General features: G+C 61.8%; 57 protein-coding genes, 2 tRNA genes and 1 other RNA gene (2 of these 60 cut by a window edge). 30 read left to right on the plus strand and 30 right to left on the minus strand.

Annotated elements, in window-relative coordinates; translation table 11 throughout:
• A protein-coding gene (locus LY254_RS08185; RefSeq protein ID WP_247476570.1) for a hypothetical protein crosses the window boundary here: on the plus strand, positions 1 to 304 show its end. Its footprint begins 1040 nt before the window's first position; the window shows 304 of its 1344 coding nt (coding positions 1041–1344); its start codon lies beyond the left edge, outside the window; the stop codon is at positions 302 to 304.
• Positions 305 to 684: 380 nt separating this feature from the next.
• Positions 685 to 885 (plus strand): hypothetical protein, encoded by a 201-nt coding sequence (locus tag LY254_RS08190; protein ID WP_247476571.1) that lies wholly within the window; start codon positions 685 to 687, stop codon positions 883 to 885.
• Positions 886 to 1404: 519 nt separating this feature from the next.
• Here the strand turns inward: LY254_RS08190 and LY254_RS08195 are convergent.
• Positions 1405 to 1836 (minus strand): hypothetical protein, encoded by a 432-nt coding sequence (locus LY254_RS08195; RefSeq protein WP_247476572.1) that lies wholly within the window; start codon positions 1834 to 1836, stop codon positions 1405 to 1407.
• 309 nt (positions 1837 to 2145) lie between these two features.
• Here LY254_RS08195 and LY254_RS13080 point away from each other — a divergent pair, with 309 nt between their 5' ends.
• Positions 2146 to 2334, plus strand: a complete 189-nt coding sequence (locus LY254_RS13080) for a helix-turn-helix domain-containing protein (RefSeq protein ID WP_371820445.1) — start codon at positions 2146 to 2148, stop codon at positions 2332 to 2334.
• 47 nt (positions 2335 to 2381) lie between these two features.
• On the opposite strand, the gene LY254_RS08205 is transcribed toward LY254_RS13080, so the two are convergent.
• Positions 2382 to 2648: a hypothetical protein gene (locus LY254_RS08205; RefSeq protein WP_247476574.1), complete on the minus strand. Its 267-nt coding sequence runs from the start codon at positions 2646 to 2648 to the stop codon at positions 2382 to 2384.
• A 232-nt stretch (positions 2649 to 2880) separates the two neighbouring features.
• Between LY254_RS08205 and LY254_RS13085 the strand changes: the two genes are divergently transcribed.
• Together LY254_RS13085 and LY254_RS13090 are read left to right on the plus strand one after the other, a co-directional pair.
• Complete coding sequence (locus LY254_RS13085) at positions 2881 to 3354, plus strand: hypothetical protein (protein WP_371820446.1); 474 nt, start codon at positions 2881 to 2883, stop codon at positions 3352 to 3354.
• A 17-nt stretch (positions 3355 to 3371) separates the two neighbouring features.
• On the plus strand, positions 3372 to 3875 hold the full coding sequence (locus LY254_RS13090; RefSeq protein ID WP_371820447.1) for a hypothetical protein: 504 nt from the start codon (positions 3372 to 3374) through the stop codon (positions 3873 to 3875).
• Positions 3876 to 4379: 504 nt separating this feature from the next.
• Here the strand turns inward: LY254_RS13090 and LY254_RS08215 are convergent.
• Together LY254_RS08215 and rnpB are read right to left on the minus strand one after the other, a co-directional pair.
• Complete coding sequence (locus LY254_RS08215; protein WP_247476575.1) at positions 4380 to 5144, minus strand: hypothetical protein; 765 nt, start codon at positions 5142 to 5144, stop codon at positions 4380 to 4382.
• 472 nt (positions 5145 to 5616) lie between these two features.
• An RNA gene (gene rnpB, locus LY254_RS08220) (RNase P RNA component class A) lies at positions 5617 to 6010 on the minus strand.
• 22 nt (positions 6011 to 6032) lie between these two features.
• Here rnpB and LY254_RS08225 point away from each other — a divergent pair.
• From LY254_RS08225 to LY254_RS08235, 3 genes are all read left to right on the plus strand, one after another.
• Positions 6033 to 6106 (plus strand) — tRNA-Arg (locus LY254_RS08225).
• 92 nt (positions 6107 to 6198) lie between these two features.
• Complete coding sequence (locus LY254_RS08230) at positions 6199 to 6513, plus strand: hypothetical protein (protein WP_010314013.1); 315 nt, start codon at positions 6199 to 6201, stop codon at positions 6511 to 6513.
• A 76-nt stretch (positions 6514 to 6589) separates the two neighbouring features.
• On the plus strand, positions 6590 to 7048 hold the full coding sequence (locus LY254_RS08235) for a hypothetical protein (protein ID WP_247476576.1): 459 nt from the start codon (positions 6590 to 6592) through the stop codon (positions 7046 to 7048).
• On the opposite strand, the gene LY254_RS08240 is transcribed toward LY254_RS08235, so the two are convergent.
• From LY254_RS08240 to LY254_RS08250, 3 genes are read right to left on the minus strand one after another with little or no spacing between them, the layout of a single operon-like run.
• Positions 7005 to 8036, minus strand: coding sequence for an acetate/propionate family kinase (locus LY254_RS08240; RefSeq protein WP_247476577.1), 1032 nt, complete (start codon positions 8034 to 8036; stop codon positions 7005 to 7007). The genes LY254_RS08235 and LY254_RS08240 overlap by 44 nt on opposite strands.
• Positions 8037 to 8051: 15 nt before the next feature.
• A complete protein-coding gene (locus LY254_RS08245; protein ID WP_247476578.1) occupies positions 8052 to 10577 on the minus strand; it encodes a glycogen/starch/alpha-glucan phosphorylase in 2526 nt (841 codons plus the stop codon).
• Positions 10577 to 12997: a phosphoketolase gene (locus LY254_RS08250; RefSeq protein WP_247476579.1), complete on the minus strand. Its 2421-nt coding sequence runs from the start codon at positions 12995 to 12997 to the stop codon at positions 10577 to 10579. The genes LY254_RS08245 and LY254_RS08250 overlap by 1 nt, the downstream gene beginning before the upstream one ends.
• Positions 12998 to 13092: 95 nt before the next feature.
• Here LY254_RS08250 and LY254_RS08255 point away from each other — a divergent pair, with 95 nt between their 5' ends.
• Together LY254_RS08255 and LY254_RS08260 are read left to right on the plus strand one after the other, a co-directional pair.
• Complete coding sequence (locus LY254_RS08255; protein ID WP_247476580.1) at positions 13093 to 14430, plus strand: cation:proton antiporter; 1338 nt, start codon at positions 13093 to 13095, stop codon at positions 14428 to 14430.
• A complete protein-coding gene (locus LY254_RS08260; RefSeq protein ID WP_247476581.1) occupies positions 14390 to 14941 on the plus strand; it encodes an isoprenylcysteine carboxylmethyltransferase family protein in 552 nt (183 codons plus the stop codon). Before LY254_RS08255 ends, LY254_RS08260 begins: the two co-directional genes overlap by 41 nt.
• A gap of 4 nt (positions 14942 to 14945) precedes the next feature.
• On the opposite strand, the gene dusA is transcribed toward LY254_RS08260, so the two are convergent.
• A complete protein-coding gene (dusA, locus tag LY254_RS08265) occupies positions 14946 to 15944 on the minus strand; it encodes a tRNA dihydrouridine(20/20a) synthase DusA (RefSeq protein ID WP_247476583.1) in 999 nt (332 codons plus the stop codon).
• Between the two features lie 25 nt (positions 15945 to 15969).
• Here dusA and LY254_RS08270 point away from each other — a divergent pair, with 25 nt between their 5' ends.
• The gene (locus LY254_RS08270; protein ID WP_247476584.1) at positions 15970 to 17220 is read left to right on the plus strand and encodes an NAD(P)/FAD-dependent oxidoreductase; all 1251 of its coding nucleotides are present in this window, start codon (positions 15970 to 15972) and stop codon (positions 17218 to 17220) included.
• On the opposite strand, the gene LY254_RS08275 is transcribed toward LY254_RS08270, so the two are convergent.
• From LY254_RS08275 to LY254_RS08285, 3 genes are all read right to left on the minus strand, one after another.
• On the minus strand, positions 17213 to 18454 hold the full coding sequence (locus tag LY254_RS08275) for a type II secretion system F family protein (RefSeq protein ID WP_247476586.1): 1242 nt from the start codon (positions 18452 to 18454) through the stop codon (positions 17213 to 17215). The two genes, LY254_RS08270 and LY254_RS08275, sit on opposite strands and share 8 nt — an antisense overlap.
• Positions 18454 to 19527 (minus strand): type IV pilus twitching motility protein PilT, encoded by a 1074-nt coding sequence (locus LY254_RS08280; RefSeq protein ID WP_010313994.1) that lies wholly within the window; start codon positions 19525 to 19527, stop codon positions 18454 to 18456. Before LY254_RS08280 ends, LY254_RS08275 begins: the two co-directional genes overlap by 1 nt.
• Before the next feature lie 66 nt (positions 19528 to 19593).
• Positions 19594 to 21417 (minus strand): GspE/PulE family protein, encoded by a 1824-nt coding sequence (locus tag LY254_RS08285; protein ID WP_247476588.1) that lies wholly within the window; start codon positions 21415 to 21417, stop codon positions 19594 to 19596.
• Between the two features lie 95 nt (positions 21418 to 21512).
• Here LY254_RS08285 and grpE point away from each other — a divergent pair, with 95 nt between their 5' ends.
• The 4 genes from grpE to rsgA are packed head-to-tail and all read left to right on the plus strand — an operon-like array spanning position 21513 to position 24543.
• On the plus strand, positions 21513 to 22187 hold the full coding sequence (grpE, locus tag LY254_RS08290) for a nucleotide exchange factor GrpE (RefSeq protein ID WP_010313990.1): 675 nt from the start codon (positions 21513 to 21515) through the stop codon (positions 22185 to 22187).
• A 2-nt stretch (positions 22188 to 22189) separates the two neighbouring features.
• The gene (dnaJ, locus tag LY254_RS08295; protein WP_247476589.1) at positions 22190 to 23317 is read left to right on the plus strand and encodes a molecular chaperone DnaJ; all 1128 of its coding nucleotides are present in this window, start codon (positions 22190 to 22192) and stop codon (positions 23315 to 23317) included.
• A 7-nt stretch (positions 23318 to 23324) separates the two neighbouring features.
• On the plus strand, positions 23325 to 23546 hold the full coding sequence (locus LY254_RS08300) for a sulfurtransferase TusA family protein (RefSeq protein ID WP_247476591.1): 222 nt from the start codon (positions 23325 to 23327) through the stop codon (positions 23544 to 23546).
• Positions 23539 to 24543 carry a ribosome small subunit-dependent GTPase A gene (gene rsgA / locus LY254_RS08305; protein ID WP_247476593.1) on the plus strand — a complete coding sequence of 335 codons (1005 nt, stop codon included), beginning with the start codon at positions 23539 to 23541 and terminating at the stop codon, positions 24541 to 24543. The genes LY254_RS08300 and rsgA overlap by 8 nt, the downstream gene beginning before the upstream one ends.
• A 2-nt stretch (positions 24544 to 24545) precedes the next feature.
• Here rsgA and LY254_RS08310 read toward each other — a convergent pair whose 3' ends face one another.
• Genes LY254_RS08310 through murC form a run of 3 tightly spaced genes read right to left on the minus strand, consistent with a single transcriptional unit; the run spans position 24546 to position 27213 of the window.
• The gene (locus LY254_RS08310) at positions 24546 to 24884 is read right to left on the minus strand and encodes a YbaB/EbfC family nucleoid-associated protein (RefSeq protein WP_010313981.1); all 339 of its coding nucleotides are present in this window, start codon (positions 24882 to 24884) and stop codon (positions 24546 to 24548) included.
• A 26-nt stretch (positions 24885 to 24910) separates the two neighbouring features.
• Complete coding sequence (gene murB / locus LY254_RS08315; RefSeq protein ID WP_247476594.1) at positions 24911 to 25828, minus strand: UDP-N-acetylmuramate dehydrogenase; 918 nt, start codon at positions 25826 to 25828, stop codon at positions 24911 to 24913.
• A gap of 2 nt (positions 25829 to 25830) precedes the next feature.
• Positions 25831 to 27213 carry a UDP-N-acetylmuramate--L-alanine ligase gene (gene murC / locus LY254_RS08320; RefSeq protein ID WP_371820449.1) on the minus strand — a complete coding sequence of 461 codons (1383 nt, stop codon included), beginning with the start codon at positions 27211 to 27213 and terminating at the stop codon, positions 25831 to 25833.
• Positions 27214 to 27452: 239 nt separating this feature from the next.
• Here murC and gap point away from each other — a divergent pair, with 239 nt between their 5' ends.
• Positions 27453 to 28475 carry a type I glyceraldehyde-3-phosphate dehydrogenase gene (gene gap, locus LY254_RS08325; protein WP_010313976.1) on the plus strand — a complete coding sequence of 341 codons (1023 nt, stop codon included), beginning with the start codon at positions 27453 to 27455 and terminating at the stop codon, positions 28473 to 28475.
• Positions 28476 to 28541: 66 nt separating this feature from the next.
• On the opposite strand, the gene thiL is transcribed toward gap, so the two are convergent.
• Together thiL and LY254_RS08335 are read right to left on the minus strand one after the other, a co-directional pair.
• Positions 28542 to 29507, minus strand: coding sequence for a thiamine-phosphate kinase (thiL, locus tag LY254_RS08330; RefSeq protein ID WP_247476596.1), 966 nt, complete (start codon positions 29505 to 29507; stop codon positions 28542 to 28544).
• Positions 29508 to 30593, minus strand: a complete 1086-nt coding sequence (locus LY254_RS08335) for a peptidylprolyl isomerase (RefSeq protein ID WP_247476598.1) — start codon at positions 30591 to 30593, stop codon at positions 29508 to 29510. It abuts the gene before it with no gap.
• 67 nt (positions 30594 to 30660) lie between these two features.
• Here LY254_RS08335 and efp point away from each other — a divergent pair, with 67 nt between their 5' ends.
• Together efp and accB are read left to right on the plus strand one after the other, a co-directional pair.
• The gene (gene efp, locus LY254_RS08340) at positions 30661 to 31221 is read left to right on the plus strand and encodes an elongation factor P (protein WP_010313969.1); all 561 of its coding nucleotides are present in this window, start codon (positions 30661 to 30663) and stop codon (positions 31219 to 31221) included.
• Positions 31222 to 31225: 4 nt separating this feature from the next.
• Positions 31226 to 31699: an acetyl-CoA carboxylase biotin carboxyl carrier protein gene (gene accB, locus LY254_RS08345; protein ID WP_010313967.1), complete on the plus strand. Its 474-nt coding sequence runs from the start codon at positions 31226 to 31228 to the stop codon at positions 31697 to 31699.
• On the opposite strand, the gene pdxA is transcribed toward accB, so the two are convergent.
• Positions 31696 to 32712, minus strand: coding sequence for a 4-hydroxythreonine-4-phosphate dehydrogenase PdxA (gene pdxA, locus LY254_RS08350; RefSeq protein ID WP_247476599.1), 1017 nt, complete (start codon positions 32710 to 32712; stop codon positions 31696 to 31698). The two genes, accB and pdxA, sit on opposite strands and share 4 nt — an antisense overlap.
• On the opposite strand from pdxA, the gene LY254_RS08355 reads away from it, so the two are divergent.
• A complete protein-coding gene (locus tag LY254_RS08355) occupies positions 32711 to 32875 on the plus strand; it encodes a hypothetical protein (protein ID WP_247476600.1) in 165 nt (54 codons plus the stop codon). The two genes, pdxA and LY254_RS08355, sit on opposite strands and share 2 nt — an antisense overlap.
• A gap of 11 nt (positions 32876 to 32886) precedes the next feature.
• Here LY254_RS08355 and LY254_RS08360 read toward each other — a convergent pair whose 3' ends face one another.
• Complete coding sequence (locus tag LY254_RS08360) at positions 32887 to 33765, minus strand: SDR family oxidoreductase (protein WP_247476601.1); 879 nt, start codon at positions 33763 to 33765, stop codon at positions 32887 to 32889.
• Between the two features lie 31 nt (positions 33766 to 33796).
• Between LY254_RS08360 and LY254_RS08365 the strand changes: the two genes are divergently transcribed.
• Positions 33797 to 34027, plus strand: coding sequence for a hypothetical protein (locus LY254_RS08365; RefSeq protein WP_247476603.1), 231 nt, complete (start codon positions 33797 to 33799; stop codon positions 34025 to 34027).
• A gap of 1 nt (position 34028) precedes the next feature.
• Here LY254_RS08365 and LY254_RS08370 read toward each other — a convergent pair whose 3' ends face one another.
• On the minus strand, positions 34029 to 34442 hold the full coding sequence (locus tag LY254_RS08370; RefSeq protein ID WP_071777926.1) for an HNH endonuclease: 414 nt from the start codon (positions 34440 to 34442) through the stop codon (positions 34029 to 34031).
• Positions 34443 to 34610: 168 nt separating this feature from the next.
• Between LY254_RS08370 and LY254_RS08375 the strand changes: the two genes are divergently transcribed.
• A complete protein-coding gene (locus LY254_RS08375; RefSeq protein ID WP_247476604.1) occupies positions 34611 to 36185 on the plus strand; it encodes a DEAD/DEAH box helicase in 1575 nt (524 codons plus the stop codon).
• Here the strand turns inward: LY254_RS08375 and LY254_RS08380 are convergent.
• The 3 genes from LY254_RS08380 to LY254_RS08390 form a co-directional block, all read right to left on the minus strand.
• Positions 36112 to 36552, minus strand: coding sequence for a hypothetical protein (locus LY254_RS08380; RefSeq protein WP_247476606.1), 441 nt, complete (start codon positions 36550 to 36552; stop codon positions 36112 to 36114). The genes LY254_RS08375 and LY254_RS08380 overlap by 74 nt on opposite strands.
• A gap of 5 nt (positions 36553 to 36557) precedes the next feature.
• On the minus strand, positions 36558 to 37013 hold the full coding sequence (locus tag LY254_RS08385) for a DUF6554 family protein (protein ID WP_247476607.1): 456 nt from the start codon (positions 37011 to 37013) through the stop codon (positions 36558 to 36560).
• Between the two features lie 72 nt (positions 37014 to 37085).
• Positions 37086 to 37610: an AbrB family transcriptional regulator gene (locus LY254_RS08390; RefSeq protein WP_247476608.1), complete on the minus strand. Its 525-nt coding sequence runs from the start codon at positions 37608 to 37610 to the stop codon at positions 37086 to 37088.
• A 96-nt stretch (positions 37611 to 37706) separates the two neighbouring features.
• On the opposite strand from LY254_RS08390, the gene LY254_RS08395 reads away from it, so the two are divergent.
• From LY254_RS08395 to LY254_RS08405, 3 genes are all read left to right on the plus strand, one after another.
• Positions 37707 to 37997, plus strand: coding sequence for a hypothetical protein (locus LY254_RS08395; RefSeq protein ID WP_247476609.1), 291 nt, complete (start codon positions 37707 to 37709; stop codon positions 37995 to 37997).
• A 38-nt stretch (positions 37998 to 38035) separates the two neighbouring features.
• Positions 38036 to 38254, plus strand: coding sequence for a hypothetical protein (locus tag LY254_RS08400; protein WP_010313945.1), 219 nt, complete (start codon positions 38036 to 38038; stop codon positions 38252 to 38254).
• Positions 38255 to 38353: 99 nt separating this feature from the next.
• The gene (locus LY254_RS08405) at positions 38354 to 38560 is read left to right on the plus strand and encodes a hypothetical protein (protein ID WP_247476610.1); all 207 of its coding nucleotides are present in this window, start codon (positions 38354 to 38356) and stop codon (positions 38558 to 38560) included.
• 6 nt (positions 38561 to 38566) lie between these two features.
• Here the strand turns inward: LY254_RS08405 and LY254_RS08410 are convergent.
• Together LY254_RS08410 and LY254_RS08415 are read right to left on the minus strand one after the other, a co-directional pair.
• Positions 38567 to 38638, minus strand: a tRNA-Gly gene (locus tag LY254_RS08410).
• Between the two features lie 96 nt (positions 38639 to 38734).
• On the minus strand, positions 38735 to 39886 hold the full coding sequence (locus LY254_RS08415) for an alanine--glyoxylate aminotransferase family protein (RefSeq protein WP_247479833.1): 1152 nt from the start codon (positions 39884 to 39886) through the stop codon (positions 38735 to 38737).
• Between the two features lie 86 nt (positions 39887 to 39972).
• Here LY254_RS08415 and cbiD point away from each other — a divergent pair, with 86 nt between their 5' ends.
• The 3 genes from cbiD to LY254_RS08430 all read left to right on the plus strand — a co-directional run bounded on the left by cbiD (position 39973) and on the right by LY254_RS08430 (position 44327).
• A complete protein-coding gene (gene cbiD / locus LY254_RS08420) occupies positions 39973 to 41088 on the plus strand; it encodes a cobalt-precorrin-5B (C(1))-methyltransferase CbiD (protein ID WP_247476611.1) in 1116 nt (371 codons plus the stop codon).
• Positions 41089 to 41134: 46 nt separating this feature from the next.
• A complete protein-coding gene (gene guaA, locus LY254_RS08425) occupies positions 41135 to 42730 on the plus strand; it encodes a glutamine-hydrolyzing GMP synthase (protein ID WP_247476612.1) in 1596 nt (531 codons plus the stop codon).
• Positions 42731 to 42962: 232 nt separating this feature from the next.
• Positions 42963 to 44327, plus strand: a complete 1365-nt coding sequence (locus LY254_RS08430; protein ID WP_247476613.1) for a site-specific integrase — start codon at positions 42963 to 42965, stop codon at positions 44325 to 44327.
• A 316-nt stretch (positions 44328 to 44643) separates the two neighbouring features.
• On the opposite strand, the gene LY254_RS08435 is transcribed toward LY254_RS08430, so the two are convergent.
• From LY254_RS08435 to LY254_RS08450, 4 genes are all read right to left on the minus strand, one after another.
• A complete protein-coding gene (locus LY254_RS08435; RefSeq protein WP_247476614.1) occupies positions 44644 to 44985 on the minus strand; it encodes a hypothetical protein in 342 nt (113 codons plus the stop codon).
• A gap of 1206 nt (positions 44986 to 46191) precedes the next feature.
• Entirely contained in the window at positions 46192 to 46788 is a 597-nt protein-coding gene (locus tag LY254_RS08440) for a hypothetical protein (protein ID WP_247476615.1), read from the minus strand.
• Positions 46789 to 47032: 244 nt separating this feature from the next.
• Positions 47033 to 48001 carry a hypothetical protein gene (locus tag LY254_RS08445; protein ID WP_247476617.1) on the minus strand — a complete coding sequence of 323 codons (969 nt, stop codon included), beginning with the start codon at positions 47999 to 48001 and terminating at the stop codon, positions 47033 to 47035.
• A 1283-nt stretch (positions 48002 to 49284) separates the two neighbouring features.
• Positions 49285 to 49950 (minus strand): recombinase family protein, encoded by a 666-nt coding sequence (locus LY254_RS08450; RefSeq protein ID WP_247476619.1) that lies wholly within the window; start codon positions 49948 to 49950, stop codon positions 49285 to 49287.
• Positions 49951 to 50475: 525 nt separating this feature from the next.
• Between LY254_RS08450 and LY254_RS08455 the strand changes: the two genes are divergently transcribed.
• The 3 genes from LY254_RS08455 to mrdA are packed head-to-tail and all read left to right on the plus strand — an operon-like array spanning position 50476 to position 53305.
• Entirely contained in the window at positions 50476 to 51087 is a 612-nt protein-coding gene (locus LY254_RS08455) for a hypothetical protein (RefSeq protein WP_010313935.1), read from the plus strand.
• Positions 51088 to 51141: 54 nt separating this feature from the next.
• Positions 51142 to 51507, plus strand: a complete 366-nt coding sequence (locus LY254_RS08460) for a hypothetical protein (RefSeq protein WP_247476621.1) — start codon at positions 51142 to 51144, stop codon at positions 51505 to 51507.
• A 4-nt stretch (positions 51508 to 51511) separates the two neighbouring features.
• Positions 51512 to 53305 (plus strand): penicillin-binding protein 2, encoded by a 1794-nt coding sequence (gene mrdA / locus LY254_RS08465; protein WP_247476622.1) that lies wholly within the window; start codon positions 51512 to 51514, stop codon positions 53303 to 53305.
• On the opposite strand, the gene LY254_RS08470 is transcribed toward mrdA, so the two are convergent.
• Positions 53302 to 54447, minus strand: coding sequence for a glycosyltransferase family 1 protein (locus LY254_RS08470; protein WP_247476624.1), 1146 nt, complete (start codon positions 54445 to 54447; stop codon positions 53302 to 53304). The genes mrdA and LY254_RS08470 overlap by 4 nt on opposite strands.
• 5 nt (positions 54448 to 54452) lie before the next feature.
• Positions 54453 to 54575 carry the 3' end of an NAD-dependent epimerase/dehydratase family protein gene (locus LY254_RS08475; RefSeq protein ID WP_010313928.1) on the minus strand. The gene runs 1071 nt beyond the window's last position, so 123 of the gene's 1194 nt are visible here — the last part of the coding sequence; its start codon lies beyond the right edge, outside the window; its stop codon occupies positions 54453 to 54455.

A 54575-nucleotide genomic window follows, 5' to 3' on the forward strand; every position in this document is an offset into this window, starting at 1 on the left:
TCAACCGGTTCTCTCGTTACGCAAAGCCCCCGTTGGCGACATTGAAATCAACAATTTTAAACAGCAGGAGAGTAATGGTGTGAATCAATCAGCTAGAAGATTCTACAATGAAGTAGAAAGCGAGATAGTTAAGTTGTCAAGCAAAAACTATCGTGTTATTAATCTGAGCGATATTCCTAATAACAAGAAGTATCTAGACATGCCTTTCTTTTATGATTTTGGACACACTGGGTATTATTCCGGTGAAATAATAGGAAGAGAACTTGGCTCCAGAATAATCAGAGACAAGCTTGTTTATCGTTGATCTACTCGTCTGCTGCTTGCGCCACGCAACACTATGGGCACGGAAATAATCTTAAAAACATACTTTCTGTCCTCATGGCGATAATTGTCATACTCGGAATCGAAAACAGCAAAGTCACGAAAACCATCCCTCCGTTTCAAGATGAAGAGGGTTTTTCTGAGAGTAGAACCAGTCTTCTCCTCCTTGGCGGTAAAAGACTTTAGACCAGACCAACATTCATCCCCGACTGCAGAGGGGGACCCCATCTCGTTCGACTGGATGACTCGGAGTTTCTTGACAACTACAGGCAATGTGAACTTATTCAACAGAGATTAGCGATCTTTCCTTGGTCCCAGCAACTCAGGCGAGACCCAAAACAAATAAATTCTTCTGTAATCACCATGCCTTCACGTATTTCGCCGACTATCGGCATCAATGTTTCGCTTTCTGTTGGCGAGGGCGAGTTTCAAACCCCGCTTCACGTTCAGCGCCATGAGCTCTCTTTTGAGGACATGCACAAGCTGCGGTCACTCATCGGTAATGACGCCTTCGTGAAACTCGTTGATGAGTATTTCGCTGCTTATGCCATGGGGGTGAAATGAACTACCCCTTCAACACTGACAAAATCACCGATTACCGCTTTCACGGTGTTTTGAATGGCCGGCTGATGCGGGAGGAAAAACGCTTCTTCTTACAGACGTCATTCGGGAAAATCCGCCTGTACTACGACGGCAGCCGCGTCGGTAAGGCCCTAGGCCGTCAGGTTATGGAAAACCCCGATAAGCCGGTATTTGTCTACGGCTGGCCCCGTACTAACCACGAAGGCATCGTTTATGCCCATACGGCCTGCAGTTTCTGGACAGTCGATGCAGATGTGCCTGAAAACTACGAAGGCATCAGCCGGAATTTCGACCTGAATCGCCCCTGGCTGTGCGGTCGAGTTAAGGGCTATCGGAACGGTCACGTCTGCGTGAATGTCAAAAGTGAGCGCGACGGTAAGCACCTCAAATGGCGCGTTTATGGCCGCTGCGATTACTCCGGCCGCCGTAACGACAAGGTGCTGTTTTCGGGCGTCATCAACGCTGTCAGCGGGAAGATGGACCTCAGTGAGGTTCAGGTCGTTAAGCGTTGGATTCCATCTCCGCGACCTTCTTCTTCAGGTCGTCGGGCAGTAGCTGGGTCAGCGCAGCAATCTCCTTCTGAAGCAGCTCGACCTGGCCGTCATGGACCTCCTTCAGATGGTCAACTTCCTGCCTCATCTGCGCAGCCTGCTTCTTCAGCAGCTCCTTCATCCCGTGCATCGACGCGGTCTGAACTACCGACATCTCCCCGCCGGCAGCAGCCACCATGTCCTGAAGATCAGCAACGCCATCTTCAGTCAGGGTACCGTCAATCCCCTGTTTTTCAGCGGCCTCAACGGACTCGGTAAACCGTTCCATCAGGACGGTCAGGATGTCGCTGCGGTCAACGTCCATGCCCAACGCCTTCAGGGTCAGCAGTGCACGGTCGAATCGGATGTTCACCCCTTTCGGCACGTAGAAGCTGCTGCCCACGAAGTCGGGGTTATCGCGCTTCCGCAGCTTTGTCCCTACTGCCGGAGACAACGTCTCTTTCCGCGGCCTCGGCATGGGGTCACTAGGGCTGACAGCACATTAACGCTGGAGATACGGCTACCCAACCGTTTGACAAGCGGGATATCCGGTGTAAGAATTGGCATGTCGGAAGCGATGGGCTGAGCCCACCCCGGCAAAGACTTCACTTCTGGCCATCGGCCGCGAGATGCAGGCGCGGTCAGCTTGTTACCGCCTCACTCAGGTGCTGCGAACACGAGAGGGGCACACCATTCACCACAACTGAAACCAATGACCTGCACCGTTCTTGTGTGGGCAGCCGTCCTTATCGCCCTGCCCCTGATTGTTCTCTTCTGGCTGACCGAAAGCCAACAGCAGCGCTGCCGCCGTCTTCGTCGCAACGGATGGTCGCAGCAGCGAATCGCTGACCATCTCCGCATCAGCCGAAGCACCGTTAAACGCCGCCTAACCGCGGCCTGACCTGACTTAACCGCTATTCCGTCCCGACTAGCGGAGACATCGACGAGTCAAAGGAACTCCGCGTTGCCGCCCACGATCTCAGCAGCTGGTTCAGCTGACCAATCGGGCTTCTTTCGGCAGTAGTCGTTGGGCAGCCATGAGTTGCAGCGGCGGTTGTAGTGAGCCTGCGGCGACAGCACCATTTTTCTGGCTTTGCAGACGGCCAAGGTGCCTTCCCATAGGTCGAACTTGTCGCAGTACAGGCAGCGCTTCCATGGCTGCGTTGCTGGCAGTTCAGGCATCAGAAAGCCTTTGTCCCAGTCGTCACCCGCCATCCATATAGTACGCCTGTACCAGTCCTAGCAGCGCCCATCGGGCCTGTCAGCAAGCTGCGGTGAAACACTCAGCACCAAGCGCGGAACACTGAAGGTGCAGTTGAGTTCTGGCGGGTCTTCGGGCCCGCTTTTTATTGGCTGCCAGCGCGTTGAACCGCAGTGGTGAAGCTGAACTACGGCTGCTGGTCTTCCCGCCTGCGTTCGGCATCATGCGCGCAATTTCAGCTGACCCATGCGCCCGCTGCTGTCACTTGCCGCTGCTGCATCACTGTTAATTGCCCAGGCACCTGTCTTGGCGGAAGGCACCGCTGATGACATCGGGGTGATGAACGTCAGCCTCAAAGACAGCATCAAGCCCCGTTTTGGCTTCCAAGGGCAGACACAAGGCGCAGGTACTCCCAATGAAGTTGGTGTTGGTGGCTTCCTGCCCATCGCAGTAGGCGATAACAGCGTTTTCTATGCCGACGTTGAAGCCAACGCCAACTTGGCTGACATGGGTTACAGCAGCATCGTCAACACCCAAGTCGATGGCGTCACGGTCAGCACCTCATCGCGTCTCGGTTACCGCTGGCTGAACGATGACCGCAGCTGGATGTTCGGCATCAATGGCGGTTACGACAGCCGCCCGATGAACACAGGTGATGCCAAGCCTTGGCACCCGATCAAGCGGCGTTATCAGCACCTATATCTGCCATCGGTCAAATAGCCAAGAACCCCAGAAGCGTGTTCTTCCAGCAGGTTGCTGCTGAGGTGGAAGCGGTCAGCCCGACGTGGAACTTTGGGGCTTATGCCTTGGTGCCTGTTGGCGATACCGAGCAGCGTCTGAACAGCCATTACAAGGGTGGCGCCTTGGATACCTACGGGCTGGATGTTGGGTACTTCATCACCCCAGAAATCAATGCTTCCGTTGGTTATTACTACCAGCAGGGTGATGACGGCGCAGGCAACAGTTCAGGCGTCAAAGGGCGCTTGGCATTTGCTGTTGCTGATGATGTTGAGTTCGGCGGGACCTATACCTATGACGATGCTTTTAATGCACGTGCCTCAGCTGATCTAACGATTCGCTTTGGTGGTGGCAGCCATAAAGAGAAATCAAAAGAACAAGCTAAAGCTGAGACAAAACCTCAAATCAAAGAGCTTTCATCAACGCCAAGCAACAGGGATGTGCGGGTGCACGATTGCATGTGCGGGGGAATTGAGAATTGGGGAGAAATAGGTGGTCTTTGATACATTACGGGCATTTGCCGAATTACTAAAGGCCACCTAAAGCCCCTGCAAGCGCAGGGGTTGTTATTTCTTTTGCCACACTGATAAGCCCCAGTGAAACACCTTCTCTCCATCGCAATCACACTGCTCCCGTCAGCAGTCATAGCTGAGCAATTTACGCCTCAGCAGATGCTTGATGTGATGACTAAGTCACCAAGCAATCGTGATGTGCGAGTGCAGGATGAAACATTGAGCGACACAAAAAGCTTCGTCATTTCACATGGAAAAGGAGGAAGGCATGGCTCACCTGGCTCACCTGGAAAGAAATGAAACATCTTCTTGCTATCGCAATCACACTGCTTCCCACGGCGGCTTTGGCTGAGCAATTCACACCTGAGCAGATGCTTGATGTGATGACGAAATCACCAAGCAATAGAGATCTGCGGATTCAAGATGGCTTGCAGGATCTGCATGCTCTTCCGCTTAGTTCTAACGCCACGGGGATCACAAGAGGAGCGCCTGGCGCTAAGAGCGGCTTGAACTAACAAGTGAGCACTTTTCGCTGGGACGGATTAACCGCTGAACTTCCACTTGGCGTCTGCAGGAATGGCAGGGGTTTTGATGACTAGCTAACAGAAGGCTTGTTCCGTCAGCCCATGACGGGTCTTCGTCAGCGTCGCCTTCGACGTCCTTTTCAAGCTGGCCCCACCACTGGAAATGAAGCTCGCTGCCGTTGGCCTCGAATAGTTCAGCGGTCTGGCGGTACTTCGGAACGATGTGCGGGTTGATGACGCTGACGGCATCTGGCAGCAGGACGTACTGGGCATCCGGGTAACGCCTAATCAGCTCCTGCAGCTGTTGCGGCGACCCCTGCCAATTACCGCCTGAAGCCCCAACGACCATGGCGCCTGTCTTGGCGTTCACGTGTGCTGGCTTGAAGCTGGTGCCCTCGACGAGATAGATGGTCTCGGTGCTGCCGCTGAAGAAGACCAACGGCGGCTCACCGTTCGGCAGTCGGTAGTTGCCTTCGACAGAAGCCCATCGATAACCGTTGGCGCTGCGGGTCTGAAACCCGACGATTTCGCCATCGATAGTGCGGACGAAAGACAGCAGACCGCTTTGGCAGACGTAGCGGCCGCTGGCGTTGAACCCTGGAAGCGCGGCCGTGGCCCCCTCCAACTGGGTGAAGGTCTGGATGCTGCGGAAGCTGGCAGTTGCGATTTCGTCGTCAGTGAATCCGCGACGGTGAAGCTCGGCCCGGTCGGCGTCGCTCAGTGTCAGCAGGTCCATCAGACGGCTGAAGGCTGCGTGCCGCTCAGCAATAGAAAGCCGCTCTGGCTGGGTTACGACCTGTTTCGACTTGGCAGGCGCTGCAACGGGTCTGGGTGCCCCGTGACGGTCGAAAGAGGGGTCGTGCTCGACGAATATCCGCCAATCGCTCCTACCGCCAAGGCAGACGTAATCCTTCCCGTCGAAACCGCGAAGCACCTGCTTTTTCGATATTCCTTCCGTCCGCTGACTGCACCAATGCGAGTCGCTGTTCCGTTCGCGCTTACAGAAGCCATCTGTACGGCCGCAGATTGTGCACGGGTGGCGCTTATTGACCTCCTCCCAATCTTTTGGGCCGCTGAAATTACGGCTTACATAAGACGGAGCAGCAGACCTTGTTTGCGAACAATTGGGCCTTCCTTGGCCTGGCGCAAACCCCCGAGACGCTAGATGTGGCGTACGTTCTCGGCTGCCGACCCCATATTTTGTATTAGGTGGAAAGCAGGACGTAAGCCGGGTTCTGTTCTCCGCTTTCGCGGGGGCGATCATCTGTCTGGGACCACCGTTACCGATGGCCTCAAGCGGCGCAAGAAAAGCGGAACGGGTGTCATGGCCAACCGTTGTTCCTAGGCCTTGCTCCCAGCCGGGGTTTACCGAGCCAGCACCTCTCGATGCTGCTGGTGCGCTCTTACCGCACCTTTGCACCCTTGCCTGATCCCCGAAGGGCCATCGGCGGTGTGTTTCTGTGGCACTCTCCTCACGGTCACCCGCACTGGGCGTTACCCAGCAAGCCTGGCCATTGGGGAGCCCGGACTTTCCTCAACCGGTCCGTTCCACCAGCCCGAGGGCCTGGGCGTGTCCCGGTCGCGATCACCTCGCCTGCTTTCAAACCCCATAATAGCGACCTGGGGGGCTGTAGCTCAGCCGGATAGAGCGACGGTTTCCTAAACCGTAGGTCGTGGGTTCGAGTCCCGCCAGCCCCGTCTTCGATTCGCGCAGGGGTATTGACCGCTACCGGTAGTGGCGTGCTGAACGTTGCCACTGCCGCTAGCGTGGTGCCAATCGCCACACGGCCATGGCACAGCTGCATGATCTCAGGCTGCGGCTACTGGTGCAACAGGAGAGTGAGCGCATCGTCGACAGCCTCCCGGACGGCCTCGACCTCTCTGTGATCCAGGCCCGCTGCCTCTGCTGGTTAGCCCTCCTGGCCGAGGCCCATGAGGACAGCGCCAATGAGGCGGTCAGCGATGGGGACACCGATCAGGCCATGGCCTGGTTTGCCGACTCCATGCGCCTGCGTGACGTTATTCAGGTGGTGAGCTCGATCGAGATCCCCATCCCAGGAGCCACTGAGGACGCCAGTGATTCCGGGGACTCCCTGGCCGCTTAAGGCGCCAAATTCAGATTCCCTTTATTTCTGAGTCGTCCTGGTGTCATGATTGGACTTGACCAATGAAGGGACTGCGGTGCCGGAAGAGCCCTGCCAATGCCCTGACTGTCAGCGCTTTTATCGGGAGCACGACCGACTGATTCGGGAGAACCCGACGCTGCGTCAGCAACAGGAGTTGAGCTGGGCTGCCCTGCAGTCATTCCGGACCCTGGCTGGTCGGGTCCTCGAGGATCTTCAGAAGTCCACTCCTGATCCGGGTGTTGATTCCGCTCCTGCCGCCGCCGCTGCCGGAGGCCCCCAGGAAGCCTCGGCGCAGGACGCACTCCAGCAGGCCGTCAGCGACCTCGAGAACATCAACGCCCACCTGTTCTCGATCGAGGCCCTGATGGAGCGCATCTTTGATGTGCGCGTTCCCGAGCCCGTTGAGCAGAAGTTCCGCGAGATCGCCGGTGAGTTAGCGCCCGATCCGCTGAACGCCGATCGCCTCCGCCTCAACCGTTTGCTGCATCAGACCCCCGATCTTCCGGATCGCTGATCAGCCGGGCAATCATCCCCTCCTCATCGGCGGGGATCTGCAGCCATTGGGGCTTCCCGAGCCAGGCCAGCTCCGTCTGGAGCTGCTGAGCCAGAGCGGTGTCATTGGCACCGATCCCTCCGGATAGGGCGATCTGATCGACGCCCCCCAGGCTGGCGGCCATGGCGGCAATTCCCGCTTTCAGCCGGTGCAGGAAGACCGCAAGTGCTAGTTGGGCGCCGCTGTGCCCCCGCTCAGCCGCCCCGCGCAGCTCCTGCCAGTCGCCGCTCAGGCCGGAGAGACCGGCGAGTCCGCTGTGGTGGTTGAGTTGCTCCTCCAGTTCGGCGGCAGCCATCCCGTCCTTCAGCAGCGCCAGCAGCAGGCCAGGGTCGATGGAGCCGCTGCGGGTGGCCATTACCAGCCCTTCCATCGGGGTGAACCCCATGGTCGTGTCCAGGCAGCGGCCTTCGGCGATGGCGGCCAAGGAACAGCCGGCCCCCAGGTGAACGCTGATCAGCCGAGGCCCCGCGGCCTGCCGGGCCACGTGTTGGTGGTTGAGTCCATGGAAGCCAAAGCGGCGGTAGCCCCGGCTCCGCAGCGCCAGGGGGATGGCATAGCTGTAGGCCGCCTCCGGCAGGGTCGCGTGAAAGGCCGTATCGAAGCAGGCCCACTGGGGCAGCAGGGGTCGCTGCTGCTGGAGCCAGCGCATCGCCTCCAGAGCTGGTGGATTGTGCAGCGGTGCCAGCGGGCTTAAGGCCTCGAGCTGCGCCAGGGTCGTGGCGTTGATGGGCGTGGGTTCGCGAAAGACCTCGCCGCCATGGACGACCCGGTGGCCCGCGCGCTCAAGTTGGCCCCACCAGGGGGCCAACGCTGGCTTGAGCCAGGTGTCCAGGGCCGCCGGGAGCTCCAGACCCGAACGGGAGTCGCTCCAGAGCCGCTGCTCTGCTGCCGCGTCAAAGACAGCTGCCTTGAGACTGGAGCTGCCCAGATTCAGCACCAGAAGCGCCACGGCGCAGCTTGCTCCTTACTCGTCGAGATTGCAGGTGATCGTGACGGGGAAGGCCTCGGCCTTCCAGATCCGATCGGCGTACTCCTTGATCGAGCGATCGGAGGAGAAGAAGCCGGTGCGGGCCGTGTTCAGCAGGGACATCCGGTTCCAGGCATGGCGATCCGCCCAGGCCTGACTGACCTGTTGTTGCACCCGCAGGTAGTCGGTGAAGTCAGCCAAGACACAGAAGGGATCGCGGCCGGTCAAGTTCTCCAGCAGGGGCCGGAAGAGGTCACCGTCGCCGCCACTGAAGTGGCCCTGCTCCACCAGCTTCAGCACCTGCTGCAGCTCAGGCAGTTTGGCGATGTGCTCCCAGGGGCGATAGCCCTCGCTCTGGAGTTGGGTCACCTCGGTTTCGGTCATGCCGAAGAGGAAGAAGTTCTCGGCTCCTACCTGTTCGCGGATCTCGACGTTGGCGCCATCGAGGGTGCCGATGGTGAGGGCCCCATTCATGGCGAACTTCATGTTGCCGGTGCCGGAGGCCTCCAGACCGGCGGTGGAGATTTGCTCCGAGAGGTCCGAGGCTGGGTAGACCCGCTCGCCCAGCTTCACGTTGTAGTCGGGGAGGAAGACCACCCGCAGCCGCCCGTCCATGTCGGGGTCTGAGTTGATCGTCTCGGCGATCCCGTTGAGGAAGCGGATGATCAGCTTGGCCATGTAGTAGCCGGGGGCCGCCTTGCCGCCAAAAATCACGGTGCGGGGGGCCATGTCCTGGGCCTGGCCGTTCTTGATCCGCAGGTACTGGGCAATCACCTGCAGGGCATTGAGGTGCTGGCGCTTGTACTCGTGTATTCGTTTGACCTGAACGTCAAACATCGAGGAGGGATCCACCAGCAGTCCGCTTTGGCGGTGGATGTAGTTGGCCAGCTGCCGCTTGCTGGCGAGCTTGGTCTGCTCCCAGCGCTCCAGGAAGCCGCTGTCGTGTTGGTACTGCTCGAGCTGTTTGAGCTGATCGAGGTCCGAGACCCAGCCTTCACCGATGCTCTCGGCCAGCAGCTTGCGCAGGGGGGGATTGGAGAGGGCGACCCAGCGCCGGGGGGTCACTCCGTTGGTGACATTGGTGAACTTCTCCGGCCAGAGCTCCGCGAACTCGGGGAACAACTTGGTGCGGACCAGTTCGCTGTGGAGGGCGGCCACACCGTTGATGTGGTGGGAGGCCACGGTGGCGAGGTTCGCCATGCGCACCGCTTTTTGACCGTCCTCATCAATGATCGAGAGCTTGCGCAGCAGCACTTCGTTGCCGGGGTAGCGCAGGCGGACGCTCTGCAGGAAGCGGCGATTGATCTCGTAGATCAGCTCTAGATGGCGCGGCAGCAGGGAGCCGAACAGGGGTAGGCCCCATTTCTCCAGCGCTTCCGGCAGCAGGGTGTGGTTCGTGTAAGCGACGGAGCGGCAGGTGATGTCCCAGGCCTGCTCCCAGGTCAGGTGCTTGTCGTCGATCAGCAGACGCATCAACTCGGCCACGGCGATGGCCGGATGGGTGTCGTTCAGCTGAACGGACCAATGGTCGGGGAATTCCTCGACCGGGATGCCCCGCTGCTCCAGGCTGCGCAGCATGTCCTGCAGCGAGCAGCTCACGAAGAAGTGCTGTTGCTTCAGGCGGAGGCGACGACCTTCGTCAGTGCCGTCGTTGGGATAGAGGACCTTGGAGAGGGTTTCGCTCCCCACTTTTTCCTCAACGGCGCCGTAGTAGTCGCCGATGTTGAAGGCGTAGAAGTCGAAGCTTTCGCTGGCGTCGGCGCGCCAGAGGCGCAGGCGATCACAGGTGTTCACCCGGTAGCCGAGCACGGGCACGTCATGGGGCACACCGATGGCGTGCTCATCGGGGATCCAGCGCACGCGGTAGTTGCCGCGCTCGTCCCGGTAGCTCTCGGTGCGTCCGCCGAAGCCGACGAAGCAGGCCTGATCGGGGTGGGGGATTTCCCAGGGCCAGCCGCCCTTGAGCCACTTGTCGGTGATCTCGACCTGCCAGCCGTCACGGATCAGCTGGTCAAAAATCCCGAACTCGTAGCGAATCCCGTAGCCCGTGGCGGGGATCTCCAGGCTCGCCAGGGACTCCATGTAGCAAGCCGCCAGGCGACCCAGACCGCCGTTCCCCAGGCCCGGCTCTTCCTCCACCTCAAGGATCTCTTCGAGGCTGTCGATGCCAAAGCGGCGCAGGGCTTCTGTCGCCGCCTCCTGGATGCCGAGCATCAGCAGGTTGTTGCCCAGCTGGGGGCCGATCAGGAATTCCGCGGACAGATAGGCCACCACCCGCGTCGGGGTGGCTCGGATCGCCTCAATGCCCGCCAGATAGCGGGTCATCAAGCGGTCGCGAACCGCGTGGCTGAGGGCCAGGTAGAGGTCGTGGCGGCTGGCGGTTGGAGCCAGCTTTCCCAATGTGTAGAAGAGGTGTTCGGCCATGCCGTCGAACACGTCATCGGCAGCCAAGCCGCTGCGGTCGGGATCGGCGTAGCAACCGGGCGTGGGCAGTTGCAGTTGACGCGGCGATTGCTCTTTCATCAGGCCAGCTCGGTTGGGACTGCAGTGCTCCACTGCCAGTGACTGATCTCCGGGGCATCCATCCCGTGCTCGTGCGCGTAAGCGCGATTCGCCAGGATCGATTCCTTCATCTGCTCTTTGATGTGAGCAGCGCGGGACATTAACCCCGGAACTCTGTCGATCACATCAATCACCAGGCTGAACCGGTCGATCTGGTTGTTCATCGCCAGTTCAAGCGGGGTGTTGATGTTGCCTTTTTCCTTGTATCCGCGGACGTGGAAATTGGCATGGTTGCGGCGCCGGTAGGTCAACCGGTGGATCAACCAGGGGTAGCCATGGAAGTTGAACAGCACGGGGCGATTTGTGGTGAAGAGTGTGTCGAAATCCCGATCGCTTAAGCCGTGGGGATGCTCGCTCGGTTGGGTCAGGGCAAAGAGTTTCACCACGTTCAGTACCCGGACCCGCAGCTCAGGCAGCTCCCGGCGCAGGATCTCAACGGCCGCCAGGGTCTCCTGGGTGGGGATGTCCCCGGCGCAGGCCATCACCACGTCTGGCTCATCCGGTTCACCGCGGACGTGGTCGTTGCTGGCCCAGCTCCAAAGGCCGATGCCCTTGGCCACATGGGCGCGGGCCTGCTCGAGGGAGAGGTACTGCAGGTGCTCTTGCTTGTCGCTGACGATCAGGTTGCAGACGTCGGGCTCGACGAGGGCCTCCTCGGCCACGGCCAGCAGGCAGTTGGCATCGGCCGGCAGGTAGACCCGCACCACATCGCCGCTCTTGTTGCCGGTCAGGTCAATGAAGCCCGGGTCTTGGTGGGTGAACCCGTTGTGGTCCTGCCGCCAGACCGTGGAGGAGATCAGGCAGGTCCAGGGGGCGATGGAGGCGCGCCAGGGCGCGTGGTGGCGGCAGCTCTCCAACCATTTGGCGTGCTGGTTGAACATCGAGGCGATCACGTGGGCGAAGGCCTCGTAGGTGTGGAACAGGCCGTAGCGGCCGGTCAGGAGATAGCCCTCGAGCATCCCCACCAGGGTGTGTTCGCTGAGCATCTCCACCACCCGTCCCTGCCGGGCCAGCTCGCCGCCATCGCTGTCCTCGGGGCGTAGTTCCTCCATCCAGACCTTTTTGCTGCGCGCGTAGATGGCCTGCAGCCGGTTGGAGGCGGTTTCGTCGGGGCCGAACACCCGCAGGTTGTTCGGGTTGTCGGCGATGGCATCCCGCAGCAGCTCCCCGAGGGCGGCGGTGTTGCCATGGCGGCTGACTCCGGGTTCGGCGACCGGCACCGCATACCGTTCGCGATCCGGCAGGGTCAGTTGCTGGCGCAGTCGCCCGCCATTGGCATGGGGGTTGGAGCCCATGCGCTGGGCGCCGCTCGGTGAGAGCGCCTGCAGTTCGGGTCGCAGTCGTCCCTCGTCATCAAAGAGTTCTTCGGGGCGATAGCTCTTGAGCCAGGCCTCCAGTTGCTGAAGTTGGGCGGGGTCTTGTTTGGGGTTCGGCAGGGGCACCTGATGGGCGCGCCAGGACCCTTCAATCCGATGGCCCTTGAGCGCCTCAGGCCCGGTCCAACCCTTGGGGGAGCGCAACACGATCATCGGCCAGATCGGCCGGCTGGCTTGCGCCGCGCCGCCTTCTGCCTCGGCCTGCTGGCGGATCGCTTGGAGCCTGGAGACCACCTGATCCATCGCCGCGGCCATCGCTTGGTGCATGGCCCGGGGCTCGCTGCCCTCCACAAACAGCGGCTCCCAGCCGTAGCCCCGCAGCAGGCTGCTGAGCTCCTCCTTGGGAATCCGGGCCAGCAGCGTTGGGTTGGCGATCTTGTAGCCGTTCAGGTGCAGCACCGGCAGCACCACCCCATCGCTGATGGGGTTAAGGAACTTATTGATATGCCAGCTGGTGGCCAGGGGGCCGGTTTCCGCCTCGCCATCGCCGATACAGGCGATGGCGATCAGGTCCGGGTTGTCGAAGACCGCACCGCAGGCGTGGGAGAGCACATAGCCCAGTTCGCCGCCTTCATGGATCGAACCCGGGGTCTCCGGGGTGCAGTGGCTACCGATGTGCCCAGGAAAAGAGAACTGCTTGAAAAAGCGTTTGAGGCCTTCTGTGTCCTGGGACTTGTCGGGATAGATCTCCGAATAGGAGCCATCCAGGTAGGTGGGGCCCAGTACCCCCGGGGCCCCATGGCCCGGACCGGAGAGATAGATCGCATTGAGCCCGTGGCGTTGGATCACCCGATTGGCGTGGGCCCAGATGAAGGCTTGACCTGGGCTCGATCCCCAGTGACCGAGCAGGCGGTTCTTGATGTGCTCCGGCTTCAGCGGTTCCCGCAGCAGCGGGTTGTCCTGGAGGTAGATCATTCCCACCGCCAGGTAGTTGGCGGCCCGCCACCAGGCGTCCAGTTCCTCAAACTCCTCTGCTGGCCTGAGATGGGCGGAATCCGTGGCCATGGCTCCAGCTGCTGATGCCTGGCCGGAAAGTAGCCGTTGTCACAGGAGATGGCGCCGTCGGGCGAGACTCTCGTTCGGAATCACTCACGACTGCTATGCCGGAGATCGGCGCCCATCAGCTCGAGGTGGTCGAAACCCTGATTGGGGTTGGCCGCTTCTTGGTGATTTTTGTGGCCGCTCGCCTACTGGCGGAACTGCTGGTGCGCTGGCAGTTGCCCACCATCCTTGGTGAGCTGATCGCCGGCGTGATCATCGGTGCCTCTGGCCTGCACCTGATCGTGCCGCCGGAGACCCAGGCGGCGGTGGCCAATTGGGCTCTCCAGCTGATGGGCTCGCTTGCGGATGTGCCGCCCCAGCTGGTCGGCGAGGTCTACAACGAAAGTTTCCCGAGCCTGCAGGCGGTGGCCACCTTGGGCCTCTTTGCCCTGCTGTTCCTGACGGGGCTCGAAAGCGACCTCGATGAACTCGTGGCCGTCGGTGCCCAGGCGATCACCGTGGCTGTCGCCGGCGTGGCAGTGCCCTTTGCCCTTGGCACCGCGGGCTTGATGGCGCTCTTCCACGTGGAGGTGATCCCCGCCGTGTTTGCCGGGGCGGCTATGACGGCCACCAGCATCGGCATCACAGCGAGTGTCTTTGGTGAGCTGAAGATGCTGCGCTCCCGGGAGGGGCAGATCGTGATCGGCGCCGCCGTCCTGGACGACATCTTGGGCATCGTCATCCTCGCGGTGGTGGTGAGCATCGCTGGCGGCGGCAGCCTGGAGCTCGGCCCGATCCTCAAGCTGCTGGCCGCGGCTGTGGTGTTCGTGGTTGCTGCCATTGGCCTGAGCCGCACCGCGGCGCCTGGTTTCGACTGGTTGATTGATCGCCTCAAGGCCCCAGGCGATGTGGTGGTGGCCTCGTTTGTGGTGCTCACCCTCTGCTGTTTCGCCGCTACGGCCATTGGCCTGGAGGCGGCCCTGGGCGCCTTTGCCGCGGGCTTGATCCTGAGCAAGTCGAACCACACCCATGCGATCGAGGCGGCGGTGAAGCCGGTGGTGGCCCTCTTCGCCACGATCTTCTTTGTTCTGATCGGCACCGGCATGGATCTCTCGGTGCTCAATCCGTTGGACCCCGAGAACCGCGCCGGTCTGGTGATCGCCGCTTTCCTGCTGGTGGTGGCGATCCTGGGCAAGGTCGTCTCCGGCTGGACCTTTGTTTCCAAGGAACCCACGAACCGTCTGGTGGTGGGTCTGGGGATGATGCCCCGCGGTGAGGTGGGCCTGATCTTCCTGGGGCTTGGCACCCAGGCCAAGCTGCTCAGCCCGGCCCTGGAGGCAGCGATCTTGCTGATGGTCATTGGCACCACCTTCCTGGCACCGATCCTGCTCAGACTGGTCCTGGCTGGAAAGAGTGATGGACCCGACCTCGACCCCCTCGCCGAAATCCCCACTTAAGGGCTGGCAGTTCAGCTGGGGCGGCTGGTTGGACAACCGCCACGGGGAGTGGTGGCTGCTCGCCCAGCTGCTGTTGATCGCAGCCACCCTGTTGCCGGCCTGGCCGGCCCCGGGCAGCTGGGGCTATGCCTGGCCCTTGCCGCTTGCCCTCGCTGGCGTTCTGCTGCTCTTGGTCGGCCTGGCGCTGGCCGCCCAGGCCTTCTGGCGCTTGGGACCCAGCCTGACGCCCTTGCCGGATCCCAAGCCTGGGGCCGCTTTGGTGACGACCGGGGCCTATGGGCGCTGCCGCCATCCGCTGTATCAAGCCGTGTTGCTCTGTGAGCTCGGGGTAGCCCTGGCCCTCGGCAGCCTGTTCCACCTGGGCCTGTTCTTTGCTCTGGCCGCGGTGCTGGGCGGCAAAGCGCGGCGGGAGGAGCGTTTCCTCGTGCCGCTCCATCCGGAGTACGTCAGTTACCGGCGCAGCACCCCGGCGATCTTGCCGGGGTTGCCTTGGCTGGATTGGCGGAGCTGAGCCGCTAGAGCCCGCGCTCCTCCAGCTGCCGCGCAGCCCGCTCGAAGACCTCAGGTCCTGCATCCCGTTGGCCAGCGGCCTGGCCCAGGTCCCGGCGCCAATGGCGGGCGCCGCTGACGCCTTCCACCACCTGCACCAGGTGCCGGGCGATGGACCAGAGCCGCCCGCCGCTGCCGCACCACCGCTCCGCATAGGGAATCAGGCCCCGCACCACCGTGGAGGCCTTGGCGACCGGTTGGCTGCTGTCGCCAAACAGGTCCCGGTCCACCGTGGCCCAGCGCAGCGGGTGGTCGTAGGCGGCCCGGCCCACCATCACCCCATCCACGGCCTCGAGCTGCTCCAGGCAGCTGCCTAGCTCCAGCAGGCCTCCGTTCAGTTCAATCGTCAGCTGGGGCCGGTCCGCCTTGAGCTGATGCACGAGCTTGTAGCGCAGGGGAGGAATGGTGCGGTTTTGCTTGGGATCCAACCCCTCGAGCCAGGCCTTACGGGCGTGCACGCTGAAGCGCTGCGCCCCGGCCGCGGCCACCGTGTCGACAAAGGCCAGCAGCTCCCCATAGGAATCCCGCTCATCGATGCCGATGCGGTGCTTCACCGTGACCGGCAGCGGCGAGGCCTGGGCCATGGCGCTGATGCAGCGGGCCACCTGTTCGGGTTCTGCCATCAGGCAGGCGCCAAAGCGCCCTTTCTGGACCTTTTCGCTTGGACAGCCGACGTTGAGGTTGATCTCGTCGTAGCCCCGGTCTGCGGCGATGCGCGCGGCCTCGGCCAGGAGCACCGGGTCATCCCCGCCCACCTGCAGGGCAATCGGATGCTCGATCGGATCGAAGTCAATCAGCCGGTCCCGCCGTTCGCTGTGGTGGAGCGCTTGGGCCACCACCATTTCGGTGTAGAGCAGGCTGCGGCGGCTGATCTGCCGCATCAGCACCCGGAAGTGCCGATCGGTGTAGTCCATCATCGGAGCCACACTGAAGCGGTAGGCCCCGTTCAGCAGCGAATCGGGCATCACCCCATGCTCGCCTTTCACGCTGATGCCCCCCCGTTCTGAGCACTGGTCCCTGGTGGTGGCGGGCGGTGGTCCGGCGGGATTCATGGCGGCTATCGCCGCGGCCGAGGCCGGTCAGCGGCGGGTCCTGGTGCTGGAGAGCACCCCTGAGCCTCTGGGCAAGGTTTTGATCAGCGGTGGTGGCCGCTGCAATGTCACCCATGCCTGCTGGGATCCGCGGGAATTGGTGGGCTTCTATCCCCGCGGCGGCAAGGCCCTGCGGGGACCCTTCAGCCGCTTTGCTGCCGGTGATGCCGTGTCTTGGTTTGACGACCACGGCCTGACCCTGGTGGAGGAGGCCGATGGCCGGATGTTCCCCCAGGCCAACCGCTCAACGGCCGTGATTCAGTGCCTCAGGCAGGCGGCGGAACGGGCCGGGGTGACCCTGCGCAGCAGCGAGGCACTCCAGCAGGCCGAGCAGCGGCCCGCGGGTGGTTTTGCCCTCAGCCTGCGCAGCGGCAGCCAGCTGAGTACTGACCGGCTGGTGCTCGCCACCGGGAGTCACCCCAGTGGCCGGCGTTTGGCATCAGGCCTGGGCCATGGCTTGGTGGCCCCGGTTCCGTCCCTCTTCACCCTCGCCTTTAAGCCCAATCCCCTGCTGCCTTTGGCCGGGGTCGTGATGGATCCGGTGGACCTGGAGCTGGAGGCCGGCGGGCAGCGCTTCCGCCAGAGCGGCCCGGTGCTGATCACCCACTGGGGTCTGAGCGGGCCGGCGACCCTGCGGCTGACGGCCTTCGCCGCCCGGGCCCTCCACGGCGAGGGCTACCGGGGCAGCTTGCAGGTGGATTGGAGCGGCGGCCGCAGTCAGCAGCAGCTGGAAGAACTCTTCGCGGCTTGCCGGCGTGATCAGGCCAAGCGTCAGCTCAGCAATGCCCGCCCCTGGCCAGGCCTCAGCCGACGGCTCTGGCAGCACCTGCTCGATCAGCAGGGGGTTGAGCCCGATCGCCGTTGGGCGGATTTGGCCAAGCGTCAGCAGTTGGGTCTGCTGGAGGCCCTGCGCCGCAGCCGTTTCCCCGTGGCAGGCCGCGGCCCCTTCGGCGAAGAATTCGTGACCGCCGGAGGCGTGCCTGTGGGGGAGGTCAACCTGGCCACGATGGAGAGCCGCAAGGTCGAGGGTCTCTACCTGGTGGGGGAGCTCCTGGATGTCGATGGCGTTACCGGTGGCTTCAACTTCCAGCACTGCTGGAGTTCCGGCTGGCTGGCGGGGCAGGCGATTGCGGCGGCCGGAGCTAGTTGATCTGATCGAAGATCGAGAACATCGGCAGGTACATCGCCAGCAGGATCGAGCCAACGATGCCGCCCACGATCACGATCATGGCCGGCTCCAGCATGGAGGTCAGGGCCTTGACGGCGGCTTCCACCTCGTCTTCGTAGAAGTCCGCCACCTTCGAGAGCATGGCGTCCATCTGGCCGGTTTCTTCGCCGATGGCGAGCATGCTCAAGGCCAGCTCTGGGAACACCTTTTTGCGCTCCAGGGCGACGCTCAGGGGGATGCCCTCCTGCACGTCCTGACGGGAGCCGACGATGGCGTCGGCAATCACGGCGTTGCCCGCGGTTTCCTGCACGATCTCCAGGGACAGCAGGATCGGCACCCCCGCGCGGGTCAGGGAGCTGAAGGTGCGGCAGAACTTGGCCGTGGCTGTTTTCTGGATCAGGTCGCCAAAGAGCGGCAGCTTCAGCAGTAGTCCGTCCACGCGCCGGCGCCCGCTGGCGGTCGCGTAGTAGCGGCCAAACATCCAGACCCCCACAGCGATCGCCAGGGCGAGGAACAGCGAAAAGGAGGACCGCAGCAAGGCGCTGAGGTCGACCATCATTTGAGTGAAGAGGGGGAGTTCAGCCCCGAGGTCTTCGAAGATCCCAGCGAAGGTGGGGATCAGGAAGATCGTCATCCCCAGGAACACCAGGATCGCGATCGCCAGCACGGCCACGGGATAGCCCATGGCGCCCTTGATTTGGTTCTGCAGCCGGGCATTGCCCTCGAGCAACTTGGCCAGGCGGCGCAGGCTTTCGTCCAGCACGCCCCCCGCCTCTCCGGCTTCCACCATGGCGATGGTGAGCTTGTCGAACACCCGCGGCCAGGAGCGCAGTGCTGCCCCCAGGCTGCCCCCTTGGTTCACGTCCGTGCTGACGGCGGTGAGTGCCCGCTTGAACAGCGGCATGCGTTGCTGACGGGCCATGAGGTCGAGGCTGCGCACGATCGGGACCCCCGCATCCACCAAGGCTGCGAGCTTGTTGGCAAATAGCGCCTTCTCGCGGATGCCGGGTTTGGCCTCCAGCAGGCTGGAGAGATCCATGCCAAAGACCGTGCTCCCGGCCGCGGCGTTGGGTGTGGTTGCGGCGAGCTCCAGGCTGGTGGCCACGATGCCCCGGCGCCTCAGGTCCCGCCGGGCGCGGCTGAGATCACTGGCCTGCAGTCGCAGCGTCCGGGTTTGACCGGAGCGATTGGTGTAGGTGGCGCTGAACTGGGGCACTAGCCCTCCAGGAGCCGCTGCAGCTCATCGGGTTTGCTCGCTTTGGCGAGGGCTTCGCTGCGCTCGACTGCTCCGGCCTGCACCAGGTTCGCCAGGGCGCGCTCGAGGGTTTGCATCCCCTGCTGGCCGCCCGTTTGGATCTGGGAATAGAGCTGGGCGGTTTTGCCCTCCCGGATCAAGTTGGCGATGGCCGGGGTGTTGATCAGGATTTCTTGGGCCATGACCCGCCCGAATTGCCCGGGTTTGGGGTTCTGGCGTTTGCAGAGGGTCTGCGAGAACACCCCCACCAGGGAGCCACTGAGCTGAACCCTGATCTGGGTTTGCTGCTCTGGCGGGAAGACATCCACCATGCGATCGACGGTTTGCGCCGCCGAGCTGGTGTGCAGGGTGCCAAAGACCAGGTGCCCCGTCTCTGAGGCCGTGATCGCCAACTGGATTGTTTCCAGATCTCTCATTTCGCCCACCAGGATCACGTCGGGGTCCTCCCGCAGGGCGGCGCGAAGGGCGGCGCCAAAGCTGCGGGTGTCATCCCCCAGCTGGCGCTGGTGGATCACGCTTTTGTCGTTGCGGTAGGTGAATTCGATCGGATCTTCGATCGTGAGGATGTGCTCGGCGCGGCTGCGGTTGATGTGATCCAGCAGGGCCGCCAGCGTCGTGGTTTTGCCTGAGCCGGTGGGACCGGTCACCAGCACCAGACCCCTGGGGCGGCGGCTGGTTTCCTCGACGATGGGCGGTAAGCCCAGGCTCTCCAGGCTGGGGATCGTGCTGCCGAGGGCCCGCAGACAGGCCGCATAGCTCCCCCGCTGGCGGTAGACATTGACCCGAAAGCGGGAGACGCCTTTGAGGCCATAGGCGCAGTCCAGCTCCCAGGTTTGCTCCAGCTGCTTGCGCTGGGCGTTGTTGATCATCGAGAAGATCAACCGGTTGCAGAGGTCCTCGCTGAGCCGCTCCTCCCGCATCGGTTTGAGCGCCCCACTGAAGCGGCCATAGGGCGGTTGGCCGGCCGCCAGGTGCAAGTCGCTGCCACCCGCCTCGACCAGCTCCTCCATCAACTGTTCGATCTGGAGCTCCATGCAGCTCGCGGCGCCGGTGGCTGTCCTCAGTGTGGGAAGCCCGCCAGGGCCTGGCAATGGCGCTGCTTAATGCAGTTGCCGGGGGGTCAGGCAATAGGGGCACTCCAGCCACTCATCCCGCATCCCCGCTCCGCAGCCCTGGCAGGTGATCGTGTGCAGGGCCTTGGCCCGGCGCTCGGTTTCCAGGCTGGAGTCCGTGAGGATCATCCGCTCGATTTCCTCGAGGGTGGTTTCCCCTTGGCGCACCAGGTCGAGGCCGTAACCCAACAGGGTTTTCATGCCGTTCTCGATGGCGAGCTTGCGCAGCCGATCGGTGCTGGCCTCTTGGGCAATGGCGCTGGCGAGGGTGTCGTTGACGCGCAGCACCTCGTAGACCCCCACCCGGCCCTTGTATCCCAGCCCCTGGCAGCTGGGGCAGGGGTTGCTCTCACTGACTTGCAAGCGCTTGGCTTTGAAGAAGGTGATCGCCTGCTCGTTGCTGGCAAACAGGCCAAAGCGGCCCAGGTCCTGCTCACTGGGGTGATAAGGCTGCCGGCAGTCCGGGCAGACCCGCCGCACCAGGCGCTGGGAGACGATTCCGATCAGGGAGGCGCTCACCATGAAGGGCTCCACGCCCATTTCCGAGAGGCGGGCGATGGCGCTGGGTGCGTCGTTGCAGTGGAGGGTGGTCAGCACCAGGTGGCCGGTGAGGGCCGCCTCGATGGCGGTTTTGGCCGTTTCCCGGTCCCGGGTTTCCCCCACTAGCAGGACATCGGGGTCTTGCCGCATGAAGGCCCGCAGGGCCATGGCGAAGTCGTAGCCCTTCTCCCGGTTGACCTGGGTTTGGGCAATCCCCTTGAGGGTGTATTCGATCGGGTCCTCGACCGTGGAGATGTTGATCCCAGGCTCATTGCGTTCCGCGAGCAGCGAATAGAGCGTGGTGCTCTTGCCTGATCCCGTCGGCCCCGTCACCAGCAGCATTCCGAAGGGCTTGCTGCCCATCTCCCGGACACTGGCCAGGGCCGCGGGCTCGCTGATTAGACGGTCGAGGCCGAGGTGCGTCGCGCCGCTATCCAGCAGGCGCATGCAGACCTTCTCGCCATAGCGGGTGGGCAGGGTGCTCACCCGCAGGTCAAATAGGCGACCTTGATAACGCCGCCGGATACGGCCGTCCTGGGGAAGCCGGCGCTCCGCGATGTCCAGGTCCGCCATGATTTTTAGGCGGGAGGTCACCGCGGGGGTCAGTTGTTTCGGCAGCTTCTCCAGCGGCTCGAGCACCCCGTCTTGGCGCAAGCGAATCAGCAGTCCGTCCTCCTGCGGTTCCAGGTGGATGTCGCTGGCACTGCGCTCGAGCGCTTGCACCAGGATCCGGTCCACCAGGCTCACCACCGGTGAGGCGTTGGAGGCCCCCAGGCTGGCCTCGACATCCAACTCGCTGAGGCTGTCCTCGGGAGCCTCCTCAAGGGGGCCCTCGAGCTTCAGGTCCTCAAACAGGGAGATCCGGCTGGGGGTCTCCTGCGGAGCTGAAACCGCGGCCGGCGTGGCGGGGGATGGAGATGGAGGTTGATTCAGGACGGTTTGCAGGTCCCCTTGGAGGGCCAGTCGCAGTGCCACGGGCGGTCCTTCGGGGCATGCCTCGCGGAGGGTCTGGCGTTGCTCGGCGCCCCAGTGGGTTGGCACGGCCACCGTGAGGGTGTTGTTGGCGTACGCCACGGGAAGGCAGCCGAGATCCCTGCAGCTCTCCTGAGTCAGTTGCGGATGCCAGCTCCAGCGTGCGTCTCCGGCGGCGCTTAGTTCAGAGCCGGTGAGGACGGCTTCCTGGAGCAGCAATTCGACCTCGAGCCGCTGCTGTTCAGGGCTTTGGGCCTCGGCCACCGGTCGCTGGGGAATGGTGCTGGCGCTTGCTGTCATCAGCCGCTCCGCCGAGGAGGTGCGGGCTTCCGCCGCTTGTGGGGTGGCGCCCCTTCACATCAACATGTCTAGATCAGATCTCCGGTTCGGTCAGCATGAGCGGCGACGCGACTCCGTTTCCCCAGGACTCCGCCCCGGCCCCAGCTGAGGCCGCGGCTGCGCCAGAAGCCACTCCTGCAGTGGATTCGGCCCCAGCTGAGGTGGCGGCTGAGCCCAGCGCTGATCCCGAACAGCGGGTCCGGGACCTGGAGGCCGAGCTGACTGCTCTGAAGGCCGAGCACGAGAGCGTCCGCAGTCAGTACATGCGGATTGCGGCGGACTTCGACAACTTCCGTAAGCGCCAGAGCCGCGATCAAGAGGACCAGCGCACCCTGATCGCCTGCTCCACCCTGAGCGAGATCCTGCCGGTGGTGGACAACTTCGAGCGGGCCCGCCAGCAGTTGGATCCCCAGGCCGAGGAGGCCCAGGCCATCCACCGCAGCTACCAGGGGCTCTACAAGCAACTGGTCGATGTGTTCAAGCAGTTGGGCGTCTCACCGATGCGGGTTGAAGGCGAGCCCTTCGATCCCACCCTCCATGAGGCGGTGCTGCGGGAACCCAGCGACGAGCACGCCGAGGACCTGGTGATCGCTGAACTGCAGCGGGGCTATCACCTGAACGATCGCGTGCTGCGGCACGCCCTGGTCAAAGTCTCGATGGGTCCAGGCCCCAGTGGCGATGCCGCACCGGCCAGCTCCACGGATGACGCTGCACCCTCCGAAGAGGGCTGAGCATGGCCGATTTTTATGACCTCCTTGGGGTCAGCCGCGACGCTGATGCGGACACGCTGAAGCGGTCCTATCGCCGCCTGGCGCGTCAGTACCACCCGGACATCAACAAAGATCCCGGCGCGGAAGACAAGTTCAAGGAGATCGGCCGCGCCTATGAGGTGCTGAGCGATCCCCAGACCCGTGCTCGCTACGACCAGTTCGGGGAAGCCGGCTTGGGCGGCGCCGCGGGGATGCCCGACATGGGCGACATGGGGGGCTTCGCTGACCTGTTCGAAACCTTCTTCAGCGGTTTCGGCGGGGGCATGGGCGGTCCCTCCGCCGGTGGTGCCCGTCGCCGCGGTCCTCGTCAGGGCGATGACCTGCGGTTTGACCTGACCATCAGCTTCAGCGAAGCGGTCTTTGGTCGGGAGAAGGAAATTCAGATCCGTCACCTGGAGACCTGCAACAGCTGCAGTGGCTCCGGGGCGAAGAGCGGCAGCGGTCCCACCAGCTGCGGTACCTGTGGTGGTGCTGGACAGGTTCGTCGGGCGACGCGGACGCCCTTTGGCAGCTTCACCCAGGTGGCGCCCTGTCCCACCTGTGAAGGAACCGGCCAGGTGATTGCCGATCCCTGTGGCGCCTGCGGCGGGCAGGGCCTGCAGCAGGTCCGCAAAAAGTTGCGCATCAATATCCCGGCGGGTGTCGACACCGGCACGCGGCTGCGGGTGGCCGACGAGGGCAACGCCGGACAGCGGGGCGGCCCCGCCGGCGACCTCTACGTCTTCCTGACGGTTCAGTCCCACCCGAGCCTCCGCCGCGACGGGATCAACATCCACTCCGAGGTGACGGTCAACTACCTCCAGGCGATCCTCGGCGACACCATTGAGGTGGAGACCGTCGATGGTCCTGAGCAGTTGGAGATTCCGGCAGGCACCCAGCCCGGAGCGGTCCTGACCCTGACGGGTAAGGGTGTTCCGAAGCTGGGCAATCCCGTGGCGCGGGGCAACCACCTGATCCAGATCAAGGTGCAGCTCCCCACCAAGGTCAACCGCGAGGAGCGTGAGCTGCTCGAACAGTTGGCGGGGCACCACACGGCCAAGGGGCAGAAGCATCCCCACAAGAGCGGGCTGTTTGGCGGTTTGTTTGGCTAGGTCAGTGATGACCCAGCTCGACCTGCGCGGTACCCCCTGCCCGCTCAATTTCATTCGCACCAAACTGGCCCTCGAGAAGCTGTCCGCAGGCGAGTGGCTTCAGGTTGATTTGGATGCCGGAGAGCCCGAGCAGATGGTGGCCAGCGGCTTGCGAGAGGCCGGACATCGCGTTGAGCTGGAGGCCATGGAACCCGGGGCGGTGCGTTTGTTGATCTGTCGCTGTGGCTGAAGCCCTGGTGATGGCCCTCGAGGCCAACTTCTGCCGGGTGCAACTGGATCGGCCTGGCCCTGGAGGGGTGGACCAACTGCTCTGTGTGCGCCGCACGCGGCTGGGCAAGACCGGACAGCAGATTTGCGTTGGCGATCGGGTCGAGGTGGAGGGCATCGACTGGCCTGAAGCCCGGGCGGCGATTGCGGCGGTGGCCCCCCGCAGCAGCCTGCTGGAGCGTCCTGCTGTGGCGAACTGCAGCCGGGTTGTGGTGGTGGCGGCGTTGGCTCAGCCGGAGTTGGATCCACTGCAACTCACCCGTTTTTTGCTGACGGCGGAGCGGACGGGTGTGGCGGTGGAGCTGGTTCTCACCAAGGCGGACCTGCTGAGCGCATCGGAACAAGAGCAGTGGCGTGAACGGCTCACGGCTTGGGGGTATGTCCCCCAGCTGGTCTCCTCCCAGAGTGGGCTTGGTCTGGCTGCGCTGCGGGAGCGTCTGGCGCATCCGGGGATCTCAGTGCTGTGTGGCCCATCGGGGGTGGGCAAGAGCAGCTTGATCAACGCCCTGTTGCCGCAGCTGCGTTTGCGGGTGAGTGCCGTCTCAGGCCGCCTGCAGCGGGGACGGCACACCACGCGGCATGTGGAACTGTTCCCGGTGGAGCCCGGTGCACTGCTGGCGGATTCACCGGGCTTTAACCGCCCGTCCTTGCCGGCGGAGCCCACGGAGCTCGGGAGCCTCTTCCCGGAAATTCGGCAGCGGCTCGAGAGCTCGGCCTGTCAGTTCAAAAATTGCTTGCATCAGGGTGATCCGGGCTGCGCCGTCGGCAGCAATTGGGATCGCCATGGTCTGTATCTCAACTGCCTGGAGTCCGTGCAGCAGCAGGTGGCGCGCCAACCCCGCCCCCGCAGTGGCGGCCTGAAGCAGCGGGGAGGAAAGCAGGAGCCCCTGCTCGATCAGCGCCTGCGTCAGAGCTCAAGGCGCCGCTTGCGGCAGGAGGAGCCCGATGAGGAGGGCTAGGCCTAGCCCATGCCGGGCAGGTTCAGGTTGAGCCCGCCGGTGAGCTCTTCCATCCGCTCTTTCATGGTCCCGGTGGAGTTGTCGTAGGCCGAGCGCAGGGCCTCGAGGGTGGCGTTTTCTGTTGTGGAGGCGCCCTCGGCGAGCAGGGCAGGGTCGAGGCGGACCTTCAGGGGTTGCTGGTTACCCGAGAGCCAAACGCTGGCCCGGCCGCAGCTGCTTTGCCCCTCGATTTCCATCGCATCCAGCTCCTCCTGGAGCTTGGCGGCGTCCTGTTGGATCTGCTGGGCCTTCTTGAAGGCTTCGGTGAGCTGGCCGAAATTGGGGAGACCGAAACCGGCCATGCCTGCACTGTTGAAGTGGGCGCAGGCTACGCCGCCAGGGCGAGGTCTTCGAAGCGTCCCAGCCGTTTCACCTCGGTGTGGAGGGCGATGCTGCGCTGCTCCAGCACCCGCTGTTGGACCAGGGCAATGAGTTGGTCAATCTCCCCGGCGCTGGCGCTGCCGGTGTTGACGATGAAGTTGGCGTGGATCGGGGAGATCTGGGCGCCCCCCAGGCTGAATCCCTTGAGGCCGAGGGCTTCGATGAGTTGTCCGGCTTTTTGCGGTTCGGGGTTGCGAAAGACGCTGCCGCAGCTGGGTTGCTGGTAGGGCTGAGTGCTGGTTCTGCTGTGGAGGTTGGCGCTGGTGCGCTGGCTGACGCTGCGGGGATCGTGGCCGGGGGAGAGGCGAAAGCGAGCTGAGAGGACCACCAGGGGTTCCGCTTGAAGGCGGCTATGGCGGTAGTCAAAGTCCAGTGCTGCGGCAGGGATGGTGTGGGTCTGGCTGGGCTGCTCCGGGTCCACCACCGTGACGCTCTCGAGGATGTCGGCGGTGCAGCCCCCTTGGGCGCCTGCATTCATCACCGCCGCGCCCCCCACCGTTCCTGGGATGCCCACGGCCCACTCCAGGCCCGAGAGCCCGGCCCGGGCCGCTCGCCGCGCCAGGGTGGGAATCGGTTCTCCCGCCTGGGCTTCGATCAGGCCGCTGCTGGCCTCCAGGTCAGCCCCTTGGAGGTGGCGGGTGCAAAGGGTGAGTCCCTCCAGTCCTTGATCGCTGACCAGCAGGTTGGAGCCTGCTCCAATGACCCGCTGGATGCAGCCCTGGGCGGCAGCCCAACGCAGCAGCGCCAGTAGTTCGTCCGTTGATTCCGGTTCGGCGAAGTAATCGGCCGCTCCCCCCACTTTCCAGGTGGTGTAGTCGGTCAGAGCAACCGCCGAACGCAGCCCTAGAGGGAGGGAGAGGGCCATCGCTAGGCCACAAGGGGAAGGGCGGCGGCGGGATCGCTGCGGCCTTCCAGGCGACTCCAGAGGCTGTTGACATCACCGGCACCCATGGCCAGTACCAAGTCGCCCGCTTGGCTGGTTTGGCCGATGGCATCCGTCAGGGTCTCCAAGTCATCGAAGGCGCTGACGGGTAGCCCGGGGGCAATCCGCTGGATTTCAGAAGCGAGGGCCGCGCTGGAGATCCCTGGGATCGGCGCTTCGCCAGCCGCATAGAGGGGGGCGATCAGCACGGCATCGGCCTGGCTCAGGGCCTGGGCGAAATCGCTGAGGAACTCCGCCGTCCGGCTGTAACGGTGCGGCTGAAAGACGGCTAGGAGCCGTTGGGGCGCCTCTGGCAAGGGGCTGCGCCCACTGCTGACCATCAGGCGGGCCATCGCCAAGGTGGCCTGCACCTCGCTGGGGTGATGGGCGTAGTCGTCGACCACCTGGCGGCCGCACCAATTACCCCGGTAGTCGAAACGGCGTCCAGGGGCCTGGAGACCCTCCACGGCCCGTTGCAGCTCGGCAAAGGAGACGCCATGGAGACGGCAGGCGGCCATGGCGGCCGTGGCATTGCTCAGGTTGTGGAGCCCGGGCAAGGGCAGCCGGAATTGCCCAAGGGCCTCTCCATGCTCATAGAAGGTGGCCAGGGTGCCGTCGCCATCGAGCTCATCGGCGATGGCAGCGAAGTCCACCCCTTCGCTGCTTTGGATGGACCACCAGTGGTGGGCTTGAAAGTGTTCCCGCAGCACAGGACAGTCGCGGTTGGCCAGTAGCTGTTCGCTGCCTTTGGCGAAGCGCTGCAGGGTGGTGATCAGGGAGGCCAGGTCGCTGTAGTGGTCGGTGTGATCCAGCTCGAGGTTGGTGATTACACCAAGCCAGGACTGGAACTTCACCAGGGAGCCATCCGACTCATCCGCTTCAGCCACCAACAAGGGGCCATCGCCATTGCGGCCGTTGCTGGCGAAGGCCGGCACCACCCCACCAATGACGGCCGTGGGGTCGTGGTTGGTGGCGTGCAGCAGGCTGGCCACCAGGGTGCTGGTGGTGGTCTTGCCGTGGCTGCCAGCCACGGAGATCGAGGGCTGGGCGGCAATCAAAGCCGCCAGGACATCTGAGCGGTGCCAGACCTTCAGCCCGGCGCGCTCGGCTTCTAATAATTCGGGGTTGTTCGCCGGCACAGCAGAGCTGACGACGACGGCTGGCGGGCAGGAGGTGCCGCTGCGAATGGCGTCGATGGTGGCTGGGCTTTGCTCGCGAAACACCCGGACACCGCGGCTGCGCAGGTTCTGCAGCACGGCGTTGTCCCTGGGGTCGGAGCCGCTGATGCTGTGGCCGCGGTCCGCCAGGATCCCGGCGATGGCAGACATGCCGATGCCGCCAACTCCAATGAAATGGAGAGGTTGGTGGCGATCAAGCGTCAGGACCAATGGCGTATCCAAGCCTGGCCAGAAATTAAGACCGAACGGGTCGCTTGTCCTCTTCTCAAGCACGATTTGAGTGCTTTTGACAGGTGGTGACCTTTTGTCCCCAGATGGGGAGGGTCAGGCAATTTCGGTATGATCGGCGGCCAAATCCTCCTTGCTAGCGGGTTCGCCCGCCATACGCCATGACCCTGAAGGTTGCGATCAACGGATTCGGCCGCATCGGTCGCAACTTCATGCGTTGCTGGCTGAGCCGCGGAAGCAATACCGGTATCGAGATTGTCGGCATCAACGGCTCCGGTGACACCAACACCAACGCGCACCTGCTGAAGTACGACTCGATGCTCGGCCCCCTGCGTAACGCAGAGGTGACCACCACCGAGAACACGATCGTCATCAACGGCAAGACGATCAAGACCTTCTATGACCGCAACCCCGCCAACCTCCCCTGGAAGGAGTGGGGCGTGGACCTGGTGATCGAATCCACCGGTGTCTTCAACGACGACGTCGGCGCCAGCAAGCACTTCGAAGCCGGTGCCAAGAAGGTGATCCTGACTGCCCCTGGTAAAGGCGACAAGGTCGGCACCTTTGTGGTGGGCGTGAATGCCGATCAGTACCGCCACGAGGATTACGACATCCTCAGCAACGCCAGCTGCACCACCAACTGCATGGCGCCTGTGGTCAAGGTCCTGGATCAGGCCTTCGGCATCGTCAAAGGCACGATGACCACAACCCACAGCTACACCGGTGACCAGCGCATCCTCGATGCCTCCCACCGTGACCTGCGCCGCGCCCGCGCCGCTGCTGTGAACATCGTTCCCACCAGCACCGGTGCAGCCAAGGCCGTGGCTCTGGTCTACCCCGAGGTGAAGGGCAAGCTCAGCGGCATCGCCCTGCGCGTCCCCACCCCCAACGTGTCCGTCGTCGACATGGTGCTCGAGATGAGCCGCGAGACCACCAAAGAGGAGGTCAACGCAGTGCTCAAGGCCGCCTCTGAGAACGGCATGAAGGGCATCATCAAGTACACCGACCTGCCCCTGGTCTCCAGCGACCACGCCGGCACCGATGAGAGCACCATCGTTGACTCCGACCTCACCCTGGTGATGGGCGGCAACATGGTCAAAGTCATCTGCTGGTACGACAACGAGTGGGGCTACAGCCAGCGCGTTGTTGACCTGGCCGAGATCGTTGCCAAGAACTGGAAGTGATCTGAGCGCCCGCTCAACCTCTTTCCATCAGCCGCCCTTCGGGGCGGCTTTTTGATGGTTGTGCGATCAGCTGAAGTGCCGGTAGCCCGGATCGCTCTCCTGAAGGGGCAGCCCGGTTTCGCTCCAGGTCAGGGTTGGGGAGGAGTGCTCCACCAGTTCGCCAATCACCTGGCAGCCCGGTAGTGCAGCGCAGAGCCGCTCGGCCCAGGTCGGCTCCAGGGCGAGGACCAGCTCAAAGTCTTCGCCCCCATTCAGGCACCAGCGCTCTGCATCGGCGAGCGGCGCCATGGCGGGGTCAAGGGGCAGGCCTGTGTGCCGTAGTTGTGCCCCACAGCCACTGGCCTTGGCCAGGTTCAGCAGCGCGCGTTGCAGGCCATCGCTGCTGTCGGTGCCAGCGACTCGCCATGGGCTCCCCTGGGGCTGGCTTGCTTCGAGGGCTGGGATGGCATCGAGCCGGGGGAGGGGCCTTTGGTGGGCTCGAATGGCGCGCTCCCGCAGATCCTCAGGAATCGCCGCACTGCGCTCGCCTTGCAGCAGCGCTAGCCCCAAGCGGCTGAGGCCATGGGGGCCGGTGCTCAGGAGCCAATCGCCGGGTTGGCCGTCGCCGCGGCGGATGGCGCCAGGCCCCAGCCGGCCAAGGGCCGTGATGGCGAGGAGGCGCTGGCTGCCGCTACTGCAGTCACCGCCGAGCAAGGTGCCGCCAAAACGAGCCAGGGCTTCGGAGAGTCCCTGGTAGACCCCATCGACCCAGCTCCAGGGGGTTGCTCCTGGTGCCACGAGGCCAACCGTGAGGCCGATCACGTCGCTGCAGCCCATGGCCGCCAGGTCGGAGAGGTTGGCCGCTGCTGCCCGCCAGCCCAAGTCCTGGGCCGACATGGTGGCGTCACTGAAGTGGACCGTGTCCACCAGGACGTCGGTGTTGACCACCACGGCTCCCGGCAAGATCGCGGCGTCGTCAGCCAGCTGGCCGGGGGGCGCGTAGGCCGAGAGCCGGTCGATCAGCTCCCATTCGCCGAGCTGATCAAGTCGCATCTAGGCGTGGGCTTTGAGGTTCTCGGCTCCGTCGAGCACCCGGGCGCGGACGATGCCGTCATCGATGCCCAGTTCCTCGAGCACCTCAAACCCATCCACCACGTAACCAAAGGCGCTGTAGCGGCCATCGACGAGGTTCAGGCCTGCGGGGGTCAGTTCGGCCTCGTAGAGAAAGAAGAAGAACTGGGAGGAACCATCGGCGAGGGATTCATCCGAGTGGGCCCAACCCATGGTCCCGAGGGTCGCGAAGGGAAGGACCGGGGTGGCTTCGAAACGGCCGAGGTCCTCAAAGGTGGCGTTGTAGAAGGGCTCGGCTTCGCCGGGCACCTTGATCTCCAGCGGCACCTGGCGCTCGCCCTTGGTCTTGGGGTCGATGTAGCCGGTCTCAGGACCCTTGGGGTCTCCGGTCTGGAGAACGTAGAAGTCCTCGGCTCGGGTGAAGGGCAGTCCGTCATAGAAGCCTTGCTTCACCAGGTCCACAAAGGCCCCGGCCGTCAGTGGTGCGTTGTAGCCGTCCACCACAGCGGTGAGCATCCCTTTGGTGGTCTCGATCTCAACGGTCGCACGGCCCAGCAGCCTGGGCAGGGCGTCGAACTCGCTGGGGATTTGGAAGGGGAAGTCACCCACGAGCAGTGCTTCCAGGTCCCCGACGGTGCTGAGGGCAGCGCGCCGGTCGTCGAGGAATCGATCGCGGTCAGAGCTCTCGCTGCTCTCCACGAGGGTCTCCATCTGGCTTTGCAGGGCGGCCATCAAGGTCTTCCCCTCGGCTTGCTTGGCTTCCGGCAGGCTCGCCACGATGGAGTCGGCACGCGTCTTGAGCAGCGCCTGACTCCGATTGACCGTATTGACCAGGGCGCTCCAGCGCTTGGCTCTGAGGTCGTCGCTGGTGCTCTCCAGCCTGTGCTGCAGCGTCTGCAGATCCGACTGGTCGATCGGCAGAGCGTTACGAAGGATGGCAGCGGGATCCTTGACGGCATTCCCAGGCGGCAGCGCAGCCTGGGCCGGTGGCACCATCGGGAAGGCAGCGAACGCAATTGCGATCAGCAGGGCGGGCACCCAGCGATCCAGCCAGCGCTTCAGATCCATGCTGCAGCCTTGTCTCTGCCGGGACTCTGCCACAGCCGTACAATCCCGCCTGAACCGTTATGCCGGAATGATCTCGAGCAACGACTTTCGTACCGGCACGACGATCGAGATCGACGGTCAGGTCTGGCGCGTTGTTGAGTTCCTGCACGTGAAGCCCGGCAAGGGCTCCGCCTTTGTCCGCACCAAGCTCAAGGCCGTGCAGTCCGGCAACGTCGTTGAGAAAACCTTCCGCGCTGGTGAAACCGTTCCCCAGGCGGTTCTCGAGAAGGCTGTGCTGCAGCACACCTACATGGAGGCTGATGACTTTGTCTTCATGGACATGTCCACCTATGAGGAGACCCGTCTGACCGCCAAGCAGATAGGCGATCAGCGCAAGTACCTCAAGGAAGGTATGGAGGTGAATGTCGTCTATTGGAACGGGAAGCCTTTGGAAGTGGAACTCCCGAATTCCGTTGTTCTGGAAATCACCCAAACTGACCCCGGTGTGAAGGGTGATACAGCCACGGGCGGCACCAAGCCCGCCATCGTCGAGACCGGCGCTCAGGTGATGGTTCCCTTGTTCCTCTCGATCGGCGAAAAGATCAAGATCGACACCCGCACCGACAGCTACCTGGGCCGCGAGAACTGATTCCATGCAACTTGACCACAACCAGCTGCGTGAGCTGATCGCCCTGCTTGGGGACAGCGACATCCAAGAGCTCAAGCTCGAAGGTGATGACTTCCGCTTGGAATTGCGTCGCAATCTTCCGGGGGTCCAGCCCCAGGTTGTGATGCAAGCTGCTGCTCCGGTTGCGGCTCCCGCTGCAGCCGCACCTGCCGCTGCACCCTCCGCGGCTCCCCCGGCCGCCGCTGCGGCCCGCAGTGATCTGATTGAGATCACCGCTCCGATGGTGGCGACCTTCTACCGCTCCCCTGCTCCCGGCGAGTCGGCATTCGTGGAGCTCGGCGCCAAGATCAATGTCGGTCAGACCGTCTGCATCCTCGAGGCGATGAAGCTCATGAACGAGCTCGAGTCCGAGGTGAGCGGTGAGGTGGTGGAGATCTTGGTCGAGAACGGCACCCCGGTTGAATTTGGCCAGGTGCTGATGCGGGTGAAGCCCGCCTAGCCCAAGTCTTCAGCGGCCTCCAAGGCCGCCACCATGCTGGCTGATCGGGCAATGCCAAGGCCGGCGATGTCGAACCCGGTTCCGTGATCCGGTGAGGTCCTCAGGAAGGGCAGGCCCAGACTGGTGTTGACCGCCTGGTCAAAGGCCAGCAGCTTGACGGGGATCAGGCCCTGATCGTGGTAGAGCGCGAGGAAGCCATCGGGAGCGCGTCCGCCCTGTTGCCAGGCCATGCCCGCGCTCAGCCAGCAGGTGTCAGGTGGAAGTGGCCCCAGCAGGGTGACCTCAGGGTGCCGCGTGCTCCACTCCTCCAGCGTGGCTTCGAGCCAGTCCCGCTCCTCTCGTCCAAGACGTCCGGCCTCGCCCGCATGGGGGTTGAGGCCTGCGACGGCCAGGGTCGGCTCGGGGCGAAAGCGACGGCAAAAGGCCAGCAAGACGTCGAGCTTGGCCAGCACCCGCTCAGGGTTCAGGGCTTGGGGAACCTGTTGAAGCGGAATGTGGGTGGTGGCGAGCAGGGTGTTGAGCCGCCAGCCGCTCTGGGGGGAGCGGGCGGTGAAGAGCATCGAGGCTTCCTCGGCTCCAGCCAGTTCAGCCAAGCGTTCGGTTTGACCGGGGTAGTCATGGCCCGCTGCGTGCCAGTGCTGTTTGGCGATCGGGGCAGTGACAAGGGCTTGGCCGGAGCCCTGTTGCACCAGCTCAACGGCCTGGGTGAGCCAGCGGAAACTGGCTTCACCACTGATGGCGCTGGGGGTCCCTGGTTTGACGGGTTGCTCCAGCGGGCAATCCACCATCTCGAGCTGGGCGGGGTCCGCCAGGGGGGCGTCTGTCTGCCCCTTGAGTTGCGTGTATGTCTCCTCCAGCCAGCGGCTGCAACCCACCAGCAGCGGCGGCTGGGCAGCGGGGGTCCAGCGGGCCAGGGCTTTGAGCGTGACCTCGCCTCCGATGCCGGCGGGATCGCCAAGGGAGACGATCAAGCGGGGGCGCTTAGCGTTGCTGTCGCTTGGCGGATCACCCATGTTGCGTTGGCTGTTGCTGATCGGGATGGGCTTTGCCCTGGTGAAGGGTGTGCAGAACGGCTGGGTGGAGTTGCACTGGAATCGTCTCTTCCACGATGCCGGGGTGCCGTTCGTTCCGGACCCGGATCAAGGTCCGGCGGGTTCAGATGCAAACCGCATCTAAGGGTTATTCCATCACTTGGGACGGTTCTGCTCCTCCTTCCAGCTGGCGGCAAATCCTTCCCGATAGCTGGGGTAACGCAGTTGGTAGCCCAGGTCCTGGCACAGCCGCGCATTGCTGACGCGGCGGTTGTCGGCCCAGAAGCTCAGGGCCATCGCACTCATCTCCGCCTGGGCGTCGCGAAAGTTGCGCACAGCTGGCAATTTGCAACCCAGCAGGTGGGCTGCATAGCCGAGCGTTTCACTCGAGGGGCAGGGCAGATCGTCGCTGACGTTGAGCACCGCTGGCCTGGCCTCCGGGGGTAGGCCGCAGCAGTGCAGCATGGCGCCAACGATGTCATCGACATGGATCCGGCAGAACACCTGCTTGGGCTTGTGGATCAAGCGGGCCTGGCCCTGTTGCAGCTGCTGAAAGGGGCAACGACCCGGTCCGTAGATCGCGGGCAGCCGAAAACTCTGTAGGGGGAGAGCGCTGGCCAGCCAGCGTTGCTCGCACTGCAGGCGGGATTGGCTGCGGCGAAGGCCTGGCTCTGTCGGGCTCTGTTCATCGGCCCAGCGTCCTTGGGTGTCGCCGTAGACCCCCGTGGTCGATAGGTAGCCCACCCACTGGAGGGGCTGGTGCCGGAGGGACTCCCCCAGAAGGTTGTAGGCGTCGTCCTCGCCGTTCTTGTTGGGCGGAAGGGTGATCAGCACATGGCTGAGGCCTTCAGGAAGCTGCGGGACGGCCCCCTCGCCCGCATTGAAGTGCAGCCACTGCGATCCCTCTTTGATCGAGCGCGAGGTCAGCCAGACCTGGGCCCCGCGCGCTCTGGCTGCATCGGCAAAGCGTTGGCCGGTGTATCCCCCGCCGAGGACCAGCACGCGGGAGGAGGGGTTGACACCGCGAGCCGTCATGAGTACACCTGTATTACTCGTCCGCTGATCAATGACTGCATCTTGCTTCCCCGCCCCTCTTGGGTCCTCCTTCGTGGGCCAGGTCCCTGGGCGTGTGCGTCCTCGGCGGCGTTCGCAGGTTGGCGCCCCGCGTCGCCTGATTGGCCTGACGGCTTTGGCGCTGACGCTGTTCTCGGCCCTGCTGCTGGCTCCCGACCAGCCCCAGGCTCAGGCGGAGATTTGCCAGCGCCATAACGGCGCTGCGGCCTGCCGGATCTGGTGACTTAGGCGGCCTGCAGGTACGGCTGCATGGGATTGAAGCCGGAGTCCGGCGCTGCGGGCGCGGGAATGGCGCCTGGGCTCGCCCACTGCAGCAGGCGCAGGGCCAGGCGCAGGTCACCGTCGGTCCAGGCGCGGATGGCCATGGCTCGGCGGGGGTCGTAGAAGCGCTGCTGCCGGTACCACTCGAACGCGTCAGCGTCGCTCTTGCGGCCATTGCAGGCCAGGCAAGCGGGAACGCAGTTTTCGGTCACGCTTAAGCCGCCGCGACTTTGCGGAAAAACGTGATCAATAGACTCAGAAGGTTTGCCGCAGTAGATGCACGTTTTTCCGGTGTAAGTGTGGAGGGATTGTCTCCACCGGCGAACACGAAGTTTGGGGCACAAGTCTTCAAGGAAAACGGCATCCCTGCTGTGCATCCGAATAATTCGGTTGCAGGGAGTCTGGCCTGAGTGGCTGGGATGTCAATGTGTCGAACGATGCATTTTGCAAGGCTTATTGCAGCTGTTGCGCCCGCCCCGAGCTTCGCTAAATTAAGAGTTGCTGCCCCAGCTCAGACGGCCCAGCAACGCACCTCGCGCTGCCTGATGCGGTTGGGAGCATCAGGGGCCATCGAGTTGGTTCTGCCCTTTGATGCGGTCACCCAGGCCCAGCTCAGGGCGGTGCGCCCCCGAGGCTTTTGGCGCTCAAAGCAGGGCTGCTGGGAGTTCCCGCTGGAAGCGGCCTTGATCCTGCGTCAGCACTTCGGCAAGCGCTTCGCGATGGAGCCGCCGTTGCCCCAGTGGTGCAGCTGGCTCGAGCAGCCTCTGCCCCCATTGCCGCCCCATCGCGAGCTGATTGCCAGCGCCGGATTAGCGGAACCCTTGCCGGACGGCCGGGAGCTGTTTGCCCATCAGCGGGCTGCAGTGCGCTGGTTGCTGGCGCGGCGTGGTGCGGTGCTGGCCGATGCCATGGGCTTGGGAAAAACCCTGACGGCGCTTGTGGCCGCTCGCGCGATGGTCCGGGCGGCGGATTGTTGTGTGGTGGTGATCGCTCCCACGGGGCTCCATCGCCATTGGCGTCAGGAGGCGGCGGCTTTGCAACTGCAGATCACCCTGCTCAGTTGGGCGGCGCTCCCGCAGGAGCTGCCGGAGGCCGGCACGGTTCTGATCGCGGATGAGGCCCACTACGCCCAGAACTTGTCCGCCGCGCGCACCCAGGCCTTCCTGCGTCTGGCGCGCCATCCGCGGCTGCGGGTGGCGTGGTTGCTCAGCGGCACTCCGATGAAAAACGGCCGCCCAGCGCAGCTGTTCCCCTTGCTGGCGGCCATCGGCCACCCCCTGGCGAAGGACCAGCGCGCCTTCGAGGAGCGCTACTGCCTTGGCCATTGGCATGAACGCTCGGGCACCCGGCAGTGGAGTGCGACCGGGGCCACCCACCTGCCGGAGCTGCAGCGCCTGGTCAGGCCCCTGCTGCTGCATCGCCGCAAACAGGACTGTCTGGATCTCCCCCCGAAACGCCGGCAGATGCTTCCCGTCAGCCTGTCGGAGGCGGAGGGGCAGGGCTTTCAGCATCGCCTGCAACTGAAGGTGGATGACTATCGCCGCCGCGCCGCTGCGGGCTTGGTGCGCCGCGATGCCGAGGCCTTAGCCGTACTGACCGCCCTGCGTCAGATCGGTTCCGAGTACAAGCTCCCCGCCGCCGCCGCGCTGCTGGCCAGGCTGCAGGCCGAGGGGCAAGCCGTTGTGGTCTTCACGGCCTTTGTGGCGGCGGCCCAGTTGTTGCAGCAGCGACTAGGGGGTGCCCTGCTGACCGGACGCCTGGCCGCCGCAGAGCGCCAAGGTGTGGTGGATCGCTTTCAGGCTGGCCACGAGCAGCTGCTGATCAGCACCTACGGCGTTGGAGGCCTGGGCTTCACCTTGCATCGGGCCAAGCATGTGCTCCTGCTGGAGAGGCCCTGGACCCCCGGCGACGCTGAGCAGGCCGAGGACCGTTGCCACCGCATTGGTATGCAGGGGACCCTGGAGTGCCATTGGCTTCAGCTTGGCGTCGCGGATCAGCTGGTGGACGGGCTGATTGCCGACAAGGCCGAGCGCATTGCCCTGTTGCTCAGTCGCGGCCAGGCTCAGCTGGAGCGTCAGCCGCTACCGCGGATGGTGCAGCAGCTGCTCGATCAGTGGTGAGGCGGATGCAGTTGCGCCGCCGCAAGTCGATCTCGTCGCGCATTAGGGCGTCGACGGGGTGTTTGCCTTCTTTCACCAGGGCCGCGGCTTTGAGGCTTTCGCGGCAGGCCTCCTGTGGCTTGCCCGCCAATTTCAGCAGCAGGGCCCGCTCGTTGCGGGGTTGCGGGTGTTCAGGGAAGGCCTCCACTACGGCATCACAGTGCTTGAGCAAGGCAGGCAACCGATCGAGATTGACGTTGCGTAGGCAGTCGTCAACCTTGGTTTGACTCTGGCCGGGCTCGGGTGGAGCGCTGCAGCTGCTGAGGACGAGCCAGAGCAGACCCGCCCCAAGGGATGGCGGTAGCCAGGAGCGGGTGCGGGTTGCCATCAGCCTCAGTAGGCGTAGCGGTTCGAGCTGCCGCTGCCGCTGGTGTCACTGGTGATGCCGGAGCTGGTGCTGGTGCGGTTGGTGCTGTCGGGGTGGGTGGACTGGCTCTTCTCTTCGTTGGTGTCCACCGCCTTGACGTAGAGATCGCCCAGGTAGCGACCGCAGTCGTTGAATTTGCCGGGATCGGCGACGACGGCTTCGGTGATCATCACCGCGGCGTGCTCAGGCGAAGTCTTGAAGACCGAGGCGCTCTGACGCTTGATGACCGCGTAGGCCGCTTTCCAGCTGACTTCGTGGTTGTTGCCGCTGCTGCGCATGAAGCAATAGATCTGTGCTCCTTTGGCACCGGTTTCATTGCCGGCCAGAGCGGCGGTCGGCAGCGTGGACCAGCCCAGGGCAGCAAGCGGAAGGGCTGCAGCCAGCCGAAGCAGCCGGCCGTTGAGGGACAGGGAAAGACGCATGCCGAAGCAGGGGAATGGCATTGGGTGTCCCACCGTATCGATCGTTTCCCCCTGGATCCAGGTGCCGATCAATCAGCTGGCAGGTGGCGGCAGGTCCCCGTGGCCCAGAAGCAGCCTGACCGCCAGCGGCAACACCAGTAGCACTGTGATCAAGCGGACGGCGTGGAGCGCAGCAACGGCCGCACCGACTCCGAATTCGGCGCCCACCAGACTCATGCCGCTAATTCCCCCTGGCGCGGCTCCCAAGAGGGCGATGAGCGGGTTCATTCCCAGCAGACGGCTGCACCAGAGCCCCACCACCAGGCCGGTCATCACCAGGGTGAGCGTGATCAAGAGGGCCGGCCGCCAGAGCTGCCTGAGCTCGCTGAAGGCCGTCGCTGTTAATCCGGTGCCGATGACGGTTCCGATGCCAATTTCCAGGGCAGTCCGGGTGCCTGCGGGCCAGTTGGCGGCCTCGAGCTTGCCGCTCATGCTCAGCAGTCCCGCTCCCAGCAGCGCGCCAGCGAGGGGTGCGGCGGGGATCCCCGTGCGCAGCGCCAGCAAACCGCCGCCAATGCCCGCCAGGACATAGGCCAGCAGGTGGAGGCTTGATGGCATCGCCGGGCTGCCCTGGAATGCCTTCAGTCTGCTTGGCCGCTTGGGCTTGAGAACTGCCCAGGGCTGTGGTGTTATCGGGCGAGTTGAACCCTGTCCATGGCTGGCGAATCGGTCTCGTTTCGCATCACGCGCACCACAGAGGACCTCGCTCAGACCGTCGCGGCCCTCTCGCAGCGGCTGGTGAAGTTGGAGCAGCGCCTCAATGCGATGGAGCTGCAACTGGACCAGGTCTCCTTTGTTGAGACGCCTGATCCTGAGGAGCTGAGCCGTCTCGACCATGTGGAGACGCTGTTGGCCGACTGCCGCAGCCTCCTGCAGGACGGCGTGAGCGAGGAGGAGGTCCCTGCGTCGGTGAATCCTCACGAGGATGAGTTCATGGCTGCATGACCCCTTGCGCCGGGGGCACAATGGAAAGAAAGCGAACCATGGCCTTCTCCAACAGCCATCGCTCTGTTCCCGTTGCTCCTGCCGCCTCGGGTACACCTGCCTGTGCCAGCCGTTCTTTTGCTGAGGGCGGCCATCAGCTCGAGAAACTCGAGTTCGCCCTCGCCGTCGCCATCACCCGTGGTGATGCTTCAAGAGTGAGGCAACTGCGTGATCAGATCGCAGCACTGGGCGGCAATCGCGAGGAACCGGGCACCTAAAACCACTCGGTCCATCCATTGCAGTTGTGTCAGGGCAGCCCCACCGTTCGGGGTCGCTTCAACGTGGCGACTAATATTTATTCAGGCAAGATCAAATAAATGCAAGCCAGCCAGCAGGCACCTGTAGCCGAGCGACGAGAAGATTTGATGCGTGCAGCCGCCGCTTTTTCGGCTTCGGCTGAGCAGGCCGCATCAAGCGGTGAAATTGAACAGTCAGCGCGCGATATTCTCCGTTCACTCGATTGCGAGCGCCGCGCAGGAAGCGTGGGGCCGCAGGTGATGCAGCTGATTAAGCCCAGAAACTAATTCTCAAGCGGATGACCGGGCTCGAACCGGCGACGTTCAGCTTGGGAAGCTGACATTCTACCACTGAATTACATCCGCAATTTGATAGCCAGAAGCCATGATCAAGGCTTTTGGCTATCCCAATCAACCTAGCAAGGGAGCCCTGGTGAAGGGGCTCCCTCGTGGTCGGCTGCTTCAGCTGGCCAGGGCGGCTGCGCAGGCTGCCACGCCAGCACCAGGAGTCCCCTTGTGCAGTCCGAGTTCCTGGAGGGTGGCTTCAATCGCTGCGACGGCGGTCAGCACATCGCGATCGCAAACGAAGCCCAGGTGGCCGATGCGGAAGACCTTGCCCTTGAGGTGGTCTTGGCCACCGGCCAGAAGGATGTCAAAGCGATCCTTGACCTTCTTGCGAAGGGTCTCGGCATCGATCCCCTCGGGAGCCACGGCGGTGATGGCCGGGCTGCCGCAACCTTCCGCGGCATAGAGGGGCAGGCCGATGGCCTTCATGCCCGCTTGGGCGGCGGCGCGATGACGAGCATGGCGGGCAAAGATGCCCTCGAGCCCTTCGGCCTGCATCATCTCGAGCGCCGCTTCCAGGGCGAAGTAGAGGTTGATCGCCGGGGTGAAGGGGTTGCTGTTGGCTTGCGCCGATTTCCGGTACTTGCCCAGATCCAGATAGAACTTCGGCAGGTCGGAGCGGCCGTAGGCCTCCCAGGCCTTGTCGCTCATGGCCACGAAGGCCAGACCCGGGGGCATCATGTAGCCCTTCTGGGATCCGGATCCGATGATGTCGATCCCCCAGGCGTCCATGGGCACGTTGCAGGCCCCGAGGCTGGTGACGCAGTCAGCGATCGTCAGCGCTGTGCCATGGGCTTTGACGTGCTTGGCGATGGTCTCGAGGTCATTGATGACCCCGGTGGAGGTTTCCGAGTGGGTCAAGATCACGGCCTTGATCGCCTTGCTGGAGTCGGCCTCCAGGGCGGCACGGAATGCCTCGGGATCCAACGGGGAGCCCCACTCCGCCTTGATCACCTCCACCTCCAGGCCGTAGGCCTGAGCCACCTTCACCCAGCGCTCGCCAAATTTGCCGTTATCGCCGCAGAGGACCTTGTCCCCTTTGCTCAGCACATTGATGATTCCGGCTTCCATGGCGGCGGTGCCGCTGCCGGTGATCACCAGAACGTCATTGTTGGTTTGATGCAGCCACTTGAGTTGGGCGGTGGTGCGCTCAACGATTTTCTGGAAGTCCGCGCTGCGGTGTCCAATGGGGTGACGCCCCATGGACTGCAGGACGCTTTCCGGCACCGGTGTGGGGCCGGGGATCATCAGAGTCAGCTTGTCCTGCATGGTGGGTGAGCCGGGGCGATCGCTGCCCGTTGGATCAGCAGCGCAATCGACCAACATAAAAAACGGACCTCACCCTTCCCTGGCCCATGGCTGAGTGCGGCTACACCCTGCCGGTCTGGGTTGCGGCTGCAGCGGTCGCGGCGGTTCGAGAGTTGCTTGGCCAGCCTTTTCAAGCGCAGGTTCCGCTCCTGCTGGATCCAGAAGTGGGCCTTGAAGCCACGGTGATTCCGGTCCAGGCCGCCGCACGGTTGGGCCCGGGGCGGGCCTTGGCCACCAGTTGCTGTGACCCCGGAGAGGTGCTGGACCTCACCCGCGGCCTGCAGGTTTGGGTGGAGGCCAGTTGGACGGATGCTGAGGGGGAACAGCCTTGGCTGGAGTTGCTGGCTGGGGAGGGTGTGGGTGTGCACGCGGCCTCCGGCGAGGCCTGCCTCTCGGCCTATGCCAGGCAATTGCTCGAGAGCAACCTTCGCCCGCTCCTGCTGGATCGCCGGGGTTTGCGGCTGACGCTCACCTTCCCGGAGGGGCGCCAACGGGCGGCGCGCACCAGCAATGCGGCCTTTGGTGTGGTGGATGGTTTGGCCCTGATTGGGACCCAGGCCCTGGTGCAGCGCAGTGCCGCGCCTGATCAACTGGACCAGGCCCGTCAGGAGTTGGCGCGTCGCAGTCAGGAGCCGGGCTGGAGCGGCGATCTGGTGCTCGTCTTGGGGGAAAACGGGCTGGATCTAGCCCCGCAGCAGGGGCTGCCTCCTGGCCTGTTGCTCAAGGCTGGCAACTGGATTGGACCGCTGCTGGTGGCTGCCGCTGAGGCAGGGGTCAGGCGCCTGCTCTTGTTTGGCTACCAGGGCAAGTTGATCAAGCTGGCGGGGGGCATCTTTCACACCCATCACCATCTGGCCGATGGACGGTTGGAGATCCTGGCGGCCCAGGCGGCCCAGCACGGGTGTTCCCTGGAGCAGATCCGGCTGCTTCTAGAGGCGGCCAGCGTTGATCAGGCCATCGCTGCGTTGGCCGAGCGTGATTCCGCCCTGGCCACGGGCTTGCAGCAGCGCTTGGCCGCCGTGATTGAGCAGCGGGCAGGGGCCTACCTGGCCAAGCACCATGACGCGGCTCCCCAGCTTGGCGCTGTCCTGTTTGATCGCAGCCGCAGCATCTGTGCCTGCGGCCCGGTCGGGGCTGCGCTGCTGGAGGGCTTTCGGGCCTGAGATCTAGGGTGATCTGAATGCCTGGGCCACAGCTGCTGGCCGCTCCATGTCAGACGTGACTCCAACCTCAATCGGTGAAACCAATCGTCATCCGGCGATTGTGATCCTTGATTTTGGTTCTCAATATTCCGAGCTGATCGCCCGTCGGGTCAGGGAAACCGAGGTTTATTCCCTGGTGATGGGGTACTCCACCAGCGCGGCTGAATTGAAGGCGCTGAATCCCAAGGGGATCATCCTGAGTGGTGGTCCCAGTTCGGTGTATGCCGAGCACGCCCCGAAGTGCGATCCAGAGATTTGGGATCTGGGCATTCCGGTCCTGGGTGTCTGCTACGGCATGCAGCTGATGGTGCAGCAGCTGGGCGGCTCTGTGGTGGCTGCCGGTCGCGCCGAGTACGGCAAGGCACCTTTATTTGTCGACGACCCCACCGACCTGCTCACCAACGTCGACGAGGGCTCGACGATGTGGATGAGCCATGGCGACTCCGTCGAGCGCTTGCCCGAAGGCTTCGTCCGTCTGGCCCACACCGAAAACACGCCTGAGGCTGCCGTCGCGGATCACCAGCGGCATCTCTACGGCGTTCAGTTCCACCCCGAAGTGGTCCATTCCGAATGCGGAATGGCCCTGATTCGCAACTTCGTCTATCACGTTTGCGGCTGCCTGCCGGATTGGACGACGGCCGCCTTCATCGATGAGGCGGTTGCGGATGTGCGCCGTCAGGTTGGCGATAAGCGCGTCCTGCTCGCCCTCTCCGGTGGTGTCGACTCCTCCACCCTCGCCTTCTTGCTGCACAAGGCGATCGGTGATCAGTTGACCTGCATGTTCATCGACCAGGGGTTCATGCGGAAGGGGGAGCCTGAATTCTTGATGGACTTCTTCGACAAGAAGTTCCACATCAGGGTCGAGTACATCAACGCCCGTGAGCGCTTCATCAACAAACTCGCTGGGGTCACCGATCCCGAGGAGAAGCGCAAGTTGATTGGCACCGAATTCATTCGGGTTTTCGAGGAAGAGAGCAAGCGCCTTGGGCCCTTTGATTACCTCGCCCAGGGAACTCTGTATCCCGATGTGATCGAGAGCGCTGGCACCAACGTCGATCCCAAAACGGGCGAGCGGGTGGCGGTGAAGATCAAGAGCCACCACAACGTGGGCGGCTTGCCGAAGGATCTCCAGTTCAAGTTGGTGGAGCCCCTCCGGCGTCTGTTTAAAGACGAGGTCCGCAAGGTGGGTCGGACCCTGGGACTTCCCGAGGAGATCGTCGGCCGCCACCCCTTCCCCGGTCCTGGCCTGGCGATCCGCATCCTCGGTGAGGTGACGGACGACAAGCTCGACATCCTGCGCGATGCCGATCTGGTGGTGCGCGAAGAGATCAAAAACGCTGGTCTATATCACGACATCTGGCAGGCCTTCGCGGTGCTGCTGCCGGTGCGCAGTGTTGGCGTGATGGGTGACAAGCGCACCTATGCCTTCCCCATTGTTCTGCGCTGTGTCTCCTCTGAAGACGGCATGACGGCGGATTGGTCCCGCTTGCCCTACGACCTGCTGGAGAAGATCTCCAACCGGATCGTGAATGAGGTGAAGGGCGTGAACCGGGTGGTGCTCGACATCACCAGCAAGCCCCCCGGCACCATCGAGTGGGAATAGACCAGAAGGGCTAACCAACTGGTATCACTGGGTTTCTTGACTACCCCGTGGCTACCCCGTAAGTTTGCGGTCAAAGCCGCGACTGGGTTTTGGGAAACCAACTACCCCGCAACTACCCCCTTTCACGCCGTCCCCTTCTCTATGGAGAAGTCCTGAAGGGTCCTCTGTCTCCACGGGGGCAGGAGGTCCTTCAGTGACAAGGGGGAAGCGTGGAGGTGGAAGCAAGCACCAGTTGCTTTGGGAGGAGGTCCCGTTTCTCAAGGTTGAGAAGACGGGCAAACCAGTCGCTATCTACAAGCGGGACGACTGCCAGCAAGACCTGCCGCTGGAGGACCGCAACTACTACGCCCACTTCCCCATAAGGGGCACCAGAGGGAAGCGTCAGTCCCTTCTGGTCGCCTCAAGGGAGGACGCCCTTATGCGGGCTCAGGAGGAGGCACTCAATATCCGCTTGCAACTGGCTCAAGGCGTCTCCGTCGTCACGACCAGCGTTGAGACCCTTGTGGAGAAGTTTTTGCTCCACAAGAAGGCACGGATACGAGGGCAGTGGGACAGCAAGCAGGAGGCAGGGCGGAAGAGCATTACCGAAGAGAGGTATGCCCTTATTGAGGGCAAGCTCCGCAACTACCTAGTGCCCTTCCTGGGGGCGAAGACCGACCTCAAGAGCGTCTCCACGAAGAAGTGGAGTGAATGGGAGACCTGGCGGCGGCAAAACGCCAGGAAAGGCGGAGCACCAAAGGCGGACACGCTTCTTAACGAAATGGGGAATATCCGTGAGTGTTGGAAGTGGGGTATGGAGCAGGGACTGCTCCCCTATGCCCCTGTCCTGCCCTTCCACGACGAAAACCTTGCCACCGACGACAAAGTGCGTCGGGACACTTGGGAGTGGGACGAATGGAATGCCTTCAAGTCAAGACCAGCAAAGTGGCTAAGGGAGCAGGAAGGAAAACCCGAAAGCCACTACTGGGACTGCTTTGTGGCGTATCAAATGCTTTTCTTTCTGGCGAATAATGGTATGCGTGTTGGAGAAGTAGTCAAGCTAAAAAGGAAGGATATTCGCTTCATTAGAAGAGAGGTTGGGTCCAAAAAGAATGAGAAAGGAGAAAGTGTTTATGCATTCAAACAAATAGACGCCCTAGTCCAGGTCCACAAAAGCACAAAGACTGGGGCTCGTGAAGTTAATAGTATGGGCGGAGAGTTTGCTCTTCGTGTCTTTGAAAAGGCACAGCACAGAGGAAAGGAGGACTTTTTATTCCAGCACCTTGACGGAAGTCCTTTTACGACCCGTCAGTTTGGGACTATCTTCAACAGAATAATGAAATATACAGACCAAGACGCCAGGTGTGCGAAGCACTTTGTCGTTTATTCGCTCCGACACCTTTACGCCACAACCCGTCTTCAGAATGGCACTTCTAGGACTGCTCTTTGTGAAAACATGGGCGTAACAGAGCCCTATCTGAGAAAACACTACAGCCACTATCTACCAAGACTGGCGACTGAAGACCTGACCCGTATGCGTAGTGATATTGGCTTGGGAGGAAAGTTTTTGAAGGAGGGCGAAGACTTCACTCTTATGGACTTCGCAGACCCCAAGTGACTGGGGTGACAGGGCTGGCGTCAGGGCTGTCACGCTCAAGTTTTTAAGTCAGAAAAAACCCCTGGCGTGTGGGCGTCGCCAGGGGTCGGTGAGAAGTAAGTCCGTGAAGCAAAAAAAAATATTTGAAAAATGGAAGGAGCAAAAGCCCTTATCAGTCCCACATAAGTATTTAGGCGGTTACTGAAGACCCTTCCACTTGGTCTCGTCTGCTTTGAGTGCGTCTATCTTTTCTTCTCTCTTCCTGCGTCGGTAAGCATTCAGCATTCGCTTCGTCACTCTGTCTCGCTTCTTCTCTTCATTGAAGAGTTGGTAGGGGTCATTCCCCTCTGTCGTCTTTTTCATTTGCTGTTTCGTGGGTGAAGGACAATATGGTGTTGGTTATTTGCAGCACTAGGTCGTCTGGGATACCGCCCAACTCCCCGTCCTCTGCGTCGTCAGGAGACATTGAGAAGAGGCTCTTGATAAAGCCAAGGGGGTTTATGACAACCACATAGACAGAAGTCCCTACAGACCAGTGCAGAGCACGCAGTATTTCGTCGTCGTCTTCGTCGTAAAGGTTTTCTGCCTCTTCAAGGGCATAGTTGAAGATACCTTCCTCTAACTCTGCTTGCAGCAAGTCAAGGAGGGCAAGGTCGTTTGCTTCTTGTGCCTGGGTCATATCAATAAAACTCAGGGGTATGGGCTTGGAAGCGGGACAAACTCCCCAGCAGGTTTGGGGGTAGTGGTTTCATACCTTCGGGTGGGACGCCAACGATAAAGTTGCTCCACTGCGGGACTATTTTGTTACAAAAAGGGTTAAAATGTAAGCGGATAGTGCGATATTCATTTTCATTCTTCGCATTCTTTTGGTAATACATTCTCCCTATCATTCCGTTAGACCACTGCTGTAGGTCTCCAATGCTTCTTTCCATTTAATACTCCGTCTGTGGTGGGGGTGGTGTGTCTATTCGGGTTATACCGAAGGGGGTTGTGTCTGACGCCAGCGTGTTGCTTCTTGGCTCTGGTAGTAGATACGAAGTGCTTCCTCCAATACGGCTTGCTTGTTTCCCCTGAAGCGGCTGTATTTGCGGAGGCAAGTATCCATTATTCTGCTGTCTTCTTCGTTTAGTCGGACGCTTACATAAGTTACCCGTGGCATTCCTAAACTCCTTGAAGGTCTTCATTGCCAAACTCCTCCCTTATTTTCTGCTTGACCCACGCAGAGCGTGAGATACAGATACGCTTCCGTCCTTTATCAAGCATTTCCAGTAGCTCTATCTCGTCCCTTCCAAAGCTTACTGGCACTAGTTTGTTGCTTCTCATTCTTTTTCCTTGCCTCGGTGATAGTGGTATTAGTGGGCAGCAGTCTTATTCAGTTTCTTTCTATTAGTATTTAGGTCAGCCATATGCTTTTTATATGCCTAGAGGCGACTTCTTGTTGTCGTATGCCTCTTCTATTAACTCAGTTACAAGACCCTGGAATAGGTGCTGGGGTATTTGCTTTGTGCGGGACCAACTACCAAGCTTTTCATAAAGAAGATAGTCCAGCATTTCAGCGTGCTTCTTCTCTCTGACTTCATAAGAGAATATGTGTCTGGTGAAGTATTCATTTGAAGGCATTCCGTCTCTCCTCTTCAAGTGGTATTCGTTTAGTTGTCTTGGGTTGGTGCTTGCTGCCTCTGCTCCAAGTCCTGAAGGGCGTCACGCTATTGGTTTCATAGTCATATCCGTAGTGCTTTAGGGACTGAAGGGCGTTGCTGACAAGGTTGTCAGGGTTGTCAATATCATTCCCATTCTGAAGGCAGTAGCGAATAGTGGCTAACTTCCTATCTATGTTGCGGATACGCTGTCTTCTTCTTTCGTCTTCTGGTGTCCTATTCATTACTCATAAGTCGCTGTTTTTAAAGTCAATATGCTCCCATTTATTGAAGTCCAGGCTGCTTAAGGACTTATTGACATACTGCACTCTTTTCTTGATATCCCCAATGCTCTTCATGTCCACAGACTGCTCTCCCTTTCCTAGACGCCTGATATAACTCTGCAAGTGGTGGGTCAGTGCTTCTATCATTACTTCTTCTAGTGAGAAGTCTCTACATACAATATTCAGAAGTGTGGTCTTCCTTAGGGTGACCTTCCTATTATTCTTCTGAAGCCAGTCCAGTCCATTCACTCCTTCAAGCAAGATATGTAGGTGCAGATAGTCAGTAGCGTGTTTCTCAACAAAAAACCAAAGTCGTATTCTGTCTTTTGGTCTCTTGTTGGGGTAGAAGAAGCCAAGTATCACATTCTTGATATGGTGGTTATCAAGGTATTGGTTGATAAGTGAGGTTTGTCCCTTGTAGAAGGACAGGGTTAAAAAGTATCTAAACCTGAGACCTTGCTTTTCTATGACTTCTTCTAGCCACTCTTCTGTGGTCTTCCTTTTAGAGGCAGCAGGGAAGTGCTGCTTTAAGGCAAGACGGGTTGAGGTAGTAGTTTTCATTGATATCCATTTTGTATAAGTCGCTTATGACTGCTTCCGTTTCATTAGCGTATGTATTATATATGCAAGTTATGCTAAAGACATATGCCTCTTGTTAGTATTTGGCAACATTCGCCATATCTAACGGGCTAAGTCTCGCTTGTGGAGTGCTTTGTCACGCAGTAACATGAGCGAAACAAAAGAGTCGTTGATATTTTTAAGCATATTTTTTATGTGACCGAAAACACGCTTGAATACTGGCTTCTTACAGCAAACCGCTGTTTTTCAAGACGACATTCCTCCATATCGCCAGTTTCTTGCCCTTGTCGTGACCCAGCACTTCCTCAACCCGCTCCTTCAGGTAGTAGCGGTTTGACCTGCTCTCAGTGGTCTCCTGCAGGTAGTGGAGTTTGGCGACATAAGCCTGTCCGTGGTCTTCGTAGAAGTGCTCTCTGCCTTGCCCCGTCCGTATCAGAAACCCAGTGAAGGTCCTCAAGGGAGCGTCCCAGACCTCTTCCACGACCTTGAGGTTGAAGGTCTTCCTGACCTCCTGACTGGTCTCTTCAAACCATTTCTGGGGAAGTTGCTCCTCCAGGACCTGACGCCAGAAGGCTGCCCGCTCCCTTCTTTCAGCGTCCCGTAAGGCAGTCGTGCTCTCGTTTGTCGCCTGACGGACCACTAGCCCGTATTGCCCGCACAGCTTGCGTAGGTCCCGCTCAAGACTTCTTTGGAGGTCCTCGCTCAAGGTTGTGTCCTCTGGTCTGCAGACCCGATAGAGGGGGTCTTCTTTGACGCTCCAACGCCCCTTCTCTACGCCACTGCTGCTTACCGCTTGCCTTGGGTAGCGGACTTGTTTGACATATGCCGTCGCTGTCCTGACGGAGGTCTTGGGGGTTACCTGCTTCTTCTTGACCGCTGTCGCCAACTCCTCAGGAGTAAGGGCACAGGACAGGTAGTAGATAGCGGAATAGGAGGGGGGTAGACCCTTTATGACTTCTCCACGGGTCTTGTCGTCAAGTCGTCCTAGTCGGTCTCCTATGACCTTCAACTTGGAGAAAACCTTGTCCCCAAGCCCACTTGCTTCCCTATAGAGGGCAAAGGTCCCAAGACTTAGGCGGTCACCTGCTTCGGAGATACCCAAGGCAAGTGCAACGACCTGACCTGCTGTGCCCTTGTGCGGGTTGTCAGCGACCAACTTCCTGAAGGAAGCCAGACCCTTGTCTTCGCTTGGCACTCCGTCCCGCTTGGGTTTGAGCTCAGGTTACTAAAGGTGTGGAGAAGGCGTGGAGAAAAAACTGCCTCAACAGCCTCCACACTTCTGCGACATGCCGTGGAGAAGTCGTGGGATAGTTAAGGGGTCAAACGAAGGAGGTCACCTCTTGAAAACGCTCACCCCCGCTCAACTGCATATGGCTACTGACGACACCTGCTCTTTTGAAGAGTGCATTGTCTTCACAGCCTCCTGCGTCGGCTCTGAAGACGACTGCTTGGGAGAGGCATTCGACCAAGCGTTTGACCGCTTTTTGAAGGAGGTCTCTGACGCTGGTTTCACCTATGAATACTCTTACAAGTGAGACATTCCAATAAGCAAGAGCAAGTCATTCAACTGACTATCAGAAGCGAATATCCGCTATCTCTCAACCTTCGCAGTATCCGTGACTTCGTAAAGGAATACGGCTGTGAGTTTATCTCCATTCGTGGCGAAGGCAAAAAACTAACCCGATAGGAAACAACCCATTAGGACTATGAAAACGACCCCAACCATTCAAGACTCTATTTGCCTCCTTGAGGTTGACCAGCTCAATGCATATAACGGCGGGCGGGCGGCAGGGGGGCTTCCTCCTATCTCTATCTGTGAAGCATATGAAATGCTTGAAGACCTCATTCTTCACACCGCCCCATACCTTCGCGAAGACCTTCCATTCGCAAAAAATATTCTCAGAGCCATTGACCTTAAAGACCTGAATAGTCACAACGCATGGCGGGTTGAGGAAGGTCTTCCTCCACTAACCATTTTCGAAGTCTATGAAAAAGTGCTTGCCTGCCTTGCACGGGACTAAGAGCACTTCCACATACGCCACAAGTGCCCCTTAACGGGGCACTTCCCTATTGCTTGCCTCTGCCTAGAGGCTCAATAACTCTATAAGTTTCTACTTTTACTCTTCAACGCTCACAAAGCATATTCTACTCAAAATATAGACATATGTCAAGAGAAGTGTTATTATAGTCTTGTTATTGTGTGTGTATTATGAAACGCAGGTTTACTTTTATTGAGTGGCATACCTTGTTGGATAGCGTCAGGAAAGGTCGCTCTATTGACTATCGGACTGGGGAGGGTATCGCTTGGGTGCCTTTGACCCCTGAAGAGATATCTCTCTTGTTAGAAGACCGCTGTGACTGAAACGACTTTGGCGGTTGGGTTTCTTGCTAACGCCGTCCTTTTTCCGTCTTCGTAGTCAGTTGCCTGGACCACTTCCGACCACACACTGCCTGCCTTGAAGAGCGTGACCTTGACCTTCACGCCACTGCCTCCAGTCTCATCAGCATTTGAGAAACAAGTTGTGGGTTGAAGTCGTTGCCCCTGCTGGTCCTTGCTCCACTTGCGTTGAGGACGCCACAGATAGTGCGTAGAGACGCACCCGACTTACGCAGCGGGACTATGACACCTTCAACCTTCTTGGCGTCTTCCAGTGCCTTCTGCTTCTTCGCTGCTGCCAGTGCTTTGACGCAGTAAGTAGGAGCACCAAGGCGGACGCCTCTTGCTTTTGCTGCTTGCAGTGCTGCCTTTGTCCTGCTGGCTATGAAGCACTTCTCCTGCTCCGCAAGTGCTGCGTAGATATGCAGTTGGAAAGCGTCTGCGTAAGGCATTTGGGCGACCTTGAAGGTCAGACCCTTCTCCTCCATTAGTGCTGCAAGGAAGGAGACCCGACGGGACAACCTATCCAGCTTGGAGACCACAAGCACTGCGTCCTCCTTCTTTGCCAAGGCAATAGCGGCTTGCAGTTGAGGTCGGTCGTTGTCAGACCCTGTATGTGTCTCCACAAAGTCCCCGACCACTAGGTATGGCGTATCGGCGTAGTTATCCAAGAAGAGTTGGATATCCCGCTCCTGTGCCTCCAGACCAAGACCGCTTTTGCCTTGCTCCTGACTGCTGACCCTCCTGTAAAGGACATAACGACGCATAAAACCCCCTGTCAGCAAACGAAACGACCTTTGGACTGCTGACAAAGTAGGACTTCTCCACGGGTAGAAGTCAGGGCAAGTAGCCAAACGAAGCCCTTCCCAAGTGCGGGACGGACCCCTTGGACTTGTTGGCGGTTGCTGGGGACGGGTCTTGCCTCTGCCCGCCACCCAGTAACTGCGACCTTCCCACATACCTATGTATGCACTTAGTGCATAAGTCCGCCCCTTGGCACGGGTTTTGTGAGGCGTCCCTCTTCAGGTCTCTCTACGGCAAACCGCCTGGAGGGCAACCGAAGTGACGCTATGACTGCTCCTGTAGAGAAGTATCAAAGCAGACCTTCTGGCAGGCATATAAGGCATTTTTTACTACCCCGTAACTACCCCGTGGGCGTCTCTGTCCTTCAGAAAGTAGGCTGGGACAAGCTTCTAGAATGACGGACTATGGAGTGGGAATAATTCCCACCCCTTGAGCCATGGCCTTGGTCGGGTGACTCCGTTACCCTCGGGTCCCCCGGCCCAGGAGCCTTGACTGCCGCCCCACAGCAGGACATCCAGCTGCAGCGCCGCCTTCAGCAGGACAGCATTCAGCTGGCAGGCAAGGTGGTGTATCTGAATCCCTTCCTTTATTGGCGCCGTTTTGACGCCAATACCGATCGCTGGCTGCGGGAACCGGGTCAGCTGGCGGAGGATCAGATCACGACCAACCGGGTGCGCTTCTACCCCGAGTTGGATTGGGAGCTGCTCAACGAGACCGACCGTGCCGTGAAGGACGGTGCCGTTGAGATGTTCCTCAAGAGCCTGGAGCTGATCAGCACCTTTAACCCTGAGCTCACCCCCGGCCAGCTGCTGGAGGTGGAGCGCAAGATGGCCGTCACCAAGAAGAAAGCCTTTGAGCGTTGGGTCTCCAAATCGCTCAAGCGTCGTCTGCAGCAGGAGGCCAGCGAGCGACGTCGCTTCGATCGCGAACGCCTGATCCGCGATTGGAGCGAGTGGATGGTGCTGCCGGTGACGCGGCAGGCTTTGCTTCCCCTCTCGGCCTTGATGGTGATCGCGGTGGGTGCGGGCTGGTGGCTTGGCTCCCAGCAGTTCTGCCGTCAGCAGATCGTCCAGCCGGCCATCTCGCGCAGCGCGGGCTAGGCCAGCCAGATCGGGGATCAGGCGCCAGACTGGGCGCACTCAATGCCTCACTTCATGGGTTCCGACCCCCTCGACAGCCTGCGTTTGACCCTGATGCAGGAGGTCCTGCCGGTCGGGATGGCTGCGGTCGAGCGGGCCAAGCGTGGTGGCGCCCGTGATCTGGCTGATGCATTCTCCAAGGGTCCAGAGGGCCTCACGGAGCTCCGGGAGGAAGGGGCAGAGGCGGCCCGTCAGGTTCGTGAGCGTCTCGATCGGATCCAGCCTGGTTTGGGGAATCCGGTGATGAAGGTGCAGGTCACGGACGTGCCGCTGGAGCCGGCCCTGGCGAAGGATGCCGGAGAGGAGGAGTTGCAGCTTGCCCTGGCACGCATTTCTGAGCGGTTGACGTTGCTGGAGCAACGGCTCACGGAAGGGAGCTGAACCATTGGCCATCGCCTCCAACCCTCACCGCAGTGCCGGGCTCCAGCGTCAGCCCGCGATTCTGCTGGGTTTGGTGCTGTTCTTCGCTTCGGCGATGGTCGTGCGGCTGGGTTGGTTGCAGCTGCTCCATGGCAGCGAAAACCGGGAGCGCGCTGACGAGAACCGGATCCGCTTGCTGGCGCGTAACCCCGTCCGTGGGCGGATCTTGGATCGCCATGGACAGGTCCTGGTCTCAAGCCGCCTGATCTACAGCCTGTATCTGCAGCCCAAGGATCTGCCGAAGGGTTCCTGGCCAGCTCTGCGGGAGAGGCTGAGCGCTCTGATGAACATCCCCCAGAAGCAACTGGAGCAGCGCAAGCGTCGCGGTCCCGGCAAGCAGGAATACCGCATTGAGCTCGCCAGTGAACTGACGCCGGAGCAGGTCCTGCGCTTCCGGGAGCAGGCCGGCGACCTGCGGGGAGCCCAGGTGGATCTGGATGTGGTGCGCAGCTACCCCCACGGCTCACTTGGCGCCCACACCTTGGGCTACACCCAGCCCATCACTGAGCAGGAATACAAGGTTCTGGCCAAGCGGGGCTACAAGATCCGCGACCGCATTGGCCGCATTGGTGTGGAGGCCGCCTATGAGCAACACCTGCGGGGCACCTGGGGCGGCCAGATGGTCGAGGTCAACGCCATGGGCGAGATCCAGCGCGTCCTCGGCGATCGCCCCTCCAAGGCCGGCAAGGACTTGGTGGTCACGCTTGATCTCCCGCTCCAGCGGGCGGCTGAGGCGGCCCTGAAGGGCAAGCCCGGCGGCGCCATCGTTGCCCTGAATCCCAGGACCGGGGCGATCTTGGCCTTGGCCAGTCGCCCCAATTTCGATCCCAACTTCTTCTCCAAGACCGTCACGACCCAGCGGGAGTACGACGCCCTCTTTGCCTCTCCCTCTAAGCCTCTCTTCAGCCGGGCGATGAATGCCTATGACCCCGGCAGCACCTGGAAGCCGGTGACCGCCTTCGCCGGGATGGCCTCGGGCAAGTTTCCGGCGAACACCAAGCTGATGACCCGCGGCTGCATCACCTACGGGGGGCACTGTTTCCCCGACCACAACGGTGCCGGGTTTGGCCTGATCGGCTACGAGGATGCCCTGCGCTTCTCGAGCAACACCTTCTATTACCAAGTCGGTGTTGGGGTGGGCTCGATGCCCCTCTATGACGCCGCGGTGAAGTTGGGATTCACGAAGCCCACGGGCATTGAGATCGGCTACGAGGAAAGCACCGGTCTGGTGGGCAATGAGCAGTGGGCCGCCAAGGGACGCACCTGGGGTAAGCCCGGCACCACCCCTTGGATCCCCGAGGACATGGCGAGCATGTCGATTGGCCAGTCCGTGGTCCAGGTCACCCCTTTGCAGTTGGCTCGGGCCTACGCCGTCTTTGCCAATGGTGGTTATCTGATCACCCCCCACTTGGTTGATCGCGGCTTGGATTGGACCGCTCCGCCTCGCCGCACCAAGGTGGACATCAAGCCCTCGACCCTGGCCACGATCAACCGCGGCTTGCGCAAGGTGGTTCAGGAGGGCACTGGCTATGCCATGAACCAGGCGGCGGAGTTGCCGCCCGTGGCGGGCAAGACCGGAACCGCCGAGGACAGCACCGGTGGCCCTGACCACGCCTGGTTTGCCTGTTTTGCTCCCTATCCCAACGGTGAGATTGTCGTGGTCGCCTTCGCCCAGAACACCCCTGGCGGTGGTTCAGTGCATGCCTTGCCGATGGCCCGCCAGGTGCTGCAGGTCTGGGCCCAGCAACGCAGCCGTTAGGCGAGGCTTGGTGCTGGTGCGTTGAGCACCTGGCGGTAGTAGCCACGCAGCTGCTCGGTGGCACCGGCCCAGCCCCAGCGCTCGGCCTCTTCTCGGGCATTGCGGCGCAGCTCTTCCCGCTGTCCTGGATCTCCGAGGAGCCGTTGGGTGGCGGCGCTCAGGCTTCCGGCCCCGCCATCGGCTCCATCGGGTTCATAGAGGCAGCCATTGACTCCATCGCTGACGATGTCCGGGATCCCGCCGCGGTTCGCTCCGACCACGGGGCAGCCCGCCGCCATTGCTTCGAGCAGCACCAAGCCCAGGGTCTCGGTGCTGCTGGGGAAGAGGAAGGCATCGGCGCTGGCGTAGGCGCTGGCCAGCTCTTCACCGGCGAGATAGCCCACGAAGTGGGTGGCACTGCCGGCGAACAAGGTCTCGAGTTGTTGGCGATAGGGGCCATCTCCCACCAGCGCCAGGCGTGCATCGGGCATCGCATCGAGGACGGGGCGAATGCGCTCGATCTGCTTTTCGGCCGACAGACGTCCGATGTAGAGCAGCAGCTTGCCGGTGTCGCTGCGGCCCGCCAGGAGACGATCGCGCATGGCCTGGCTGCGCAGCTCGGGCCGGAAGAGATCGGTGTCGACCCCCCGTTGCCAAAGATCCGTGTGCTGGATGCCCTTCTCACTCAGCTCGGCCACCATCGCGGTGGAGGTGCAGAGGTTCAGCTGAGCCTGGTTGTGGGCCATCTTCAGCAGCTCCCAGAGCACCGGCTCGAGCATGCCCAGGCCGTAGTGCTCCAGGTATTTGGGTAGGTGCGTGTGATAACTCGCCACCAGGGGATACCCCTTGGTTTTGGCGAGCCAGATTCCCCCCAGGCCGAGCACGGCAGGGTTGACGACGTGTACCAGATCAGGGGCAAAGGCCTCCAGCGCGTCGGAGACCGACGGCCTTGGCAACGCCAACTTCAGTTCTGGGTAGAGCGGGAGGGGCATGGCCGGGACCCCCACCACCTGGGCCCCCATGTAGGACTCAGGCGCCCCCTCAGGGCAGAAGATCATGACCTCGTCACCGGCCGCAACAAGGTGCTGCACCGTTTTGGTGAGCCGGGTCACGATCCCATCAACCTTCGGCAGGAAGGTCTCGGTGAAGAGGGCGATTTTCAAGGCAATCAGGTGGCCTTAATGGCTTGCTCCTGGGTCTTGGTCCAGGCGGAGGTGCAGAGGATGCGGTTGCGGTCGCAGCGATCGGCGTAGCGGGTGGCGATCTCCACCACTTCCTTCAGCAGACCGTC

Origin of the sequence: Synechococcus sp. NB0720_010, assembly GCF_023078835.1 — a bacterium.
In the GTDB taxonomy this organism is placed as follows: domain Bacteria; phylum Cyanobacteriota; class Cyanobacteriia; order PCC-6307; family Cyanobiaceae; genus Vulcanococcus.

Coding starts and splice junctions, on each gene's coding strand:
- LY254_RS08335 (WP_247476598.1), bottom strand. CDS start 30,593: ATGGATCTGAAGCGCTGGCTGGATCGCTGGGTGCCCGCCCTGCTGATC.
- LY254_RS08280 (WP_010313994.1), bottom strand. CDS start 19,527: ATGGAGCTCCAGATCGAACAGTTGATGGAGGAGCTGGTCGAGGCGGGT.
- LY254_RS08440 (WP_247476615.1), bottom strand. CDS start 46,788: ATGAAAACTACTACCTCAACCCGTCTTGCCTTAAAGCAGCACTTCCCT.
- LY254_RS08245 (WP_247476578.1), bottom strand. CDS start 10,577: ATGAAAGAGCAATCGCCGCGTCAACTGCAACTGCCCACGCCCGGTTGC.
- LY254_RS08405 (WP_247476610.1), top strand. CDS start 38,354: ATGCAAGCCAGCCAGCAGGCACCTGTAGCCGAGCGACGAGAAGATTTG.
- LY254_RS08365 (WP_247476603.1), top strand. CDS start 33,797: ATGACTGCATCTTGCTTCCCCGCCCCTCTTGGGTCCTCCTTCGTGGGC.
- LY254_RS08435 (WP_247476614.1), bottom strand. CDS start 44,985: ATGACCCAGGCACAAGAAGCAAACGACCTTGCCCTCCTTGACTTGCTG.
- LY254_RS08250 (WP_247476579.1), bottom strand. CDS start 12,997: ATGGCCACGGATTCCGCCCATCTCAGGCCAGCAGAGGAGTTTGAGGAA.
- LY254_RS08205 (WP_247476574.1), bottom strand. CDS start 2,648: ATGGCGGGTGACGACTGGGACAAAGGCTTTCTGATGCCTGAACTGCCA.
- thiL (WP_247476596.1), bottom strand. CDS start 29,507: ATGCGACTTGATCAGCTCGGCGAATGGGAGCTGATCGACCGGCTCTCG.
- LY254_RS08380 (WP_247476606.1), bottom strand. CDS start 36,552: ATGGCAACCCGCACCCGCTCCTGGCTACCGCCATCCCTTGGGGCGGGT.
- LY254_RS08390 (WP_247476608.1), bottom strand. CDS start 37,610: ATGCCATCAAGCCTCCACCTGCTGGCCTATGTCCTGGCGGGCATTGGC.
- LY254_RS08310 (WP_010313981.1), bottom strand. CDS start 24,884: ATGGCCGGTTTCGGTCTCCCCAATTTCGGCCAGCTCACCGAAGCCTTC.
- LY254_RS08215 (WP_247476575.1), bottom strand. CDS start 5,144: ATGGACCTGCTGACACTGAGCGACGCCGACCGGGCCGAGCTTCACCGT.
- LY254_RS08300 (WP_247476591.1), top strand. CDS start 23,325: ATGACCCAGCTCGACCTGCGCGGTACCCCCTGCCCGCTCAATTTCATT.
- efp (WP_010313969.1), top strand. CDS start 30,661: ATGATCTCGAGCAACGACTTTCGTACCGGCACGACGATCGAGATCGAC.
- grpE (WP_010313990.1), top strand. CDS start 21,513: ATGAGCGGCGACGCGACTCCGTTTCCCCAGGACTCCGCCCCGGCCCCA.
- LY254_RS08460 (WP_247476621.1), top strand. CDS start 51,142: ATGGGTTCCGACCCCCTCGACAGCCTGCGTTTGACCCTGATGCAGGAG.
- LY254_RS08190 (WP_247476571.1), top strand. CDS start 685: ATGCCTTCACGTATTTCGCCGACTATCGGCATCAATGTTTCGCTTTCT.
- LY254_RS13085 (WP_371820446.1), top strand. CDS start 2,881: ATGCGCCCGCTGCTGTCACTTGCCGCTGCTGCATCACTGTTAATTGCC.
- pdxA (WP_247476599.1), bottom strand. CDS start 32,712: ATGGGTGATCCGCCAAGCGACAGCAACGCTAAGCGCCCCCGCTTGATC.
- LY254_RS08370 (WP_071777926.1), bottom strand. CDS start 34,442: ATGCACAGCAGGGATGCCGTTTTCCTTGAAGACTTGTGCCCCAAACTT.
- LY254_RS08415 (WP_247479833.1), bottom strand. CDS start 39,886: ATGCAGGACAAGCTGACTCTGATGATCCCCGGCCCCACACCGGTGCCG.
- LY254_RS08450 (WP_247476619.1), bottom strand. CDS start 49,950: ATGCGTCGTTATGTCCTTTACAGGAGGGTCAGCAGTCAGGAGCAAGGC.
- LY254_RS08270 (WP_247476584.1), top strand. CDS start 15,970: ATGCCCCCCCGTTCTGAGCACTGGTCCCTGGTGGTGGCGGGCGGTGGT.
- LY254_RS08255 (WP_247476580.1), top strand. CDS start 13,093: ATGCCGGAGATCGGCGCCCATCAGCTCGAGGTGGTCGAAACCCTGATT.
- LY254_RS08230 (WP_010314013.1), top strand. CDS start 6,199: ATGGCACAGCTGCATGATCTCAGGCTGCGGCTACTGGTGCAACAGGAG.
- LY254_RS08260 (WP_247476581.1), top strand. CDS start 14,390: ATGGACCCGACCTCGACCCCCTCGCCGAAATCCCCACTTAAGGGCTGG.
- LY254_RS13080 (WP_371820445.1), top strand. CDS start 2,146: ATGACCTGCACCGTTCTTGTGTGGGCAGCCGTCCTTATCGCCCTGCCC.
- gap (WP_010313976.1), top strand. CDS start 27,453: ATGACCCTGAAGGTTGCGATCAACGGATTCGGCCGCATCGGTCGCAAC.
- LY254_RS08395 (WP_247476609.1), top strand. CDS start 37,707: ATGGCTGGCGAATCGGTCTCGTTTCGCATCACGCGCACCACAGAGGAC.
- murC (WP_371820449.1), bottom strand. CDS start 27,213: ATGTCTGCCATCGCCGGGATCCTGGCGGACCGCGGCCACAGCATCAGC.
- murB (WP_247476594.1), bottom strand. CDS start 25,828: ATGGCCCTCTCCCTCCCTCTAGGGCTGCGTTCGGCGGTTGCTCTGACC.
- LY254_RS08355 (WP_247476600.1), top strand. CDS start 32,711: ATGTTGCGTTGGCTGTTGCTGATCGGGATGGGCTTTGCCCTGGTGAAG.
- dnaJ (WP_247476589.1), top strand. CDS start 22,190: ATGGCCGATTTTTATGACCTCCTTGGGGTCAGCCGCGACGCTGATGCG.
- LY254_RS08285 (WP_247476588.1), bottom strand. CDS start 21,417: ATGACAGCAAGCGCCAGCACCATTCCCCAGCGACCGGTGGCCGAGGCC.
- LY254_RS08400 (WP_010313945.1), top strand. CDS start 38,036: ATGGCCTTCTCCAACAGCCATCGCTCTGTTCCCGTTGCTCCTGCCGCC.
- cbiD (WP_247476611.1), top strand. CDS start 39,973: ATGGCTGAGTGCGGCTACACCCTGCCGGTCTGGGTTGCGGCTGCAGCG.
- guaA (WP_247476612.1), top strand. CDS start 41,135: ATGTCAGACGTGACTCCAACCTCAATCGGTGAAACCAATCGTCATCCG.
- LY254_RS08375 (WP_247476604.1), top strand. CDS start 34,611: ATGCGGTTGGGAGCATCAGGGGCCATCGAGTTGGTTCTGCCCTTTGAT.
- accB (WP_010313967.1), top strand. CDS start 31,226: ATGCAACTTGACCACAACCAGCTGCGTGAGCTGATCGCCCTGCTTGGG.
- dusA (WP_247476583.1), bottom strand. CDS start 15,944: ATGCCCGATTCGCTGCTGAACGGGGCCTACCGCTTCAGTGTGGCTCCG.
- LY254_RS08385 (WP_247476607.1), bottom strand. CDS start 37,013: ATGCGTCTTTCCCTGTCCCTCAACGGCCGGCTGCTTCGGCTGGCTGCA.
- LY254_RS08360 (WP_247476601.1), bottom strand. CDS start 33,765: ATGACGGCTCGCGGTGTCAACCCCTCCTCCCGCGTGCTGGTCCTCGGC.